At 53.0% G+C, this 57,671-nt stretch carries 42 protein-coding genes (2 of these 42 cut by a window edge); 30 read left to right on the forward strand and 12 right to left on the reverse strand.

Features of this window, described 5'->3' with window-relative positions; genetic code table 11:
* The 5 genes in view from BUB22_RS04000 to BUB22_RS04025 are tightly spaced (at most 29 nt apart) and all read left to right on the forward strand, a layout consistent with a single transcriptional unit that may run on beyond the window.
* Positions 1-258, forward strand: partial view of a TIGR02147 family protein gene (locus BUB22_RS04000; RefSeq protein ID WP_073114030.1) — the final stretch only. It extends 576 nt beyond the left edge of the window; only the last 258 of its 834 coding nucleotides appear in the window; its start codon lies off the left edge, out of view; it ends in the stop codon at positions 256-258.
* Positions 251-949 (forward strand): hypothetical protein, encoded by a 699-nt coding sequence (locus tag BUB22_RS04005; protein WP_073114031.1) that lies wholly within the window; start codon positions 251-253, stop codon positions 947-949. Before BUB22_RS04000 ends, BUB22_RS04005 begins: the two co-directional genes overlap by 8 nt.
* A 15-nt stretch (positions 950-964) precedes the next feature.
* On the forward strand, positions 965-2,401 hold the full coding sequence (locus tag BUB22_RS04010; RefSeq protein WP_139258703.1) for a hypothetical protein: 1,437 nt from the start codon (positions 965-967) through the stop codon (positions 2,399-2,401).
* Between the two features lie 29 nt (positions 2,402-2,430).
* A complete protein-coding gene (locus BUB22_RS16255) occupies positions 2,431-3,831 on the forward strand; it encodes a hypothetical protein (RefSeq protein ID WP_139258704.1) in 1,401 nt (466 codons plus the stop codon).
* Between the two features lie 17 nt (positions 3,832-3,848).
* Positions 3,849-4,583, forward strand: a complete 735-nt coding sequence (locus BUB22_RS04025; protein WP_073114035.1) for an IMP cyclohydrolase — start codon at positions 3,849-3,851, stop codon at positions 4,581-4,583.
* Positions 4,584-4,628: 45 nt separating this feature from the next.
* Here BUB22_RS04025 and BUB22_RS04030 read toward each other — a convergent pair whose 3' ends face one another.
* Complete coding sequence (locus BUB22_RS04030) at positions 4,629-5,183, reverse strand: methylated-DNA--[protein]-cysteine S-methyltransferase (protein WP_072811283.1); 555 nt, start codon at positions 5,181-5,183, stop codon at positions 4,629-4,631.
* An 84-nt stretch (positions 5,184-5,267) separates the two neighbouring features.
* Here BUB22_RS04030 and BUB22_RS16605 point away from each other — a divergent pair, with 84 nt between their 5' ends.
* Together BUB22_RS16605 and BUB22_RS04040 are read left to right on the forward strand one after the other, a co-directional pair.
* On the forward strand, positions 5,268-7,919 hold the full coding sequence (locus BUB22_RS16605; protein WP_175547231.1) for an FISUMP domain-containing protein: 2,652 nt from the start codon (positions 5,268-5,270) through the stop codon (positions 7,917-7,919).
* Positions 7,920-7,937: 18 nt separating this feature from the next.
* Entirely contained in the window at positions 7,938-8,885 is a 948-nt protein-coding gene (locus BUB22_RS04040) for an FISUMP domain-containing protein (RefSeq protein WP_073114037.1), read from the forward strand.
* A gap of 209 nt (positions 8,886-9,094) precedes the next feature.
* Here BUB22_RS04040 and gatA read toward each other — a convergent pair whose 3' ends face one another.
* Both gatA and BUB22_RS04050 read right to left on the reverse strand, forming a co-directional pair.
* Complete coding sequence (gatA, locus tag BUB22_RS04045; protein WP_073114038.1) at positions 9,095-10,513, reverse strand: Asp-tRNA(Asn)/Glu-tRNA(Gln) amidotransferase subunit GatA; 1,419 nt, start codon at positions 10,511-10,513, stop codon at positions 9,095-9,097.
* Complete coding sequence (locus tag BUB22_RS04050; RefSeq protein WP_072811277.1) at positions 10,513-10,842, reverse strand: DUF4321 domain-containing protein; 330 nt, start codon at positions 10,840-10,842, stop codon at positions 10,513-10,515. The genes gatA and BUB22_RS04050 overlap by 1 nt, the downstream gene beginning before the upstream one ends.
* Positions 10,843-10,948: 106 nt before the next feature.
* On the opposite strand from BUB22_RS04050, the gene BUB22_RS04055 reads away from it, so the two are divergent.
* Entirely contained in the window at positions 10,949-12,604 is a 1,656-nt protein-coding gene (locus BUB22_RS04055) for a fibrobacter succinogenes major paralogous domain-containing protein (RefSeq protein ID WP_175547232.1), read from the forward strand.
* A 23-nt stretch (positions 12,605-12,627) separates the two neighbouring features.
* Here the strand turns inward: BUB22_RS04055 and ung are convergent, their stop codons facing one another.
* Both ung and BUB22_RS04065 read right to left on the reverse strand, forming a co-directional pair.
* The gene (gene ung / locus BUB22_RS04060; RefSeq protein WP_073114040.1) at positions 12,628-13,305 is read right to left on the reverse strand and encodes a uracil-DNA glycosylase; all 678 of its coding nucleotides are present in this window, start codon (positions 13,303-13,305) and stop codon (positions 12,628-12,630) included.
* Positions 13,306-13,391: 86 nt separating this feature from the next.
* Complete coding sequence (locus BUB22_RS04065) at positions 13,392-14,813, reverse strand: class I SAM-dependent methyltransferase (protein ID WP_073114041.1); 1,422 nt, start codon at positions 14,811-14,813, stop codon at positions 13,392-13,394.
* A 78-nt stretch (positions 14,814-14,891) separates the two neighbouring features.
* Here BUB22_RS04065 and BUB22_RS04070 point away from each other — a divergent pair, with 78 nt between their 5' ends.
* A complete protein-coding gene (locus BUB22_RS04070) occupies positions 14,892-16,400 on the forward strand; it encodes a glycosyl hydrolase 53 family protein (protein WP_073114042.1) in 1,509 nt (502 codons plus the stop codon).
* A 7-nt stretch (positions 16,401-16,407) separates the two neighbouring features.
* Here the strand turns inward: BUB22_RS04070 and BUB22_RS04075 are convergent, their stop codons facing one another.
* Both BUB22_RS04075 and BUB22_RS04080 read right to left on the reverse strand, forming a co-directional pair.
* Positions 16,408-16,596, reverse strand: a complete 189-nt coding sequence (locus BUB22_RS04075; RefSeq protein WP_073114043.1) for a hypothetical protein — start codon at positions 16,594-16,596, stop codon at positions 16,408-16,410.
* Positions 16,583-17,140 (reverse strand): hypothetical protein, encoded by a 558-nt coding sequence (locus BUB22_RS04080; RefSeq protein ID WP_073114044.1) that lies wholly within the window; start codon positions 17,138-17,140, stop codon positions 16,583-16,585. The genes BUB22_RS04075 and BUB22_RS04080 overlap by 14 nt, the downstream gene beginning before the upstream one ends.
* A 435-nt stretch (positions 17,141-17,575) precedes the next feature.
* Between BUB22_RS04080 and BUB22_RS16055 the strand changes: the two genes are divergently transcribed.
* From BUB22_RS16055 to BUB22_RS04090, 3 genes are read left to right on the forward strand one after another with little or no spacing between them, the layout of a single operon-like run.
* A complete protein-coding gene (locus BUB22_RS16055) occupies positions 17,576-18,502 on the forward strand; it encodes a restriction endonuclease subunit M (protein ID WP_083535371.1) in 927 nt (308 codons plus the stop codon).
* A gap of 1 nt (position 18,503) precedes the next feature.
* Positions 18,504-19,550 carry an Eco57I restriction-modification methylase domain-containing protein gene (locus BUB22_RS16060; protein WP_083535372.1) on the forward strand — a complete coding sequence of 349 codons (1,047 nt, stop codon included), beginning with the start codon at positions 18,504-18,506 and terminating at the stop codon, positions 19,548-19,550.
* 5 nt (positions 19,551-19,555) lie between these two features.
* The gene (locus BUB22_RS04090) at positions 19,556-22,909 is read left to right on the forward strand and encodes a DEAD/DEAH box helicase family protein (protein ID WP_371586808.1); all 3,354 of its coding nucleotides are present in this window, start codon (positions 19,556-19,558) and stop codon (positions 22,907-22,909) included.
* Between the two features lie 15 nt (positions 22,910-22,924).
* Here BUB22_RS04090 and BUB22_RS04095 read toward each other — a convergent pair whose 3' ends face one another.
* Positions 22,925-23,959, reverse strand: coding sequence for an ORF6N domain-containing protein (locus tag BUB22_RS04095; RefSeq protein WP_217650345.1), 1,035 nt, complete (start codon positions 23,957-23,959; stop codon positions 22,925-22,927).
* 221 nt (positions 23,960-24,180) lie between these two features.
* On the opposite strand from BUB22_RS04095, the gene BUB22_RS04100 reads away from it, so the two are divergent.
* Both BUB22_RS04100 and BUB22_RS04105 read left to right on the forward strand, forming a co-directional pair.
* On the forward strand, positions 24,181-25,356 hold the full coding sequence (locus BUB22_RS04100) for an iron-containing alcohol dehydrogenase (RefSeq protein WP_073114046.1): 1,176 nt from the start codon (positions 24,181-24,183) through the stop codon (positions 25,354-25,356).
* Positions 25,357-25,723: 367 nt separating this feature from the next.
* The gene (locus tag BUB22_RS04105) at positions 25,724-28,174 is read left to right on the forward strand and encodes a SpoIIE family protein phosphatase (RefSeq protein WP_073114047.1); all 2,451 of its coding nucleotides are present in this window, start codon (positions 25,724-25,726) and stop codon (positions 28,172-28,174) included.
* Here BUB22_RS04105 and BUB22_RS04110 read toward each other — a convergent pair.
* From BUB22_RS04110 to BUB22_RS04120, 3 genes are all read right to left on the reverse strand, one after another.
* The gene (locus tag BUB22_RS04110) at positions 28,171-30,612 is read right to left on the reverse strand and encodes an excinuclease ABC subunit UvrA (protein ID WP_073114048.1); all 2,442 of its coding nucleotides are present in this window, start codon (positions 30,610-30,612) and stop codon (positions 28,171-28,173) included. The two genes, BUB22_RS04105 and BUB22_RS04110, sit on opposite strands and share 4 nt — an antisense overlap.
* A gap of 85 nt (positions 30,613-30,697) precedes the next feature.
* Complete coding sequence (locus tag BUB22_RS04115; RefSeq protein ID WP_073114049.1) at positions 30,698-31,333, reverse strand: hypothetical protein; 636 nt, start codon at positions 31,331-31,333, stop codon at positions 30,698-30,700.
* A complete protein-coding gene (locus BUB22_RS04120; protein WP_072811254.1) occupies positions 31,305-32,318 on the reverse strand; it encodes a YihY/virulence factor BrkB family protein in 1,014 nt (337 codons plus the stop codon). The genes BUB22_RS04115 and BUB22_RS04120 overlap by 29 nt, the downstream gene beginning before the upstream one ends.
* Positions 32,319-32,570: 252 nt before the next feature.
* Between BUB22_RS04120 and BUB22_RS16610 the strand changes: the two genes are divergently transcribed.
* From BUB22_RS16610 to hisB, 11 genes are all read left to right on the forward strand, one after another.
* A complete protein-coding gene (locus BUB22_RS16610; protein WP_073114050.1) occupies positions 32,571-35,456 on the forward strand; it encodes a rhamnogalacturonan lyase family protein in 2,886 nt (961 codons plus the stop codon).
* Entirely contained in the window at positions 35,456-37,333 is a 1,878-nt protein-coding gene (locus tag BUB22_RS04130; protein ID WP_073114051.1) for a GDSL-type esterase/lipase family protein, read from the forward strand. Before BUB22_RS16610 ends, BUB22_RS04130 begins: the two co-directional genes overlap by 1 nt.
* Positions 37,334-37,335: 2 nt before the next feature.
* Positions 37,336-39,084: an SGNH/GDSL hydrolase family protein gene (locus tag BUB22_RS04135; RefSeq protein ID WP_073114052.1), complete on the forward strand. Its 1,749-nt coding sequence runs from the start codon at positions 37,336-37,338 to the stop codon at positions 39,082-39,084.
* A 102-nt stretch (positions 39,085-39,186) separates the two neighbouring features.
* Positions 39,187-40,104 carry a TIGR02147 family protein gene (locus tag BUB22_RS04140; protein ID WP_072811245.1) on the forward strand — a complete coding sequence of 306 codons (918 nt, stop codon included), beginning with the start codon at positions 39,187-39,189 and terminating at the stop codon, positions 40,102-40,104.
* Between the two features lie 14 nt (positions 40,105-40,118).
* Positions 40,119-41,789 (forward strand): pectate lyase family protein, encoded by a 1,671-nt coding sequence (locus BUB22_RS04145; RefSeq protein WP_175547233.1) that lies wholly within the window; start codon positions 40,119-40,121, stop codon positions 41,787-41,789.
* A 42-nt stretch (positions 41,790-41,831) separates the two neighbouring features.
* A complete protein-coding gene (locus tag BUB22_RS04150) occupies positions 41,832-43,166 on the forward strand; it encodes an alpha/beta hydrolase (RefSeq protein ID WP_083535373.1) in 1,335 nt (444 codons plus the stop codon).
* Positions 43,167-43,267: 101 nt separating this feature from the next.
* The gene (locus BUB22_RS04155; RefSeq protein ID WP_072811239.1) at positions 43,268-44,083 is read left to right on the forward strand and encodes a PDZ domain-containing protein; all 816 of its coding nucleotides are present in this window, start codon (positions 43,268-43,270) and stop codon (positions 44,081-44,083) included.
* A 216-nt stretch (positions 44,084-44,299) separates the two neighbouring features.
* Complete coding sequence (locus BUB22_RS04160; RefSeq protein ID WP_254794626.1) at positions 44,300-46,756, forward strand: putative LPS assembly protein LptD; 2,457 nt, start codon at positions 44,300-44,302, stop codon at positions 46,754-46,756.
* 31 nt (positions 46,757-46,787) lie between these two features.
* The gene (locus BUB22_RS04165; RefSeq protein WP_073114055.1) at positions 46,788-47,369 is read left to right on the forward strand and encodes a Maf family protein; all 582 of its coding nucleotides are present in this window, start codon (positions 46,788-46,790) and stop codon (positions 47,367-47,369) included.
* Complete coding sequence (locus BUB22_RS04170; RefSeq protein ID WP_254794627.1) at positions 47,366-48,388, forward strand: helix-turn-helix domain-containing protein; 1,023 nt, start codon at positions 47,366-47,368, stop codon at positions 48,386-48,388. The genes BUB22_RS04165 and BUB22_RS04170 overlap by 4 nt, the downstream gene beginning before the upstream one ends.
* Positions 48,388-48,972 (forward strand): imidazoleglycerol-phosphate dehydratase HisB, encoded by a 585-nt coding sequence (hisB, locus tag BUB22_RS04175; protein WP_072811234.1) that lies wholly within the window; start codon positions 48,388-48,390, stop codon positions 48,970-48,972. The genes BUB22_RS04170 and hisB overlap by 1 nt, the downstream gene beginning before the upstream one ends.
* Here the strand turns inward: hisB and BUB22_RS04180 are convergent, their stop codons facing one another.
* On the reverse strand, positions 48,973-49,623 hold the full coding sequence (locus BUB22_RS04180) for a hypothetical protein (protein ID WP_073114057.1): 651 nt from the start codon (positions 49,621-49,623) through the stop codon (positions 48,973-48,975). It abuts the gene before it with no gap.
* A gap of 99 nt (positions 49,624-49,722) precedes the next feature.
* On the opposite strand from BUB22_RS04180, the gene BUB22_RS04185 reads away from it, so the two are divergent.
* From BUB22_RS04185 to BUB22_RS04205, 5 genes are all read left to right on the forward strand, one after another.
* On the forward strand, positions 49,723-50,025 hold the full coding sequence (locus BUB22_RS04185; RefSeq protein ID WP_072811229.1) for a type B 50S ribosomal protein L31: 303 nt from the start codon (positions 49,723-49,725) through the stop codon (positions 50,023-50,025).
* A gap of 86 nt (positions 50,026-50,111) precedes the next feature.
* Positions 50,112-51,014: a hypothetical protein gene (locus BUB22_RS04190; RefSeq protein ID WP_073114058.1), complete on the forward strand. Its 903-nt coding sequence runs from the start codon at positions 50,112-50,114 to the stop codon at positions 51,012-51,014.
* Positions 51,015-51,129: 115 nt separating this feature from the next.
* Positions 51,130-51,642: a hypothetical protein gene (locus BUB22_RS04195; protein WP_073114059.1), complete on the forward strand. Its 513-nt coding sequence runs from the start codon at positions 51,130-51,132 to the stop codon at positions 51,640-51,642.
* Positions 51,635-52,174 (forward strand): OmpH/Skp family outer membrane protein, encoded by a 540-nt coding sequence (locus BUB22_RS04200; RefSeq protein ID WP_175547234.1) that lies wholly within the window; start codon positions 51,635-51,637, stop codon positions 52,172-52,174. Before BUB22_RS04195 ends, BUB22_RS04200 begins: the two co-directional genes overlap by 8 nt.
* A gap of 101 nt (positions 52,175-52,275) precedes the next feature.
* Positions 52,276-57,671 carry the 5' portion of an RHS repeat domain-containing protein gene (locus BUB22_RS04205; RefSeq protein WP_073114061.1) on the forward strand. It continues 1,102 nt past the right edge of the window, so only the first 5,396 of its 6,498 coding nucleotides appear in the window; the start codon lies at positions 52,276-52,278; its stop codon lies off the right edge, out of view.

The raw sequence follows: 57,671 nt of genomic DNA on the forward strand, positions 1-57,671 counted from the left end.
ATCCGCGCGATGCACAAGGAGATGGCGAACATGGCCGCGCGCGCCGTGGACCGTTATGCGCCCGATGAACGTCATTTTACCGGCGTGACACTTGGCGTGAACGAGGAGGCTTACGGCAGGATAGCAAACGAGCTAGACGCCTGCTGCAGGAGGGTGCTTTCCATCGCGAACGAATACAAGGACCAGGATCAGGTCTGTAGAGTCAATTTCCAGTTTTTCCCGGTTACGGACAAGGTAAAGGAGGCTCGCCATGCTTAAGAATTTCTCCATTGCCATAGGGTCTCTTTTCGCGGTGTTTTTGATTGCATGTTCCAGTGACGAAGCCAGCGATATCGCGGGCGGTACCATCGATCCCAATACCATCGCGGCAAACAGCAGTTCGTCTGTCGATATTAGAATGGATTCGCCGATTGAAATTCCGAATGGAGACAATGATTCCATAAGAATCGTAAGCAGTTCGAGTGAACGTTCTGTTATAGAAAGCAGCAGCTCGTGCGAGGACGGCGGAAATTCTAACGATCCGATTCCCGTCTCCTCGTCTTCTGAATTACGCGATGGTGATATTGTGCATGCGAGCGATTTTTCCATCCAGTGTGCGGAAAACGTCATTTATGTGAAATTGGATTCCGCCGTCGCATCGGATGTCGGTGGCCCCGAGGCGTTCAAGCATATCGAGGGCGACTCCGTGAAATTTGTCTTGCAGAATGTCTATTTCGCTATCCCTTGTGAGGAGGATGCCCAGAAGCAGTTCCTGCAGGGCGTAAACGAAGGCCACCCGGTTGTCAGTAGTGAAGGCGATACGCTGTATGTGGCTTTTAGCCGGAGCAAGGGCTGGGAGTATGGTTGTGGATGTGCGGCGAAGGCCTCGTTCACGCTCGACAAGGCTTATTCCGGTATCAACTACACGGTTTTTGACCAGAAGGAAACCCTTCCGGTACAGGAAAATTAAAAGAAGGAGGATATCATGAAAAAGTTACTTGCAACAGCTGCGGCTCTGTCGCTCATGCTCATTGCCTGCGGGGACGATTCGTCTTCGACGGGTCCTGGACAAACTGGTGGCGAGAAGAAGACGAATGTGGCGGATTCCTACCATGCAGGAGAATGCCGTACTGAGAATCCTTGTGAACTGGGCGAGGGAAACAAGGCGTACCTAGTTTCTGGTGATGATGGCTATCAGATAGTGGTTCCTTCGGTGTCTTTCCCGCGTAGCACTTGGATTGAGGCGGATTTCTATTCTGAACGTTCTGGGGATACCTTGCATATCTGGGATGATCTCAAAAAATCAGATGGAACCATATCGATGGCGCAACCTTGCCATGCGGATATCCGGTTCGATATTCCTGAAGAATATTCCGATGTCAAGTATTTTAAGTTCTTCGACGAAGGCTATGAAGTTGTGCAGGGGCCTGTGCCTGAATGCAAGGTTTCCTCTTCAAGCGAAACGTCTTCGGCAAAGGATCCCTCGTCGAGCGAAACGCCTGAGTCCTCCTCTTCTTTTGCGCTTCCGGTCGAATCGTCCTCGTCGGTGATTGTTCCTGTGGACCCGCACCAGCAAATTACGGATGCAAGCGCACAGTGTCTTGCGAAGGGCATGGGGGACGATCCTGTGCTGGATGGCGGTTCGGATACTGGTGCGAGCCGATCTGTCGACGGCGATGAAAAATTACCTCCGGTTGTCTACCGCTATGTCGGTACCGAACGGACGGGTTTTACTATTGAAAATCTTTCGCTTACCTGCGGTGTCGTAGTCGATACGCTCGATGTCGATGTGTCCGGCGATACGGTTTACGTGAAGGCTAAATTCGACAACACGAATGCGCAGAGGTGCATTTGTAATTCTAAGGTGGATTTTGCCGTGGAAAACAATGAAGCCTACTCGCATGCGGCAGTTCTCGTTTTCAACAATGTTGCCGGTTCAAATCCGAACATCATGGAAATTATCGACATGGACGTGATTTCTGTTGGAGATATCACGGGGCACAAGCAGGCGAAGGACATTAAACTGGAATGCAAGAATGATAGGCAAACGGCTAGAAGGCTCGCGATGGCAAGCAATTCATTTGCCATGGACCCGATCGATACGACGTCGACCAAAGTGGCCGTTGCGGGTAGGATTGTCGGTGATGACGGTTTCGATACCATCATCATTCCCGAGGTAATGATGTCTTGCGGGATTACTTTTGAACGCTTTGAAGTCTATGCGTCCAACGGAATGCTCTATGTCGAACCGGAAGTGGATCCGGATAGCCCGATAACCAACTGCATCTGCCCGACTCGGGTTACCTTCAGGGTAGAGCAGAACGAGGCGTTCTCCAATACGAATTATCTCGTATTTGGCATGCGAGAACCGATGCCGTTGAAGAATGGTGTTGTCGTGGATGCGTCCGTTCTTGAAAACTGATATTTGAACTTGTTTTAAAAGGAGAAAAAATGAAAAAGATTCTTGCTACTGCAGCGACGTTTTCGCTCATGTCTTTATCGCTTGCATTTTTGGCCTGCGGGGACGATTCTTCATCGAGTTCCGCGGGCCCGTCCAGCGGAGAGCCTGGCGAGAAGGTTGTTGCCTCTATAGAGGAATGCAACTTGGGGTCTGACCTGGTGGGGCAGGACAAGGCCTATTTGCAGGGCAACGAAAGCGAAGGCTATCAGCTTGTCATTCCTGATATGCATGTCAACAACGAATGGCATGGAGACGAATTGTCTGTCAAACGCAATGGTGATACCTTGCTTGTTGAACAAGAAGGAACTTTGGTTTCGTTAAACTGGGTCTGCTATTCGGACCATCGGTTTGATATTCCTGCAGCCGATGCCGACATCAAGTATTTCAAGTTGTACAATCAGGTTTTTGAAGTGGTTTCCGGCCCTATCCCCGAGAGGAAGAGGATTACGATTATAGTGGATAATTCTTCGTCTAGTATTGTGCCCGAGTCGTCGTCCGCGGTGCAGCCGGGACAGTCTTCGTCGAGTGTGACTCCGCCAAGTTCTTCGTCGAGTGTGACTCCGCCAAGTTCTTCATCGAGTGTGACGCCGCCGAGTTCCTCTTCGCGCCCGAGCTACAACGGCCCCGTACCGCTCAAAACCATCTCGGCGACCTGCCGAGAACGGGTAATGACAACTAATCCTGTCGAACCTGAGCCGCCTAGGGCGTATCTCGGTATCTCTAACAGCTTTGCGGAAATTGAATTGTTTAATGTTGATTTGTCGTATGCCTGTAATTCCGCATCGCAGAAGGTTTTTTGGGATAGTCTGAACGCAGGCAATACCGTGGCTAGCGTCATAGGGGATACGCTCTTCGTGAACTTCAAACGGTTTGACGAGAAGGGCGTGGAGAATAAGTGCGGTTGCACGGCCGATGTGAAATTCACGTTTGATGAACAATATGCCGGATTTGGCTATACGGCGTTTGAGAACAACAGGCCTCCGCTTGAGTTGGTACATAAACTGATTAATCAGCCGGATCGGGGCTACCAGAAGATTGAAAAGGCCGATGCGCAGTGTAACAAGAGCGGTCCGGACGATCCGATGGTAGATGCCGCCTTGCCGCCCGTGGCGCACATGTACGTGAACGGCGATTCTGCGCAGATAGTCATTGAAGAAGTCGTGCTTACCTGCGGAACGATATTCGAGAGCGTTGCAATTGAGATGAAGGATTCCACGCTCTACGTGACTCCGCATTACGATACTTCGCTCCCGCAGGCCGATTGCCTCTGCACGTCGAAGGTCAGTTTCAATATCAAGGCGTTGGACCTGTATGAAGAAGCGACCTTGCTGGTCTATGACGACGGCACGAGCTCCAATCTTGGCAACAAGATGCGCCTGATAGTGGAATAGTTTCTATATTTCGGACCATGAAATACACAGACGAAGCAAAACAGAATTTCAAGGCCCTCTCCAATAACCCCTATCCTGGCCGTGGCATTATCCTCGGCGAAAGCGCCGACGGCAAGTCCTACGTGCAGGTCTACTGGATCATGGGCCGTAGCGTCAACAGCCGCAATCGCGTGTTCGAAATTGAACCCAAGACCGGCTTCATGAAGACCAAGGCCTTCGATGAATCCAAGCTCACGGACCCGCACCTGATTATCTACAACCCGGCGCGCCACACTGCCGACGTGCAGATTATCACGAACGGCGACCAGACCGACACGATTTACGACGCCATCAAGCTCGGCGGCACCTTCGAAAGCGCTCTCCGCACGCGCCAGTACGAAGACGACGCCCCGAACTTCACGCCGCGTATTTCCGGCATCCACTACAAGAACGCAAGCCCCGCCGTGTACAAGCTCTCGATTCTCAAGAGCCGTAACAACAGCGAAGAAGCCGGTTGCGAACGCATGACGTTCGAATACGAGAAGGCTTTGCCGGGTCTCGGCCACTTCATCAGCACTTATGAAACCGATGGAAGCCCGATTCCCAGCTTCAACGGCTTTCCGAAACTGATGCCGATTTTTGACAACGCCGAAGACACGCTCAAAAAATACTGGGCCGCCCTGAACAAGGACAACAAGGTGTCGCTCATGGTCAAGTGGATTGACAAGAAGACCTTCAAGGCGAAAACGCTTATCGTTAACAAGAATAAGTAAAAGAATGCTCGCAGATCCCCGCCTGCGCGGGGATGACGGCGGGATTTATTCCAGTTCGAGTTCGTTCTGAATGGCGCCTTCCATGCACAGGAGGCGCCTTTTCAAATCGGTGCCGAGGGCGTAACCGCCAATCTGCCCGCGGCTCGTGACCACGCGGTGGCAGGGGATTATGACCTGCAGGGGATTGCTGTGGAGCGCATTCCCGACGGCACGGACTGCATTCGGGTGCCCGATAATTTCGGCAACCTGCTTGTATGTCCACGTTTTGCCGTAGGGAATATCCATGATGGCTTCGAGGACGTTCATCTGGAACTTGGTGCCGGACAACTTAATCGGGATGGAAAATTTTTTGAGTTTGCCCGAAAGGTACTGGTTGAGTTCGCGTACAACGTTGTTGTAAACCCTTGCTGTGGCGCGCGGGAGAGCTTCGTCGCTGTCGGGTTTTGCGTATGCGCAGGCCTTGACCGTGCTTGGCACAATCGATTCATCTGCGCCGGTAAACCGGAGCCCGCACAGGAGGTTCCCTTCGAACTTGAAGGTCCACTCGCCCCACATGTTGCGGTGCTTGATGGTCAGTATGTCTACTTCCGGTTTTTTCATACTAGAAATATACACTTTTTACGGGGAGAAAGAAAAAAATCTATATTATGTACCTGTTGGGGTATGTGGGATAAAGGAGAAATCATGAAAAAGTTCCTGTTGCTGCCGGGTCATGGCTCGCTTTTTATTGCGGGCACGCTCTTTGCTCTCTTTTTGGTCGCCTGTGGCGACGATGACGACTTTTCTCCGGTGGCGAAAAACCGTGGTTACGACTATGCGTACACGACGGCGAAGGGCTTGTCGGAAACCCCGTGCAACGAGATGCGCGAGGGACGAGAAGCCGTTATCGGGCGAGACAAGGACCGTTACGAGTGCCGCTTTGACCGCGCCGATTCCGTCTACATCTGGGTGGGCTACGACGATACGCTAACTGCGGAAGGTCGCGAGTTCCACCAAGCGGAATCGTCTAGCAGTTTGCTGTACAGTTCCTCAAGTTTTGATTTTGATATCACTTGGTCTTATGATAAGGACGATTTCAAACTGGCGTCCATCCCCTTTACCCTGACTTCTAAGGACGAATTGTTTAACCCGGAAATCGAATACGGAACAATGACGGACGAACGCGATGGCCAGGTCTATAGGACCGTTGTCATTGGAAACAGAGTCTGGATGGCCGAGAACCTCAATTTTGCTGGCAACGACGATTATCCGCTAGTGCTCGAACGTTCGGCTTGCATTAATTTCGATGATGATAACTGCGCCCTGCTGGGCCGCTTGTATTCACGTGAAGCAACTATGGACAACATCGCCTGCAAACTTGGATCTTCCTGCGATATCGGGGATACCTTGGTTCGCGGTGTATGTCCCAAGGGATGGCATATTCCATCTAGCGACGAGGCTACGGCTCTAGTAGACGCATTTGGCAATAAATTTGAAGAAGTCCGGTCTGCAAAAACTTGGTCCTTTTATAACGAAGGGGGTAATACCACGGGCTTTTCGATGCCGGCAACGGGGGGGCTCAATTTCTATAATAAAGATTTTGATAATCTTGGAAGGACTGGAATCGTTTGGGCATATATAAAAGGACCGTATTTGAGTTACCTAGTTTTCCGCGGAGAGTCGGGTAATGATATTATTATACATTCTGGTTTTTCATACAATCTTTTTGCTTCTGTCCGCTGTGTATCGGATGACACGCTGAATGTAGTCTCTTTGTCATCAAGTGTCCGTAGTTCTTCGAGCGTTTCATCTTCGAGCATTTCATCTTCGAGCGGCGGAGTCAGCTCCAGCTCGTTCAGTTCTTCTTCCTTCAGCATTTTTCCCACCAGCAGTTCATCGGAAAGATACTCCAAGATGGATGTCGAGCCTTACCTGAAAGAAAAGGGCGAACAGTTTAACCCGGACATCGAATATGGTACAATGAGGGACTCGCGCGACGGCCAAGTATACAAAACAGTCGTCGTTAACGGACAGACCTGGATGGCGGAGAACTTGAACTATGCACGTCACAAGGGGGGGGAATCCTTCTGCTTCAATATGGACACGGTGTATTGTGAGTTGTATGGCCGCTTATATGCCCGAGATGTGGCAATGGATACCTCCGTGTGTTATTATAAATTCCCATGCGAACTGGGAAGCAAGCCTGTCCAGGGTGTGTGTCCGTCCGGATGGCATATCCCATCCTATAATGAAGCGCTGTCGCTGGCGTATTTTGTGGAAGGAAAATCCAGCGCACTAAGGTCCGCTAAGGGCTGGAAGCCGACCGTCCCGCCAGGAACAGATATCTACGGGCTATCCTTCGTTGGAACGGGAGCTCTTTGGCCGAATAATGGCACCAGCTTCAAGAGTATGGGTACCGCTGGATATATTTGGGTTTACGAGCCTTCGACAAACAGTTCCTACCTTTCTCTCAATGGGGAAAGTGTATCCGTCAGCGGCTTTACCACCTTCCCGGTACACCTTCCCGTCCGCTGCATAGCAGACAAGGCTCCCGCATCTTCTAGTTCCGCGAAAAGTTCGTCTTCGAGCGTGTCTTCGTCTAGCGTGAAATCATCGAGTAGTGTGAGTTCGTCGTCGTTCAGTTCGTCAAGTGTGTCTTCGAGTAGTGCGAAATCTTCTAGCAGCGAAAGTTCCTCGAGCGAAGAATCTTCGAGTTCGTTTGATAAGACCGTGCTCTTCAATTCGTCGCTAAGTTATGGTGAAATGACGGATGGCCGTGATGGCAAGACGTATAAGACCATAGATGTAGACGGAAAGACCTGGATGGCGGAAAACCTGAACTTCGCGGATTCTTCGACGCACCCTCTCCTGGAGGGGAACAACCGCTGTTATGACGATGACCCGGGCGAATGCGAAGCCTTTGGGCGCCTGTACAGCAGGGAGGCAGCGCTGAACGACAGCAGGTGCACTTGTTATAATGGATCGTGCCCCTCGATGTCTGGCAATGTTCAGGGCATCTGCCCCAGCGGGTGGCATATCCCTTCGAAAAGCGAGGCTCAACAACTGGAGAACAGTGTGAATCAGTCTAGTAATAAACTGAAGTCGTCTTATGGCTGGAATGGCGGAAAAGCCGGCACCAACGAAAAAGGCACATCCTTTACGGGAACGGGGGCGTATCGCCGTGAAAACGGAATTGGCGAGTTTAAGGGAAAAGGAGACTATACCAATGTATGGGTTTTTGACGTGTCAAATCCCAAAGACCTGGATTACTTGATGGTTCTGGGAGGAGGTCTCGTTATGTTCGCTAATGAAGGCGAAAGTGACCCGTTTTTCCCTATCCGCTGCGTGAAGAACTAATGGAGTTTAAGAGGATATATGAAGCGTTTCTTTAAGAGCAAAATAGTTGGCATCGCTGCTCTTGCCTTTGGCCTCGCATTTCTTGTGGGGTGTGGTGACGATGATGATTTTTCTCCGGTCTCTGGAAAACAGGGGGCTGATGACGTTGAATCCTCGGATAGTGTTAAATCATCCAGTAGCGTAAAATCTTCGGATAGCGAAGAGCCTTCCTCGTCATCTGTCATCCCCGCCTCGAGCGGGGATCTCCGCTCCAGCAGTTCGCGTGTCAGTTCTTCTAGCAGCAATAACCCGCCCGACGACCCTGCTTCCGCAATTGAAATTAACATCACGACGAAAGACGATATATTTAATCCGGAAATCGATTATGGCGAAATGACGGACCCGCGCGACGGTAAAAAGTACAAGACCATAGAATTCAATGGACAGGTCTGGATGGCAGAGAACCTGAATTACGCTGATTCTACAAAGAGTACTGTGATAAAAGGGAATACCCATTGCTACGATAACGATGAACGGAATTGCGAACTGCTTGGCAGATTCTACAACCGTACTGCGGCGATGAATAATGATGCATGTATTCCAGGTAAAGTCTGCAATCTGGGTGATGAACCTGTTCAGGGAATCTGTCCTGACGGCTGGCATATCCCTTCTTGGAAAGAGATGTATTATTTTGACTGGGCAGTGGACGACCGTCTTGACTATGTAAGGTCTGCGAACGGCTGGGGGGACGGGGTAAAGATAATTGCTCCCGGGCTCGATGTTTATGGACTTTCTTTCGTTGGCATGGGGGAATATGTTAATGGTAGGTCCACTTCTAAGGGCCTATACTCGGCAACGTGGGCTGTTTCTGAAAGTGTGTATTCCTATCTCTTGATTAAAGTTGCAGAACAGAGAATGTACGTTGATGATATTAGTCTTGAAAAAATGACTGATAACTTCTTCGGAGTCCGCTGCATAAAGGACTAATAGCAGGCGCAATTGCGCAAAAAGTATGATGAAAAAAGACCTGCCGCAGGGCAGGTCTTTTTGCATAAATGTCATCCTTGCGGTATTGTCATCCCCGCGAAGGCGGGGATCTCCTTGCAGAGCCAAAGACTATTTGTTCAGCTTTTGACGCCTTTGGCGTCCGCTGCTGCGTTCGGTCATACCGTCAAGTAAACTTGACGGTGCGACACTCACTTTGCAAGCTTTTCGGTCGCGGCGGCGACGCTGAGCAGGTCCGTTTCCTGGAACGGCTTGCCAATCCACTGCAGGCCGACGGGGAGCCCGCCTGCCATGCCGCAGGGCACGCTCACGCCCGGGAGACCGGCGAGGTTCAGGCTCACGGTGTAGATGTCGCTCAGGTAAACCGCCATCGGGTCGGACTCGTTCATGCCGCACTTGAGCGGGAGGCCCGGCATCGTGGGGCTTGCAATCACGTCGCAGCTTTCGAATGCCTTGCTGAAGTCGTCCGTGATGAGGCGGCGCACCTTCTGGGCCTGCACGTAGTAGGCGTCGTAGAAACCGGCGCTGAGCACGTAGCTGCCGAGGAGAATACGGCGCTGGACTTCCTTGCCAAAGCCTTCGCTGCGGGACTTGGCATACAGGTCGAACAGCTTGCGGGCTTCCTTGCTCCGGTAGCCGTAGCGCACACCGTCGTAGCGGCTGAGGTTGCTGCTTGCTTCGGCGGTTGCGATGATGTAGTAGCTCGATACCGCGAAACCGATGTGCGGGAGGCTCACTTCCTTGAGGGTGGCGCCTTCGGCTTCCATCTTCTTGAGCATGTTCTCGATAGCGGCCTTGCATTCCGGGTCGAGACCTTCGGCGAAGTATTCCTTGGGAACGCCGATGACCTTGCCCTTCACGCCTGCGTCGAGCTTCGCGCCGAAGTCCTCGGGTTCGCGGGTGCTCGTGGTGTTGTCGTGCGGGTCGATGCCGCAGATGGCGTTAAGGAGAGTGGCGCAGTCGGCGACGGTAGTGCCGAAGGGTCCAATCTGGTCCAGGGAGCTTGCATAGGCCAGCAGGCCATAGCGGGACACTCGGCCGTAGGTGGGCTTTAAGCCCACGACGCCTGTGCAGGCGGCGGGCTGACGGATAGAACCACCGGTGTCGGAGCCGAGCGCACAGGCGACCGTGCCACTGGCCACGGCTACGGCCGAACCGCCACTGGAACCGCCCGGCACGCGGGATTCGTCGAGCGGGTTCTTCACCGGCCCATAGTACGAGGTCTCGCTGCTCGAACCCATCGCGAATTCGTCCATGTTCGTCTTGCCGACGATAACCGCACCTGCCGCTTCGAGCTTTTCGATGGCGGTAGCGGTGTAGGGGGCGACGAAGTTGTCGAGAATCTTGGAGGCTGCCGTAGTGCGCGTACCTTCGAGGCACATATTGTCCTTCACGGCAACGGGGATGCCGTCCAGCGCGCCGAGACTCTTGCCTTCGGCACGGCGCTTGTCCGATTCCGCGGCCTTCGCGAGGGCGCGCTCGTTCAGCACGCTGATATAGGCGTTCAAATTCTTGGTGGCTTCAATTTTTGCGAGAGAGTCCTGCGCGAGAGCAACTGCCGAAATCTCGCCGCTAGCGAGCTTGGCGCTCAAATTCTTGATGGTTTCCATTACCTATTTCCTCCGGACCATTTCATGATGTATATCGAGATGGCCATGCCGATGATGCTGACGACGTTAAACTTGAAACTGATTCCCAGGGCGAGCTTGATCATGTAGAGGTCGAGAACCGCAGGGCTCGCGTTATCTCCGTTAAACCCGAACGAGGGCGAGAAGGACTTCACGAAGAAGTTGTGCACGATGTTGTCGTAACCGCCCGCGTTCATGAGTTCGCCGAGTTCCCCGAAGAGGAGCCCGAGGCATTCACCGAGCACTCCGCCGATGATGAGGCCGAGCACGATAAAGAGGATGAGTCGTCCGAAGGTGTTTCTGTTAGTCATATGGCTAAATATAGTAAGAAATCGTTTGTTTGAACCTGATAATACTCCTTGAATTATGCCCGGAAAGAACACTTTATTTATATTTGTAATGGAGAAAATGATGTATATGAAAAAATTAGAATACAGCGCCCCCCTCAAAAAATTCAGTCTGATTGCCTCGTTTATGCTTGTCGCGGCCATTTTTGTGGCTTGCGGTGACGACGAGTCCTTTGCTGTGAGGCCGGGAGAGGATGAAAAATCCTGTAGCAGCACCGAAGAGTTGTCTTCGTCCAGCGTGTCTAGCAGTTCGTTGGCCAAGTCGAGCAGTTCGTCTGCCGTGTCCAGCAGCAGTAACGTCAAACCGCAGTCGAGCTCTAGCGAGACAAGAGTGTCCAGCAGCAGTTCCGTGAAGTCCAGCAGCAGTTCTGCCCGTTCTTCCAGTTCTTCGCAGATAGTTCCCTGCAAAACAGAGACGGAGGACAACTGCGTGTATGGGACCCTGGTCGACGATCGCGACGGCCAGACGTACAAGACGGTAACGATCGGCTCGCAAACCTGGATGGCCGAAAATCTGAACTATGCGGCGCGGTACAGTACCTGTTACAAGAACGATGCAGCCAACTGTTCCAAGTACGGCAGGTATTACACGTGGGATATTGCCATCGATAGCGCATCTCTCCGGAATGCAATCGACAGGATCTGTGGCAATGGATATATTTGCGAATTCAAGAATCCCATACGGGGCGTGTGCCCCAGCGGTTGGCACTTGCCGAGTAAGGCGGAGTGGGTCGTTCTGTTCTACTCGGGTGTCGGAGGTGCGCGGGTAGAGGGTTCCATGACGACGGCGGGAGTGTACCTCAAGGCCACTTCGGGGTGGGACTGGAGTGCCCTTTTTGAGGATGACGGTAATGGTTATGATTCTTTCGGATTTGCGGCACTCCCTGCCGGTTACAAATCCGCAGATTTCTTTGACGAAGGCAAGGAAGCATATTTCTGGACATCGACGGATGAACGGAGCGAACAGGCCACTGCCATAAGGCTGGATCAAGGGTCCACGACATTTACGGCATCCTTGACGAAGTACATGGGGGCCTCTGTCCGTTGTGTGATGGATGACCCCGATACGCAGGCAATTTCTGGCAGTGTCGTGGAATCGTCAAGTTCAGAACCGGAGCCGCCTCCCTGCAATGTAGAAACGGATGACAGTTGCTTTGTGGATGCCCGCGATGGCCAAACTTACAGGATGGTTTACATCGCACGCCGTATTTGGATGGCGCAGAACCTCAACTACAAGACTCCGAAAAGTTATTGCTATAAGGATGACTCGACCAATTGCGCCAGGTATGGTCGCCTTTACACCTGGAGCGCTGCCGTCGATAGCGTGGGTGTTTGGAGTGACGCTTGCAAGGGGTGCGGTAATTCAGTCCGCAAGAGCCCGGATGGCCAGGCTCGAGGTGTTTGCCCTGAAGGTTGGCACTTGCCTTCGCATAATGACTGGTCGGCCTTGTTGGCGGCAGACAGCACGACTACGAAATTGAAATCGACTAGCGGTTGGTCCGGTAGTTACGAAAGCGTCGACAATGGCTTTTCTGCACTGCCTGCAGGCCAGGGGGAAAGTTCAGGACTTTATACGGGCTTGGGCTATAGAACATATTTCTGGTCGACCAGTGAAGACTTTACCGATAGGGCGGAAGGTATGGCCCTTTATTCTAGCGAACGCGAGGCCGAACATGTATCCCTCTATAAAGCGAGGGCTTATTCGGTCCGCTGCATATTGGATTAGGCAACAGTCCTGTCGGCCGATGCTTACTTGATGCTCCAGTCGATGGGTTCTAGACCCTTGCTGACGAGGTATGCATTTGCCTTGCTAAAATGCTTGCAGCCGAAGAACCCGCGGTAGGCCGAAAGCGGGCTCGGATGTGGCGCGGTGAGAATCAGGTGACCGCGGTTGGGGGCCACGAGTGCCTGCTTTTTGATGGCGAAACTGCCCCAGAGCAAGAACACGAGATTCTCGCGCACTTGGGAGAGGCGCTGGATGATGGTGTCGGTGAACTGCTGCCAGCCGATTCCGGCGTGGCTTGCTGCCATGTGGGCGCGCACCGTGAGCGATGCGTTTAGGAGAAGGATTCCCTGGTGGGCCCAGCTTTCGAGGTTCCCGTGCGGGGGCGGCGTGATGCCGAGGTCATCGTGAAGTTCCTGGAAGATGTTCACGAGTGACGGGGGAGGCTCGATACCAATGGGCACGGAGAAGCACAGCCCGTGCGCCTGGCCGGGATTGTGGTAGGGGTCCTGCCCGATGATGACAGCCTTGACCTTGTCTACGGGGCAGTAGTCGAGTGCCGCGAAAATCTTGGAGCCGGGCGGATAGACCACGTGATGCTCCGCCTTCTCTTGCAAAAGTTTGTTTTTAATTTGTTTGAAATACGGCTGCTCGAATTGGTCGGCGAGCAGGTTCAGCCAGGATTGTTCAAGTTTTACGGTCATATAGTCATTAGTTGTTGGTCAATAGTCATTAGTTATGATAAAAAAGTGTCATCCTGAGTGGAGAACGAAGCCCGAAGTCGAAGGATCTAGGTTTGATTTTTTGTCTTTACTGCAAGTATGGCAACCTTTTCGCCTTTGGCGCGGGTGTAGAACAGGATTGCGGAATTCTTGCCCTTGGGCTTGAGCCGCTTGGTTTCGGCGTCGGGGTCGAGTTTTACGCCGCGCAGCTTGAGCGTGATTTTCCCGATGTCGTGTTCCTTGAGCATGCTGCGGACAGCGCCTGTCGCGATTTCGGTATGCGCGAGCACTTCGTAGCAGGAAAATCCCGGTGCAGGGAGCGGCTTGTCGCTCGAAACATACGCGATGCCTTCCGAAATCAGGTGAGCATTCGGGTCGTGGGCGAGGGCAGCCGCATTGAAGAGGTGGCTCCGGATAAGTACTGGCGCGGGTTCTGCGATGTACTTGCCGATTTCCCCGAGGGGCAGGTCGCTCCGGCTTGTCGCCGTGCGGTAGGTACGGTCCTTGCCTTCGAGGCTGTCGTTCCGGTCGAGTTTTTCCTGCAGGTCGTCGTCGAGGGTCTCGAGCGAGCGGTCGCGCCTGCGGGTCCATTCTGCAAGCGTTTCGCCCGCCTTCCCGACAATGATTGCACGGACGGTGTCCGGGTGTTTTGCGAGTTCCCCGAAGAGCACGAGGCATTCGCGGCAGTCGCTGTGCCCGCCCAGGTAGAGGATTTCGGTTCCGTCTGGGATTTCTGCGGGCGGGTAGCCGGGCGGGAGTTTCGCCATGCCGCCCCTGTAGTGCCTGCTGATTTCGATGACTTCTTCGAGCGTGGGCGTGAGGTTCTTCAGGTCGCGCTGGTTCTCGCCTTCGAGCGCACGGCGTGCCGGGTCGATGGTGAAGTAGTCCGTTTTCGTCATGCCCGCGGAGGCGGGCATCTTTGCGTCGTTACTGCCCGCGACTTCGCGCACGTCGGCGCACTTGACGGATGCCGGCTTCCCGAACGCCTGCATGTTGTGGCTATACATCGCGAGGCGGTTTTTGTCCAGGTCAACGCCCGTCACTTTCAGGCCTGCGGGCAAGTAAAAACTGTCTCCGCCCATGCCGCAGCACAGGTCGTGAACTTCTGCGTCTGCGCCAGTTGCATTTTCGGTTGCGTCGCTGGTCGCGTCGTTCCCGCATGGCCAGAGTTTTGCCTTCCAGCGCCCGATATCTTGTGCGGTGCTCTGTTCTAGCGCGAGTTTGTCGCATAGGAGGAACATCCCGCGGGCGGTCTCGTTATTTGTGGAATTGCGGGCAGCCCCGACTTTTGCAATGTGTTCGGTGGCACAGAACTTCTCGCGGAACTTGGGCACGAGCGCCATGTAGTCCATGATAGCCGCTCGGTCCTCGTTGCTGTAGCCCGCCTTCTGGAGCGCGGTCGAAACCTGCAACGCATCCCACTTGCGCGTAAGGGCTTCTTCGATAAAGCCCTGGACGGAGTCAGATGCGAGCAAATCCCATGGTTGCATGCCGTAAATTTAAATTATTTGCACGATTTTATGGGCTCCGGCGCACCGCTTGCCAAACTTTTAGTTTAAATTTAAGGCATGGGATACAAACAGGGTTGTTTTAGAGTGCGGCACTTGTGCCGTTTTGGGTGTGTCGCGGCGATGGCTGCGGCTGGGGCTCTTTTCGTTGCATGCGGCGGTGATTCCGACAGCGGTGCCGGTTACGACTACGAAATCGTGGGGGATTCCTCTGCGGGCATGTCCTTGCCCGATTTGGGCGGCTCCTCCGATGTTGCGGCAATCTCGTCATCCTCGGATGTCTCGCAGTCTTCCGACAATCCCCCCGCAGGTTCGTCCGCAGGGCCGCTCTCTTCTTCTGTACCGCTTCCGCCATTTGCTTCATCTTCGTCTTATTTGTGGGATTCGTATTTCAGTTCCAGCTCGATCCGTATCACTCCGCGTTCTTCTTCGGGCACGGAACCCCCGCGCTCCTCGGCGCATGAGCCTCCGCCTTCGTCCTCGTCTAAAATTCCGCAGTCCTCCGCTTCCGAACCGCCGCTCAGTTTCGGTTTCTACACCGGCGCCGACATCTCGACCGTGCAGGAATACGAACGCTTCGGCGCGAAGTTCTTCGACGTTGACGGAACCGAGAAGGACATTTTCACGCTCCTCAAGGACCACGGCTTCAACGCCATCCGTTTAAAGACTTTTGTAAGCCCGAAGGCGCAGTACGGCTATGCCGCTGCGGGTTGCGACCACGATGCAGAAGCCTATGCCGACAAGGACCACATTGTCGCCTACGCGCAAAAAATCAAGGCTGCGGGCATGGCGTTCTTGCTCGATATCCACTACAGCGACAACTGGGCCGATCCCGGCAAGCAGATTATTCCCGAGCGCTGGCGCAAGGTGAACAGCTCCGACGCCCTTGCCGATTCCGTGTATGCCTACACTCTTGACCTGATGAATGCGCTCAAGCAGGTGGGGGCGGTTCCCGAGATGGTGCAGATTGGCAACGAGACCACGCCGGGCATCCTCGTTCACGTGCCGAACAGCAGTACGAACTGCTGGGGCGACAATGTGGACAAGGCCTCCGCCGCGATTGCCGGCGACATGAGCACCTCGAGCGGCAAGGCGAACGCGGCCAAGTACTTCAAGGCGGGCATCTCGGCAGTCAAGGAAGTTTCGCCGAATACCAAGACTGTGCTGCACATCGAACGCATACGCCAGGCGAATACCGTCACCTGGTGGATGACGGAAATATTCAAGAACCAGAAGGTCCCCGCCGACGTGATGGGATTCTCCGCCTACACGGCGTATGGCGACAAGGCTCCCGATGACTGGAAATCGCTCTTCCAGACGGTCACTTCAAGCTATCCGAATCTTGAATTCATCGTCGCGGAATACAACGGCGGCGATGCGGAGAACCACTACAATTTCGACGGCTCGCGCAAGCGCACGACCGAGATGGTGAAGGGTCTTGACCGCTGGATTGGCACGTTCTTCTGGGAACCGACGCTCAGCGGCGCCTGGGGCCCCGCGCTCTTTGACTGGAAGGGTAGCAACCTGCAGGCGAACAGCAAGGCCTTCGAAGAATTCCCGATGCGGTAGTTTTACGCTAAATTTTGAACAGGGCGATTTCTTCTTGAGAAAGTTTGCTGATGTCCTTGCCGTTCCTGTCGGCATACCGAGCCAGTTCCAGCAAGTTCAACTTGCAGGGAGGTGCGTTCCTGTATGGGTCGGGCACCGCCGAAAACGGAATCCGCACATCGGACAGAATGTCGTCAGCCTTTTCAGTTCCATTCATAAGTGTACGTCTCCAATAATTTTTTAGCGGCAATCGGCCCCAAAATGAAATGATACGGGTGAAGCGCGCCGATGTGCGAGCACCCTAACACTCCAATATAGTGATTTAGCAGTTCATTGTTAAGGGCAAAGCCGAAAATAACGCCGTCATAGCCCCATTGTATGGATTTATCAACGGCAATAGCAAAAAGATGACCGCCAACACCGCTGTAACGTTGCGTGCCGTACTCGCGTTTATTGTTGCGCGGAGCCGTGCAGGCCCAATGCAAATACGCGGCCTTAGGACCCTCGTCATTTTTCACCCCGACCAGCCCCTGAATTTCGTTATTTTCCTTCAAAGCGAGAGCGAACACTTCAACATCGTTAGGAACCTCGATCCAGTCAATTCCCCAGCCGTTCTTTTCGTTGAACTTTTTCAGGAACGAACGGCTCTCAATTCTGAACACTACGGTTTCCTTGATCTCCCCGGTTTCAGTATCCTTGAGGCAAGGGACGATTTCGTCCAGCCAGATTCCGACACCGCCGATTTTTGCATCGCTGTACATCGTTTACTCCTTTCCCCGCGGACATGCGTAAAACAGCGGGGTTTTTATTGATTTTGCTCTTTTGAGCAGTATAAATATAAACTTTCTAGGGGTGGATGTCAAGAGATTTTTGGAAATTTCTGCATTTTTTGCATTTCCAATAATCTATATTGCAATTGACATAGCCCTCGTCCTGGAAGGGATCCAAGGGCGCCCGTTTTATTGAGTATTTGCTCTAGTCTCTACTTCGAAATCGCCAAATTTCAATTACAACGAGAATAGGGTAAACTGCTCACGTCCCGATTGGGGCGTGGGTCGTTTGCGTTTATTGGTTGTAAAGGTTTTGGCGAACCTCGAAGTACAGTAAGCGCTTCAGCGATGCCACGCCTTTTTTTGTTGCTCAGCTGAAATTCCTGACTTTCATTTGCTCCGTATGCGGGTTTGCGACGGAGTTAAATGAAAACGCTGATAGACATCAACAACTACCCTGTTTCCGTAGTTCTCAAGACCCTTGTCAAAGACAAGACAACGGGCCAGAACATTATCCTTGCGACAACGGCTCGCACAAGGCGGGGGCGCATTTTGGGCAAGACAAAGCAAATAACAGAGGAACTGCTCCAGTCCATCGGCGCTGACCTAATCCAACCGAGAGTTGCAAAGTCACTTGAAAAACAGGCGGAACGCACCCGCGAAAAGGCGGAAGTCTTCACACCGTCATGGATTTGCAACAAGATGAACAACCACTGCGATGCAGAATGGTTCGGCCGCGAAAACGTATTCAACACCGAAGACGGACAATCGTGGAAACCGACATCAAAACCAATCAAGTTCGAAAATGAAAACGATTGGCAAAAATACGTGGATTCAAAACGCCTCGAAATTACCTGCGGCGAAGCTCCATACGTCGTTTCGCGATACGATACCACTACCGCAGAAATCATCCCGATAAAAAAACGCATCGGCATACTTGACCGCAAGTTGCGTGTGGTGAACGAGAACACCGACAACAAAAAAGATTGGCTCAAGTGGACGTACCGAGCGTTCCAGAGTGTGTATGGTTACGAATTCCAGGGCGACAACCTGCTTATCGCCCGCATCAACCTGCTCATCACCTTCGTGGATTACATGCAGGATCGCTGGGCTCGAAATCCAACAGAAAGTGAACTCCAGAAAGTGGCGAACATCATCGCCTGGAACATTTGGCAAATGGACGGCATTACGGGCAAGGTCCCCTTCGGAAAACCGAAAGAAGAGCGAACGCTCAATATGTTCGATTTTACGGTTGGCGACAACGACAGCGAGCCGGAAGAAATGGACTGCAAAATTTTTGACTGGACAAGAAGAAGGTCTTATACATACAGAAGTATAAAGGAAGGTCGGTAAAATGAAGTTTGATTTCGCAATAGGTAATCCGCCTTATCAAGATGAAACAATCGGAGATAATAAAAACTATGCTCCCCAGATATATAATGTTTTTATTGATGAAGCGTATAAAATCGCAAATGCAACAGAATTAGTTCATCCCGGACGGTTCTTGTTTAATGCAGGATCAACACCCAAAGCCTGGAATAATAAAATGCTGAATGATGAACACTTCCGTGTCTTAGAATATAGGTCTGATGCAAAAGAAATATTTCCAAACACCTCTATTACTGGTGGTATCGCCATTACGTACCACGACCATAATAAAACATTTGTACCGATAGAAGTCTTTTCATCTTTTTCAGAAGTTAATTCAATAAGAAAGAAGGTAACTGAATTTAATGGATTCAAATCTTTCTCTGACATTGTCAAATCTGCATATTCTTATCACTTTTCGTCAACTCTATACGAGCAATATCCCGAATTAAAAGGAACTCTCAGTGAAGGACACGATTACGATTTAAAGTCAAATGTTTTTGAATTAATGCCAAGCATATTCCATGAAACGCAAACTGAATCAAATATGTTGCGGATCTATGGTCGGCAAAACAACGACAGAACAATTAGATATGTAAAACGCGAATTTATTCTTGCTCCTGATAATGTTGACCGCTATAAAATTTTCATTGCGGGTGCGGACGGAGCTGCGGGAACAATTGGAAAACCCGTTCCTGCACGTATTTGTGGAGCTCCGACAATTGGTGATATTGGCGTTGGTTCAACGGAGTCTTTTTTAAGTATTGGTACATTTAGTAATCGTATTGAAGCCGAACATGCATGTTTCTTCATAAAAACAAAATTTATGCGCTTTATGTTGGGCATTTTAAAGGCAACACAAGCAATCACTCCACAAAAATTCAAATACGTCCCTCTCCAAGATTTCACCTCGCAATCCGACATCAATTGGTCCAAATCTATTCCTGAAATTGACAAACAACTTTACGATAAATACGACCTTTCGCCCGAAGAAAGAGAATTCATCGAAACTCATGTAAAGGAGATGGAATAATGGCTATGCAGACTCCAAATATCAAGACAGCGAAAGATGTTGTCCCGATGATATATGCCTATACCACTCCGGGTATTACCTACCACGAAGGCTATACCAAAATCGGTTATACGGAACAGAAAGTCGAAGACCGTGTTTACCAACAGACGCATACGGCAGGCGTCAAGGCCAAAATTGAATGGCAGGGCAACGCTGTTTTTGATGATGGCTCGGGAGAAACTTTCGACGACCATGCCTTCCACGCCTACTTGCGCAAGAACGATGTCAAGCAGCCGATGGATCTGGGGAATGAATATTTTGACAAGAACGATCGAAACGAATGGTTCTACATCACTCCAGAAGATTCAAGATCTAAGTTCTACGATTTTCGTCTCAATCGTGGAATCTTTGAACAAGAACAGGCAATTATCCCATACACCCTCCGCGCCGAACAAGAAAAAGCCGTGTCATTGACCAAGGCTTACAGGGAATCTCACGAAAAAGGGGAATTCTTATGGAATGCAAAGCCCCGCTTCGGAAAGACTTTGGCCGTCTATGACTTTATGAAGCGAATCGGCGCCAAGACAGTCCTTATTGTGACAAACAGGCCCGCCATCGCGAACAGTTGGTATTCGGATTACGCAAAGTTCATCGGGCGTGAATCAAAGTATTTCTTCGTAAGCGATGTTGACGGTGTCAAGAACAAGAAGAACGTCATCTCTTATGACGAATTTGCAAAAGACAAGATATCTCGCGAAAAGAAGAAATTGCCGGTACTCGGTCTTATCTACTTTGCCTCGCTTCAAGACTTGAAAGGCTCTGTCTATTTCGGAGGCAAGTTCGATAAGCTCCAAGAAATTAAAGATACCAACTGGGATTTGCTTGTTATCGACGAAGCCCATGAAGGTGTTGATACCTACAAGACCGACGTGGCGTTCGATCGCATCAAGCGCAATTTCACGCTGCATCTTTCGGGAACTCCATTCAAGGCTCTTGCAAACAATAAGTTTAACGATGACGCCATATTCAATTATACCTACGCCGACGAGCAAAAAAGCAAACGTGATTGGGACAATTCTAACGAAATAGAGAACCCATATGCAGTGCTCCCGACGCTCAGTCTCTATACCTATCAAATGTCGGAGATTGTTCATGATGAACTTTCGCAGAAGATGGAACTTAACGGTGAAACGGTAGAATATGCATTCGACCTTAACGAGTTTTTCAAGGTTGAAAATGGAAAATTCGTCCATGGTTCTTCTGTCGATAAATTCCTAGACGCTCTCACGACACAGAAAAGATTCCCGTTCTCGACGCAGGAATTGCGCGATGAAATTAAGCACTCCTTCTGGCTCCTTGACAGGGTCGAAAGCGCAAGGCTTTTGGCAAAGAAACTTCATGAACATCCAGTTTTCAAGGATTACGAAATAGTCCTTGCTGCAGGTGATGGCCGCGTTGACGATGATGACGAAAACGAGAAATCTTTCGATAAGGTCAGGAAAGCGATTGCCGAAAACGAAAAGACCATTACATTGTCTGTCGGTCAGCTAACCACAGGCGTTACCATTCCTGAATGGACGGCAGTGCTTATGCTCAGCAATGTGAAATCGCCCTCACTTTATATGCAAGCCGCTTTCAGAGCACAGAATCCTTGTCTCTTCCGCACCGGTACGAAAAGTAAACGCAAAGAAAATGCATATGTATTTGACTTTGACCCGGCAAGAACGCTTATAATCTTCGAAGAATTTGCAAACGATCTTTCGCCCAATACATCGTCTGGTCGTGGAGATGTCGAAACCCGAAAGAAGAATATTCGCGAATTACTCAATTTCTTCCCTGTTATCGGGGAAGACGAAAATGGCGAACTCATTGAGCTTGATGCCGAAAAGGTTCTCTCGATTCCGCGTAAGATTAAGTCCGTTGAAGTGGTTCGCAGAGGCTTCATGAGCAACTTCTTGTTCCAGAACATCAATAACGTGTTCTCAGCTCCCAAGGAAGTCCTCGATATTATTGAGCAATTTGATCCTATCGGAGAACAAAAACCTAAACAGAACGTCAATTTGTCTGAAGAAGTCAAGAAGGACTTGGGACTTGACGAAAACGGCAATGTCAATTTGGACGATGAATATGTAATTGGCGTTGCTGCCGATATCTTTGGTCCCAAACTTTATGATGTCAAGGGCGGAGTAGATGAAGTAATTGCCGAAGTTCGTGAACCGTCCAAACAAGATTATCTAAAAGACCGTTTAAAGGAATTTGTAAAGGATAAGATTGTCAAGGACGTCGTCCAGACTGTTCAAGATAATTACGGCTCCGACATGAAACCTTCGGATAAACGCCAAGTGGAATCAAAACTGAATTCCGAAGTGGACCGTATTGTTGATAAAACTGTCAAGAACTACGAAATTGAACAGAATGTGATTGAAAAAGAACGTGTCGAGGCAATGCAGAATAGACACGAAACCGGTAAGACCACGAAGGAAATTGAAAAAGAGTTCGAGAAAAAGCAGGAAGAGGCAAGAACCAAGTTTAAGGCCGAAATCAATTCTGTTGTCGATGACTTTGCAAAGGATTCAGTCAAGGAAATCGTAAAGACGGTTGAAACAAAAATCAAGGAACGCGAACGCGACACCATCGAAGATGGCATACGTGATCACCTGCGCGGCTTCTCTCGCACTATTCCTTCGTTCCTCATGGCCTATGGCGACGAAACGGTAACGCTCGCAACCTTCGACAACAAGATTCCTGGCAACGTGTTCCTTGAAGTCACAAGCATCACCTTGGAACAGTTCCGCTTTTTGCGCGATGGCGGCAAATACAAGGATTCCGAAACGGGCGAAGAAAAGGAGTTCAAGGGACAACTCTTTGATTCCGTTGTTTTTGATGATTCCGTAAAAGAATTCCTGTCGCTCAAAAAGAAATTGGCAGATTATTTTGATGAAAAGAGCATCGAGGATATCTTCGATTATATCCCGCCGCAAAAAACGAACCAAATCTTCACGCCGAAAGATGTCGTGAAACGCATGGTCGATATGCTGGAACAGGAAAATCCCGGCTGCTTCGATGACAAGGACAAGACTTTCATTGACCTGTACATGAAATCAGGTTTGTATATTACGGAGATTGTCAAGAGGCTCTATCAAAGTAAGAAAATGAAAGAGCTATTCCCCAATGATAAGGAACGCCTAAAGCATATCTTTGAACATCAGGTATATGGCCTTGCCCCAACTGAAATCATCTACAAAATTGCTACAAGTTTTATCTTGGGTTTTGCCGACAACACCGACGAACTCAAGCATAACTTCAAGCAATTCGACGCCCTGCCCTACGCAAAAGAAGGAACGCTGAAGCAGAAACTTGATGAATTGTTCGGGGAATAGAATTCAATAAACATTTCACTTTTTCATCAGCATCTCCATAATGCAGTGGTATGCCTGCGATTGTTCGATTTGCATAATGGTGGTAATCTTGTTGCCAGCATCCTTTGAAGATGCTCCGCAGTGGAATAGTTTCTCGCTTTTCAGGCCGTAATCCAAGAAGATGTAGCGGTCGTGGAATTTGTCCTTTGTCTTGTTCATGGCAAGTTTTACATCGGGGCGCACGGCAAGAAAATCCTTCTGCATCTGTTTCGTCAGGGCTTCAAAACTGCGGTTGTCGCTATAGATTGTCACGGATACTCCCTTCTCGATTTGGCGCAGCAGGTCAAGCGTCTTCACGCCGATATAGTCATCGATAATCGTGATGGATTTCTTCGCCATGCCGTAGATCTGGGTGTAGGCGATGTCTGCTTCCAGCCGCTGGCCGTTTAGAATCAAGAAATGCTTGTGGGTGCTCGGGTCCACGAAATTTTCCATGACCTTCTGGAGGTTCATGTTCATCTTGCTGAATTCGCCGCGCATTTCATGTACCTCGCCAGAAAGGACCTTGACATCTGCCGATACGTCGGCAATATCCCTTGTGTTCTGGGCGGTCTGCAACGCTAGCGGGGTGACTTCCGAGCCATGAAGCAACAGACCTTCCGAAACGGCGTAATCCTTTAACCGTTTGAAAAGGCGGATGAGCGCCTTGCTCTGGGCTACTGCCTGCTCGCCTTTAAGAACTGTCATGAGCATGTATATGCCCTGCTCGGTAAAGGCGTAGGGCGGCTTACGAGTTCCTCCCCATCTTGATATCGGAATTTCCGATATCAAGTTTGTAGATTCTTCACGGGTTAATTGAAAACGAAAATCTTCATCAAAGCGGTCAAGATTGTATTTTACCTGCTCATTGAATCTACTGGTACTATACCCGTAAATTTCCGCCAAATCGGCGTCGAGCATCACTTTTACCCCGCGGATGGTGTAAATCCTCGACTTGAGCAAGTTCTCGTCAATCAGTGAAAATTCTGGTTTCACTGTAACCATTTCTGTCTTTTTCTTGTTTTTTGTCATTTTCAATTCCTTTTTAAAACAAAAAAGACCGCCCCGCTTGCGCGGATAGCGATCATCTAATAGCACCCTTTCTGGTGTTTGGGAAGGAATATACAAAAAGGAAGAAGAGAAAACAAGTGGCTTAGCCTGTTTCCCCCTGTACACAGAAAAATGCCGAAATTGTTCGCTTTTTCGGCTTAATTCTTGTATTTTTTAGGCAAAAACAAGAAAAAGGATGGAACATGGAAAATTTCAATTTCTACAGCCCCACGGAATTTGTATTCGGCATGGACCGCGAAAATGAATGCGGTGCGCTTGTCAAGAAGTACGGCGGCACGAAGGTGCTGATCCATTACGGTGGTGGCTCTGCGGTGCGTTCGGGCCTCATCGACCGCGTGAAAGCTAGCCTCGATGCTGTTGGAGTCCCGCATGTGGAGCTTGGCGGCGTGAAGCCGAATCCGCACGATTCGCTCGTGTACAAGGGCATCGAAATTGTCCGTGAAAATGGCATTGACTTTATCCTTGCAGTGGGCGGCGGCTCTACGATCGACAGTTCCAAGGCCATCGCGATGGGTGTTCCTTGCAAGGGCGATTTCTGGGATTTTTACGAGGGCAAGGCATCTGCTGCATGCGCGCTCCCGATTGGCGTGGTGCAGACGATTGCGGCGGCCGGTTCCGAGGGCAGCGGCGATTCCGTGGTGACCAAGGAAGATGGCATGCTCAAGCGCGGCGCGAGCAGCGAGCACATTCGTCCGAAGTTTGCGGTGCAGAATCCGGCGCTCCTTTGCACGTTGCCCGCCTACCAGACGGCCTGCGGCATTACCGACATCATGGCCCACGTCTTTGAACGCTACTTCACGAACACGCTGGAAGTGGAAATTACCGACCGCCTGTGCGAAGCTGTGCTCCTCACGATGGTGAAGGAGGGCCCGCGCGCCATTGCCGACCCCGCCAACTACCAGGTGCGTGCGAACATCATGTGGGCGGGGACGGTAGCCCACAACGGCGTTGTGGGCTGCGGGCGCAGTCAGGACTGGAACAGCCACGCCATCGAGCACGAACTTTCGGCGCTTTACGACTGCGCCCATGGCGCGGGCCTTGCGGTCATCATGCCCGCTTGGATGGAATATGTGGTAGACCACAACGTGATGCGCTTTGCCCAGATGGCTACCCGCGTGTTCGGCTGCGAGATGAACTTCGAGAACCCGAAGGCCACCGCCCTCGAGGGCATCAAGGCCTTCCGCCGCTTCCTGCATTCCATCGGCATGCCGATTAACTTCGCCGAACTCGGCGCGAAGGAAGAGGATATCCCGAAGATGGTCGAAAAACTGAATCCGGGCGACGGCTGGGGCTTTGTCCCGCTCAAGGCGAAGGACGTCACCGCGATTTACAAGATCGCAGCACACGCGACGCTATAAAAATGTGTAGTGTGAAGTATGTGATGGGTTATGAGGAGCCAGTTGTGAGAAATGAAAAATAAAACCCTTTTCGTCATCCTCACGAATGTGAGGATCCGCTCACAGTTGTCTAGCAGATGTTCGCCTTCGCGAACATGACGAGTTTCAGAATCCTAACCACGGACCTTCGGCCCTAACCACTAATCACCAACCACTAACCAATTCTTTATGATTGCACTTTTTATCGGCGGTACGGGGACCATCAGCATGGCCATCACGCGCCTTGCGGTGGCCCAGGGCTGGATATAGTAACGATAATTTCTAGGGTGGCGGCGACAATCCGCCACTTTTTACATATATTTCTTAAAAACGTAAAGGGCAGGTTTCTATGGGATTCTACTTCCGCGGTCTCGCGTTCAAACAGACCATGATGATTCTTATAGTCGTCACGGTTGTCGTCGGCACGATTTTCGGCATCATGACGTCGAAGATGAACGGAAAACTCGAACAGATGACGATAGATAATGGCGAGCAGACTAGCGAAGCGAGTGTAACCTATATCAACTCGATTTTTGATGCCGCTAAGACAATCGGCGAGGAAATTGCCGCGAGGCTGGGCTCGCAAGAAATGACGCGCGAAGAACTCGACAACTACCTTCTGCGCTCCTTGGAAGTCGCGAGGAATTCCGTCCCCCAGATTATTGCGGTGGTCACGGCGTGGGAACCCGGCAAGGGCCCTGAAACCAAGAAGGGCGACTACATGAGGCTGGCCTACTTTGTTAATAACGAGAGCAAGCTTGTCGCCGGTGCCAACTACGATGTTCATGAATGGTACAAGAGCACGAGGGATACCAAGACTGCCCGCTGGCAGGAACCGTTTATCGGTGAATTTGTCCCGGAGCCTATCGCCGTCTATACGGTCCCCATATTCCGCAAGGATAAGGCGGGCGAGGATGTCCTGGTCGGTGTCCTTGCCATTGATATCTCGATTGATTTCCTCAAGGGAACGGTTTCCTCGATTCCGGTATCCAATTCGGGTTTTGCCATGATTCTCTCGTCGAAGAATGTCCCGGTTGCTTACCCGAAGGCTGTTGCTGGCGGGAGAACTGCTGACGAAATGAAGGTCAGGGAACTTGTCGGTGACGATCTTGCAGATTTCGATAGGAGCGTCAAGAAGACGAAGGGCCTTATCTTGGGTAATGTCGCAGGGATGGACGCGGCCATTTACTACACCACGATGACGTCGAACGACTGGACGTTCCTGGTTGCCTGGCCTGTACAGCAGTGGTACGAGGACCGTCAGGCCCTGTTTAAGCTTTTCGTTGGGCTTGCAGTGGCAGGCTATGTCATACTGCTTTTCTTTATGCTGTTCATCTCGTTCAGGGTGACCAAGCCGCTCAAGGATCTCGCGTTGGCGGCGAAGCGGCTCGGCAAGGGCGACTTCAATGTGGAAATTCCCAAGATTTCTGGGCACGACGAGGTGTCCGAATTCGCGGGTGCGTTCAAGAACATGCTGGATTCCCTCAAGAACTACGTGGAAGCGGAAAAGGACGTGAAGCGCATCGAGCGTGAACTCGATTTGGCGCGCGATATTCAATTGTCGATGCTCCCGGGCGAGGAACGCGAGGAAAATTCCGATGATGACCGCCACGAACTTTCGCAGTTCCTGCAACCGGCGAAGGAAGTTGGCGGCGACTTCTACGACTACTTCAAGATCGATAACGACCACCTGTGCGTTGTGGTGGGCGACGTGTCCGGCAAGGGCGTGCCTGCATCGCTTTTCATGATGGTTTCCCGAATCATGCTTCGCATTATGGCGAAGAACACGAAGAGCGTGGAAAAGACGTTTGCGTCTGCGAACTATGCACTTGCAAGGCGCAACAGGCTGAATATGTTCGTGACGGTTTGGATGGGCATTATCGACCTGCGCTCGGGCCGCATCGAGTTTGCGTCCGCTGGGCACAACCCGCCGGTCGTGCGCCACAGCGACGGTTCTGTCGAGTTTATTCCGAGCAAGTCCGGACTTGTCATGGCCGCCATGGAACATACCGTTTACGAGTCGCAGACCTTTGACCTCAAGTCGGGCGATACCTTGTTCATGTACACCGATGGCGTGACCGAGGCGACAAACAACAACGATGAACTTTTCGGCGACCAGCGCCTGTTGAGTTCCGTGAAGAAGGGTGGCGATTTGGGAACCTCCAAGATTTGCGGATTTGTCAAGAAGGAAATCGATACCTTTGTGCAGGGCGCCCCGCAGTTCGACGATATCACGATGCTTGCTGTGAAGTTTGTCGGTAACGACGAGCCCGTGTGGGAACGCTACGAGAAGACCGTTAACGTTGGTGACGGAAAGCGCGGCGAACTCAAGTCGTTCGTGGAAGGAATCCTCACGCCGATGGATGGCGAGAAGAAGATGCAGATGCGCGATGCCTGGCAGCGTTACGAGAAGATTGTGGACGTGATTCCCGAAAACCAGGAAGTGCTTACCACGTTCGTCGAGGGTATCCTTGCCCCGATGGACCCGTCCATGAAGTCGCAGATGCAGATTAACATCGCGATTGACGAAATCTACAGCAATATCGTGAAGTTCTCGGGCGCGACGGAAGTGACCCTGATTGTCGAAATCCGCAAGGCGACGCTCGAGGCAAGGCTCACGTTTATCGATAACGGTTCGCCCTTCGATCCGCTCAGGCAGGCGGATCCCGATGTGTCGCTTTCCGCGGAAGACCGCGAGATTGGCGGCCTCGGGATTTTCATTGTCAAGAAGACGATGGACAGCGTGTGCTACCGCAGGAACGGCGACCACAACGAACTTGCGATTACCAAGACGCTTTAATTTCTGCTGAGTTCCACCACGTAGTCGGCGGCGTTCACGAAATCCTGTGCGTGCTCGATGGCAATGACGGTATGGCCCGCTTCGGTGAGGCCATGGATAAGGTTGAGCAGGTGCTGGATATCCTTTTGATGGAGTCCGCGTGCGGGTTCGTCGAAAAGGAACAGCGTGTTTGGGGCTTTTGCACGTGCAAGCGCAATGGAAAGGCGCAAGCGGGCGCGTTCCCCTCCGGAAAGGTGCGTCGTGGTCTGCCCGAGTTTCAGATAGTCAAGTCCCGTATCCACGAGCGGTTTTAGTTTATCCGCAAACGGTTTAAGGTTCGTGAACAACTTGTAGGCTTCACCGACTTCCAGGTCGAGGATGTCGGCTATAGAAAGCGACTTGAAGCGAACCTCGAGAATCTCGTCCTTGAAGCGCCTGCCGAGGCATACGGGGCACTCCGATTCCTCGTAGCCTGCGGGGTCGAGAATTACGCCTTCTCCCTTGCAGTTTTCGCAGCGGCCGCCGGGGGCATGCGTCGCGAACTTGCTTGCGGTGTAGCCGCGCACCTTGCTTTCGGGGAGTTTCGCGAACAGGTCGCGCAGAATCGTGTTCAGGTTGATTGCCGAGGCGACGGTGCTGCGGCGGTTCCCGTGGAAGTCGCCCGTAGAAAGCACGGAGAGCGCCTGTATGCCGAGGTTGTCGAATTCGCCCCGGCTGGCGCGCGGGACCAGGTTCCTGAAGAACAGCGTGGACTTGCCGCTACCGCTTTGGCCCGTGACGACGCTGAACTTTTGTACCGGGAAGTGCGCGGTGACCGGCTTCATATCGAACATCGCAAAGTTCTCGATATCGATGGCCGGCATTCTCCTTTTCGATGTCTTACTCTGCTTGCTTTCTGTCATCCCCGACGCCTGTGCTGAGCGTTGCCGAAGCATGGTCGGGGATCTTTGTTCTTTGTCCAGCAATCGAATCCACGCTCCCGTAGGCGACTGCGGGTTCTCCAGCACATCTTTCGCCTTCCCTTGCAGCAGAATCTCGCCGCCTTTTTCTCCGGCGCCGGGCCCCATTTCTATTATCCAGTCGGCGCGTCTGATGAGGGCGGGGTTGTGGTCTATAAGCACGAGCGTGTTTCCGCGGGATTGCACCTTCTTGAGGACTTTCCAGAGGGCGTCGACATCGCTCTGGTGCAATCCGCTTGCGGGCTCGTCGAGGACAATCAGCAGGTTGTTCAGGTGCCCGGTGCTGAGGCTCGAAAGCCGAAGTCTTTGGACTTCGCCACCCGAGAGGGTGGCCCCTGCACGCCCTGCCGTAAGGTAACCAATCCCGAGGTCAACCACCGCCTGTATGCGGTCGGTAAGCGTGCGGAACGCGGGTATCTGTTTTGCGGTGAGTCGCGTGTCGAGCAGGGCGTGCAGTCGGCTTTCGAGTTCCGCGAAAGGCGTGCTTAAAATGTCCTGCCAGGTGGTGGATTCAATGCTGGCGTTCAATATACTCTTGTTCAGCCGGAGCCCGTGGCATTTCGGGCATTCCTCGCCGCCTTCGGTGGCCCGCGCAATCCCTGGGCCTGCATCTGCGGATTTGCTTTCGATGCTCCCGGTGCCGTTGCATTCGGGGCAGGCGCTCGTGCGGCTATAGGGCGAAAAGTCTTCGGGCAAAAGCGGTCTCATGAGCCCAGCCCCGTGGTCAGGGCATCTGGGTTGCGTGCTGTAGACCCTGCGCTCCCCGCCATTATCGAGCGTGAGTTCCCCGTGCGTGAGCTTCAGGACCCCGTCGACGGCCTCGGCTATACGGGTGCGCGTGTTCTCGCGGACAATCACGCGGTCCACCACGATGAAGAATTCTTCAGGGGCAATTCTGCGTTCGGATTCGGTCAGGTCTGCAAGCGAATAGCTTACTCCGTCGGCCAGTGCACGGGTGAACCCCTGCGCCAGGAACACCGCCGATAGCTTGTCGAGGTTGGGATTGGTCCCTGAGCTTGTCGAAGGGTCGATTCGCGCGAGGAACTGCAACTTGCTCCCCTGGGGCAAGCCCGCGATTTCGCGGATAATGCCTTCGCGGCTCATGCTTTCCATGGGCTTCCCGCAAATAGGGCAGGCGGGCTTTGCGTATGCCGCAAACAGGGCGCGCAAAGTGGAATCGCATTCCGAGATGCTCAGTGCGTAAGCCTTTGCGGGCGTCTCTCCGTGGCTTGGCCCTACGGCAAGGCTCGCGGGTAGCCCTTCGGCACTGTCTAGCGGGATTATCCGCCTCCCGCCGAGCAATTCCGCCGCAAACGGGGAGAGCGTCTCCAGGTAGCGCCGCTTGGATTCCCCGTGCAGGGTATCAAGTACGAGGGTCGACTTCCCGCACCCCGAGGGGCCGCAAACGATGGTGATGCGCCCCAGCGGGAACTGGGCATCCACGTTCTTTAGGTTGTGCAGGCGGCACCCGCGTATAGAAATGAAACTCGAACCGGCCACAAGTTACCCTATTGGTAATGTGAAATGTGTAATGAGTAATGTGGGATGTGTCATTTCACACCTCACATTTCACATCTCACATTGTTTACTCCCTAATGGTAAAGCGGAGTTCTCCGAACGGCGTGCAGAAGTCCATGTTCTCGAGGTTGTTCTCCTCGATGCCTGCGAACATGCGGTAACCGCCACCGATAGACACTTCGAGCATCCTGGTAATGCGGTAGTTGAAGTGTGCCGCCATGTCGGCCACGAAGAAGTAGTCCTCGGATTCGAAGCCCTCGTCGCCGTTCTCGAGAGCGTTCACGGCGCCGCCACCGACCCTGATGGGCACGGAAACGGACATCTGTTCATTGAAGCGGAGCGGGAAGAGTTCCACGAACGCGCCGAACGAGTTGTAGTTCACGAGCTGCTTCTGGGGCACGTTGTAGTTGCGCACGTCGCTGATGGTAGTTACGTACCACATGCCGGCCGAGAGCAACTTGCCGAAGTCAAGGCCTATGCGGAGTGCCATGAAGATAGTCCCATCGTCGGTGATCATGGAGTTTCCGCCACCGATGCCGATGAGGGCCTTGATGCCCCTTTCGGACTTTTCCTCGGTGGGGGCGTTCGAATCGCCCATGCCCGCCAGTTCGGCAAAGCTTGTTCCCGAGAGCGAAAGCACCAGCGCAAGCGCGAAGGCGAATTTCGCCGTGAATCTACTTCTTTTCTTCGTTCCGTTGAGCATTGTGGATGTCCTCCAGGGTTGCGTTCCAGTTCCATTTCTTTTCAGACGATTCCGGCCAGTAGCAGATGGTCCACACGAGGCTGTTGCCGCACAGGATAATCGACCACACGCCAAAGAGCAGGAACAGGAACAGCGGGATAAAGGCAAGCGAGCCGTAGAAGATGGACATGCGGGTGACCATCGCTGTCTGGATGAGCATGAGGATCTTCACGTAGATATTGATGCAAATCCATGCGATGATGGTCGTCATGAGCGAGTAGCCGAACAGCTTGCGCTTGCGGTAGGGGGGCGCCTTGCCGGTTTCGCGCTGCCGCAGGCTCCTTGCGGGCAGGGCATAGAGCATCAGGAATATGAGGAGCATCGCCGCGGTGTGGAACGCGATGTACCAGAACGCCGTGATGAGAATCTTGAGCAGCTGGGGCGAAAAGTGGAAACCGTCCACGATAATCATGGTGAGCACGTCCTGCACGTGGTTCACGAATCCCGCGAACATCCCGATAAAGCCTGCGAATATAAGCAGGAAGGGGGTGTAGACCTGGATTTGCCGGATGACGGTGCGCGAGGTCTTGACCTCCCACACCACGTTGAAGTTCGTCTCGAGGCTCCCGAAGGCGAGGATGAACGTCACGAAGAGGCCTAGGGCGCCGATAAACCCGAGCTTTCCGATGGGGATATGTTCCGCGTTCTCGACGATGTTCTGGACTTGCTCGGTGGGCCAGTCCAGGTTGAGCATGTCGAGCAGTATGGGCAGGTAGTCCGACACGAATCCGCCGAACCCGACGGCGAGGGTGATGGAGGTGAGCAATATGAGCAGGGGGACGACTGCGACCAGGGTGGTGTAGGTGAGGCTTGCCGCGCGGGTCATTCCGTGGTAGTACAGGAACGACTTCCCGGTCACGACCATGACCTTTACAAAGGAGGGGGAACGCTCTGCAATAGAGTCGAAAAGCCTCTCCCAAGAAAAATTCTTCCACCAATCCGGCATGCCCCCAATTATAGAAAATGAATGGGCCGGTGCGGAATATCGACTAAAAACGGCTCCTGTGTCCACGTTTTTACACAAAAATGTAGACTTTTTAAACTTCGTGTAATCTAAAAATGTGTTAAAAATTGAAAATTTTACAAAAATATGTAGACTTTTAAAAATTTTTAATATATATTTAACGATGGTGCCATGTGCCCTTTTGGGGTGTATGGGTGTATATTTATAAAAGACAACGCAAGAAATGGAGTTGTTATGGGTATTGGAACGAAAACTTCTGTGATGTTGGCCGGGGTGCTTGCTTTTGGGCTCTCCGTTCCCTCTTTCGCGGCGACCCGCCAGATGGAAAAACTTTCGCGAGGTCTTGCCGTTGCGAACACGGGCAAGGGCATGCTTGTGAGTTGGCGCCTCTTGGGCACCGAGAATCCGGACACGGAATTCAACCTTTACCGCGACGGAACGAAAATCGCCACCATTGGAAAGACTGCTGGCACGAACTACCTGGACGCTGACGGCAAGACGACTTCCAAGTACACGGTTGCCGCAGTGGTTGGCGGCAAGGAGGGCAAGGCGGAAGGCGCACTTATCGTGTTGGACCAGAACAGCAAGGGGTTCCCGTATAAGACCATCAAGGGGCTCAATGTGCCCAAGGACCAGACGATGCCGGACGGTTCCACATGCAGCTACAGCCCCAACGACATGAGCGTGGGTGACCTGGATGGCGATGGCGAACTGGATTTGGTTCTCAAATGGGATCCGAACAATTCCAAGGACAACTCCCAGTCGGGTTACACGGGATCGGTGTTTATTGACGGCTTGAAGATGGATGGAACCCTCCTGTGGCGTATTGACCTCGGCAAGAATATCCGTGCCGGCGCCCATTATACCCAGTTCATGGTCTATGACCTGGATGGTGACGGAATTGCCGAAATCGTGATGAAAACTTCGGATGGAACGGTCGACGGCAAGGGCAAGGTCATTGGCGACGGTTCCAAGGATTACCGCTCCTCTTCGGGAACGATCATGACCGGTAACGAATACCTGACGGTGTTCAAGGGAAATACCGGCGAGGCAGTCCATACGATTAACTATTGGCCCGCCCGTGGAAAGATTTCGGGGGATACCTACGGTAACCGCGATAACCGTATGCTGGCGGCGATTGCCTACCTCGACGGGGTCCATCCGAGTGTCATTATGAGCCGCGGATACTATACCGAATTCTTTGTGGCCGCCTATGACTTTGACGGCAAGGAACTCAAGACTCGCTGGCAGCACAGTTCCGACAAGAAGGGGCAGGGACTTTATGGCGAAGGTAACCACAACCTTTCCGTTGGCGACCTGGATGGCGACGGCTTTGACGAAATCGTTATGGGGGCTGCCGCACTCAATCATGACGGTACGCTCCGTTACCGTACTGGCTTTGGCCATGGCGATGCGATGCATCTTTCTGATATGGATCCTGACCACCCTGGTTTGGAAGTCTATGATGTTCACGAAGAAAAGCAGAACGCTTATAGTGAAGAATTCCGCGACAAGGATGGCAAGGTCATCTGGGGAACGACTCAGACTCAGGCTGGGAATGTGGACAATGGTCGTGGCATGGCTGCCGATGTCGATTCCACGAATCGTGGCTTCGAAATGTGGTCGGGTACTAGCGGTGGAATGCGTACCGTGAAGGGGACTCTTTTGAATGAGACTAAGCCCTCGGTCAATTTCCGCATTTACTTTGACGGTGACCTGCAGGATGAACTGCTGGATGCCACGGGCAGTGGCGGCAGCGGAGGAAAGATTGAAAAGTGGAATTCCAGCAAGAAGACCGTCGATCGCTACTTCAGCTTCTATGAAGTGAATAGCTCGACTCTGAACAACTACACCAAGGCGAATCCCTGCATTGTGGCAGACCTGTTTGGCGACTGGCGCGAAGAATTCATTGCGCGTTCCAGCACGGATCCTTCGACGATCACGATTTTCCAGACTCCCGTAACGACTCCGCACAGGCTCTACACGCTGATGCATGACCCGCAATACCGCGTGAGTGTTGCCTGGCAGAATGTTGCCTATAACCAGCCGCCCCACGTGAGCTATTACCTGCCCGACATGGTGAAGAATCTGAAGAAACCCGACATTTACATGCTCGGCACCGAAGGTGTCGCGGGCCTCGCTCCTTCTATTTCGAAGGTGGGCGATGGGCTTGAAAACCAGGGAATCCTGCTGGGTAATGCAATCGAGAGCTTCGGCTACAAGTTTATCGGCTGCGACGGCGTGAAGGTGACTGGACTCCCGAAGGGCGTGACCGCGAAGGTAGAGGGTTCGACTGTGACCATTTCGGGAACTCCGACGGAAGCGGGCGTATTTGCCTACACCGTTGTAACCGAAGGTGGTGAGGGTGATGCCGCGTCTGCGAAGGGTGTGCTCTCTGTTGCTGCTCCGGGAAATGCTGAAGAGGTTGCGACGAAGAAGGAGGCCTCCAAGGTCGATGCTTCTACGCCGGATGCGGGAATCGGCTGGTCCGAGACGACCAATACGGGCTTTGTCGAGAAGGGATACTTCAACTTCGACAATTCCACCGCAAGCTACGGGACATGGAACCTGCATTCCGAACATACTGCTTCTACCACCATCAGCATCCGCTTTGCAAACGGTGGCAGTGCCGCACGCGATATGGAACTTGTGGTGAACGGAGTCAAGGTAGGGACAGTCTCTATGGATGCGACCGGCGGCTGGACGACTTGGCTTACGACCGATGCGAAGATTGATTTGGCGAAGGGACTCAATACGATTACGCTCAAGTCGACGACTGCCGATGGTGGCGCGAATGTGGATATGTTCTACTTCGATATCGAAGGCGTGAGCGCCTATGCGGGCCAGGTCGACGAGCAGACCACGATAAAGCCTGTTGCAGCTTCTGTGCGTGGAATGGTATTCAACCCCTCGACGGGTGTGTTGTACACCCCGAAAGCAGGCCTTGCTGAAATTTACTTCTACGACATGTCCGGTGCGATGCGCCTGGGCGTTTCCAGGAACGTGACTGCTGGCGCGACCTCGGTTGCATATGATCGCGAACTGCTCCCGAAGGGCATGTACGTGGTGAAGGTGAAACTTGACGGCAAGCTTGTCGCCGCGACGAGGATGGTAAAGTAATGGGCGCTTTCTCTAAAATCTGGCAGTCTGCCGTAATCGCCTCGATGCTTGCCGCTCCCGTGGCGCTTGCGAAGGTGACCATCTACATGTGTGGCGACTCCACCATGCAGGACTGGAACGAAGGCTACTATCCCAAGCAGGGTCAGGGTCAGGATTTCCATTACTGGTTCGACCCGACCAAGGCGGCGGTGGTGAACCGTGGCCAGGGCGGTATGTCTCTCGGTGGCGGTGGTCTTGACAAGAAGGGTAATACCGCTGTCGGCTATTACGATATGTTCTTCAAGAGGGGGTGTTCTGCCGGTAATTGCATTGCCGAAAAGTTGCAGGCGGGCGATTACGTCGTAATCCAGTTCGGAATCAATGACGTGAACTACAGTACCGAGGATTTCTTCGCTTCCAACATGAAGAAGATGGTAAGCGATGTCCGCGCGAAGGGTGCATACCCGATTATCATGAGCCCGATTCGCCGCCTGTATTACGATTCCCCGACGCAGATTCATAACAGCTACCGCGGTTATCCGGCGCTCAACAAGAGCCTCGCCGAAGAACTCAACGTGCCGTTTATCGACATGAGCGAGATGGTCGCGAACTACATGATTTCGGTGGGCGAGCAGTATGCGGCTCAGTTCATCTTCAACTATGCGACCACGGCTGAATACAGCAATCTTGGCAGTGACCAGACGGACCAGGTGCACTTGCAGATGAACGGTGCGAACGCATTCGGGCGTATCATTACCGAACAGATGCGTGCGCATACGGACCCGATTGTGAAAAAGCTCGGGGACTACATGGCTCCCATGTACCAGGTGGATGTCAAGGTGAGCCCCGAAGGTGCTGCCGATGCGACGTCCCTCGGTGCGTATTACCCGCAGGGAATGACCGTGATGCTCAAGACCATGCCGAAGAGCGGCAAGAAATTCCTCGGCTGGTACGACGGCAACGGCAACAAGGTGGGGGCACCGAGCCGCTCCAATGTGAAGTCTCCCTACATCCATACGTTCGTGATGGGCTCTGCCGCAACGCAATATACTGCGGTTTATGAGGGCGGTACGGCGCAGAAGTATACCGGTGACGGCAAGGCGTTGACGGCTTTCCCGACGACGACTCCGAAGAGCCTTGCCGATGTGACTTTTGTTCCGTTTACTCCGATTGAAGGTACCGAGCAGATTGATGTCGAGGTCGACAAGAACATCAAGAAGTTCTTCGATGCCTATAGTCCCGATACGGGCGTCGGCTACAAGGAAAACAACTGGACCGGCTTTATGGGCGATGGCTTCTTCAATCTCGAAAACTCGCAGACGTCTTTCGCTTCTTACAAGGTCAAGTTCCCGGCGGCGGGTTACGTGACTCTTGCCGTGCGCTACGCCAATGGCGGAAATACGGACCGCATGTTCAATGCCTATCTGGACCACGACTACCTCGTGAGTGCGCCGCCTACGGGTGCCTGGGACAAGTGGGATACGGCCTACGTGGTGATGGATGCCCCGCAGGGTGAAACGGAACTCAAGATTATGTCGCTTACGAGTGACGGAGCTCCGAACATAGATGCCTTCGGGTTCAGCCTTGCAGGCGTTTGCCGCGTGAGTGAGGGCTGCCCCGAAGTTCAGGATTCGACTAAGGATACGACTGATACGTCGACGACGGTTCTGCGCGGCGTGGCCGCAAATGCGGGAGTACAACTCCGTGGCAGCGTGCTCTCTCTGGTGCGTGATGCCGACGTGAGCGTGTTTGACATGCGTGGCCGCCTGGTAATGCGCAAGACCGCTTCTGCGGGCGAAATGAATTTGTCCGAAACTGTGCGCACGACGGGTCTTTACCGCGTCGTTGTTCGCTCGGGTAGTGAAAAGTTTAACGCAAACTGGGTCAAGGTGAGGTAGATATGAAGGGAGTGTTTAAATTCCTCATCGCCGCTGCCGTGTTTGCGGGTGTCGCCGTGAGCGATTCTACGAGTTTTAAGGTCCACGTGATTGGCGACTCTACGGTCTGTAACTACAAGAATAGCGCCTACCCGCAAACGGGCTGGGGGCAAATCCTGGGGAGTTTCTTTGACGGTTCCCGCGTTCAGGTGGTGAACTACGCTATCGGCGGTCGCAGTTCCAAGACGTTCGTGCAGGAAGGCCGCCTGGATGAAGTCAAGAAGAATCTCCAGAAGGGCGATATCATGATGGTCCAGTTCGGGCATAACGACCGCTATTTTGGAAGTAAAGCTCGCGAGGTCCCCTTTGATTCGCTTGGCTACTGGCTACAGCAGTATGCTGATGTGGCTAAAGGTGCGGGCGTTACCTTGGTATATGTGACCCCGATGAACATGAATATGGGGGCGAATGGCCGCAACATCTTTACGGAATACAACGTTGTCGGCAAGATGGAAGAACTCGCCAAGAAAAACGGCGCCGTCTACGTGAACCTGAACGCGAAATCCTACAACGCCTACAGCAAGAGCTGGGACCCGGCGTATGTTTCCCGCTACCAGTTCAAGATGTTCCTGAAGGGAGAATACCCGAATTACCCGGATGGTGTCACTAACGATGGAACGACGCACTTCCAGGAATCGGGCTCCATTGCTCACTGCCAGTGGATTGCCGAGGAACTTGAAAGCGCCCTGAAAAATGAATCGTACATCTCTGCCGACAACAAGGCGAACCTGACGCAGCTCGTGTCTGCCCTCAAGCCGCGCTACGCATTTACGGTCAAGGCGAATATTTCGAACAGCAAGGGCCTCATTACGCATAACCAGCAACTCCCTGGTGGCGCTCCGCTTACTTTGCATGTAAGCCCAGGTAGCTTTGGCAAGAAGTTCGTTGGCTGGTACGATGACGACTGCAATAAGCTTTCTGCCGATTCGAACTACTACGGGAAAAAGACCCTCTACCGCGCTGCGACCTATACGGCTGTCTTTGACGGAGGGCCCGCCTGCCAGCCGACTTCGCACGGCGAAGAAAAATCTCTCGATAGCCCGACATCTTCCAGCTCCGCTGGGCCTGAATCGTCGAGTTCGTTTGACCCGAAAATTTGTTTTGACGGTGTTGCTGACGAAGCCTGGCCTTCTCCGATTGACATGGCTAACCCCGAAGTGGGTGATGGCTGGACCGAGGCGAATCATGAAGGCTATACGGGCCAGGGATTCTTCAACTTTGACAATTCGGCCTACAGCACGGCTACTTACAATGTGACCTCGGACCAGTCTGCATCGAACGCCCGCGTAATGATTCGCTACTCGTTCGTAGGTAATTCTGATCGAGACATGAAGGTGACTGTTGATAACGGTGAGTACGACGTGACGTTCAAGTCGACCGGAAGCTGGGACAAGTGGGATACCGCCTATGTCGAGGACGTTTGGGTGGATGCGCTTGACTTTAAGGTGAAACTTGCCTCTGCCTCGGCAGACGGTGGACCGAATATCGACATGATTGCCTTCGACATCAAGGGCGTGTACCGCACCGGATGCAGCCCTGCGAAGGTGAAGGGCGATGTAGAATCGTCTTCGAGTGGAACGGATGCGATTGTGAAACGTCCGACGGATGTTCCTGCGGTTCGCGATGGCCGTCGCTTCAACGCTCTCGGACGCATAGTTCCCGGCACGAACTCGCATTCCAAACTCCCGAAGGGGCGATACTTCGAACGCTGATATTGGGTGGGCCGGTGCAATCTTTGCGCCTGCTCACACTTTTATTGATTGTTGACTTTTTTATACTGCGAAGTGTGGACTTTTTGTTATATTTAGGGTGAAATGATTAATCTTTTTGAGTATCTGAACTATCGCGAATTTTTGCGCGACGCTTACGAGGAACGCCATGCGGGTGATTGGCGCTTTAGCCATCGCTATATTGCAGAGCGCGCCGGTTTTGACGCGTCGATGTTCAACAAGATTTTGCAGGGCAAGCGCAACCTGACTGCCCGGCTTGTTTCTGTTTTTGCCGATATCTTTTGTAACGACGAACGCGAAAAGGCTTATTTTGCCGACATGGTCGCCTTCAACCAGGCGAAGACCCACACTGAAAGTAGGCAGTATCTTGAAAAGCTTGTGGCCACCAAGGAATGCAAGGTCGAGAACGTGGCGAAAGACCAGTTCGAGTACTTTGACCACTGGTACCACGCGGTTGTCCGCGAGCTTGTGACTTTCTACCCGTACGTGGGCGACGATGCTGCCCTCGGGCTCATGGTGCGCCCGCCGATTACGGGTTCGCAGGTGCGTTCCTCCATTGCGCTTCTCGAACGCCTCTCGATGATCAAGAAGAATCCCGAGACGGGTTTCTACGAGCAGACGCAGGGCCTGATTTCGAGTGGTTCGGAATCGTACAGCACGGCGGTGAATTCGTATATCCAGCAGAACCTGAACGTGGCGCAAGATGCGATGGACCGCTTTGACCGCGGCGAACGCAACCTTTCGACGCTTGCTTTTGCGTGCAACGAGGATACCTACAAGGAACTGGTCGAGATGGTTCGCCGCTTCCGCAGGGAAATCCTTGCGAAGGTGGCGCAGTGCGAAAAGCCCAATCGCGTGTTCCAGTTGGGGATGCAGCTGTTCCCGCTTTCGGACCCGTATCCGCCGCCGCAGCGCCGAGGGCGCAAGCGCCGCATACGCGGGCTCGAGATGAACGAGGGTGTGGAGCCTTCTGCGGAAAAATCTGGGGAGGGTGAACAATGAGTAAGGTGTGTGGAATGAAATGGTGCATGCCCGTTGCGGCGGCTGCGCTGCTCGCCTTTACGGCGTGCAGCAACGACGGCAAGGTTGCCGGCGGTACCGAGGCGGAATCGACAATCGCCCTGCAGGTGCAACTTGCCGACGGTTCGCCCGCGGGCCTTTCGCGCGTGCGTATGCTCCCGAACGATTACCTGAGCGATGGCGCCTCTGGCGCGGCATGGGTGGAATCGGACGAGGCTGGCTTTGTGGAAATTGTGGCCGAACCGGGGAAGTATGCGCTGGAAGTCCGCAACGTGCGCGATTCCAGGGCTTCGGGTGCGGTCCTTAACCTCACTCTCGATACGAACGCGGCAAGGTCGGAAACCGTCAAGCTGGGTGAACTTTCGACAATCGAGGGGTACGTTTTCCTCGGGGAAGAATCTCCCGTGATTCGCGTGATGGGGCTTGATCGCTACGTGGTTCCCGATAGTACCGGGCATTTCGTGATCGACTCGCTCCCGGTGGGGGCATTCGATGTGCATGTGACCGATGCTGCCGAAAAGAATTCGGCTACGCTCAGTTTCGTGCCGGGCGATACTTTGTATGTAGATTGCACGGATCCCGAATCCGAAATAAAGGTGTTCAAGAATCGTGAACCGGTAGCGAGCAAGTATCCCGAGAAGGACTGGAGCGAACACGATGCGCTGCTATCCCAGATGGAGGGCTATGCTGTCGGTACTCTGGGTGCTGCGGGTGTTACCGATACCCTGGGCAACATCTCTAGGGCGGAAGGCGAAATCTGCATCGTCACCACGACGGAAGACTACCTGATTGTCGAGGACACGACGGAGGTGGATTCTGCGGGCAATGCGAAAACTTCGGCCGTAATCGCTCCGGGTTCTCTCCGTGACTGTGCCTATCGCGAAGGCCCCACGTGGATTCTTTTCGAGAAGAGCGGTACGTATAACTTGCAGTCTCCGCTCCGCCTTAAGAACGACAAGACCTTTGATGGCCGCGGGCGCGACGTGCGCTTTGCTGGCATGGGAATCCTTACCGAAACATCGAGCAACCTGATTTTCGAAAACATCACGTTTACGGCTCCCGCGATAACCGTGCTCGATACCAGCTCGCGCAGGGCACTCTCGATTCACAACCGCTCGCATCACGTGTGGGTGGACCACTGCACCTTCGAGGAATACCCGCTGGTGGAACTCGACGTGAAGCGCGGCTCGCACAACGTGACCATATCTTGGTCGCGCTTCGAAAACGCGCAGACGGGAGTGCTCTTTGGACTTTCGGGCGATATCATCAAGGATACCGCGCAGAGCCTGACAGTGCATCACAGCTACTTTACGGGCCTGAGCAGAGATGGCATTCTCTCGCATGGCGGTGTGCTCCATGCCTACAGCAACTTCTTCGATGGTGTCGAGTTGTCTGGTGTGGTCTGTTCTGATTCTGCACGCTGCCTTGTCGAATCCAACGTTTTCAATAACGAGATGGCCGTGACGCTTTACCGCTGGTATAACGAGGACGGCTCTCCGGTAGATTCGACGGTCGGCTTTGTCGCGATGAAGGATAACCTGTTCACGGCGGGTGGCAAGTCCGTTGATGGCGATGCTCTCGGCTACAAGCCCGATTACGAGTACAGCGTCGATTTCGCCGATGCGGATAATGCATGGATTATCCGGACCGATAGCGGAGCCCAATAATTTATTATTATTGCGTGTAGAACGCTTTAATAAGGAAATTTCATGAAGGGTCTATCCGCTATTCTGGCCTTGGGCCTTGCTGTTTCAGCTTCGTATGGTGCGGAACGCTACAAGGACCGCATGTTCGATGTCAATGTGGAAAGCGACGTCGTTTATGCGACGGACGTGAACCACCTGAGTTTGCTCAGCCCGCTTTCTACGATGATGACGCAGCTTATGGGGCAGGGGCGCACTATTTACCTGTACGAAAGTGAGACGGACATGGCGCCTATCGACCTGCACATGGATATCTATACCCCCAAGGGCGATACCGAAAAGAAGCGCGCCGCGGTGCTCGTGATGCACGGGGGCGCGTTTGCCGCCGGTTCCAAGGACGATATGGAACAGCAGTCGGTGACGTACTGCGATTCGCTTGCCGCCCGCGGGTTTGTCGCCATTGCGGTGCAGTACCGCCTGGGCATTACGGCTACGCTCGAAGAAAAGGTGCTCACCATCGATAGTCTGAACTTCTCGCGTACCGTTTATCGTGGAATCCAGGATGTACGTGCGGCAGTTCGCTACGTGCGTTCCAAGGCTTCTGATCTGGGGATTGACAAGGACCGCATTTACCTGCTGGGCAACAGCGCGGGAGCGATTCTTGCCCTCGAGAACATCTACATGGACAAGCCTTCCGAGGTTCCTGCCGTGGCACACGATGCTCCGGATCTGGGAGAACTTGACAATTACGGCGTGCAGGGTGAAAATCCGCAGGCGAATGCGGCTGTTGCCTTGTGGGGTGGCGTTCACGACCCCTCCATTATCGGAGAAACTGCATCTCCGGTCCTTCTCGTTCATGGGACTGCCGACAGCACCGTGCTGTTCAAGACGGGGCGGCCTCTCGGGAATCTCGCGAATACGCTGGGCGTGAACATGATGATGCTCAAGCTTGCGGGAATCAACTCCATAAGTATCAATACGCCCACGCTTTACGGGAGTTTTGTTGTGGATTCCGTGCTCAAGGCGAAGGACGTGGAACACGAGACGTATTTTGTCGACGACATGCCGCATGAGTTCTATGACGAGGACGGCTACGGCGTGAAGGTACGCGAGAAGGTTTTCTCTTTCCTTTACGGCCTGACCCAGAAGCCTGCCTCTACGAAGGTTCTTGCTGTTGCTACGGCCCGCCCGTCGCAGGTACGCATGGGCGAGGGCAACATGAACTTTACGGTGGCATCGGGTTCGAACCTGCCTTATGCCGTTATGGACCTGCGTGGCCGTACGGTCATGAACGGTCGCGTGTCGCAGGGTGAAGTTGTCGGCCTTGAGGCGCTTGAACGCGGCGTGTACGTGCTCCGCGTGAAGGGCGAACGCCCGCTACGCTTTGGTCTTGCGAAGTAGTTGTGTAAAAAAGCCCGCTCTGGGGCAAATATTTGACATTTTCTGTTGCCGGTACAATTATTTATTGTATATTTATGAAGGATAAATTGTAAGGAGATCTTATGAACAAGCTTGCTAAGTTTTCCCTGATGGCTGCCCTTGCCGCGGCCCCTGTCATGGCCGACGAAGATTTCGGCGGTATTGGCGTTACCATCTACCAGGTCCCGGCTGGCGTCTACGTTGCCGAAGTGATTCCCGGTGGCCCTGCTGCCGATACCAAGATTGCTACCGGCGACGTGATTGTCGCTGTCGATGGCGTTTCCCTGAAGGGCCAGAACATCGAGTTTTCCAAGGGCCAGATTCGCGGCCAGGTGAACAAACCGGTCGAACTCACTTACGTGAGCAACGGCGATACGGCTTCCGTGGTGGTGCGTCGCGCGTCCATGCTCGTGAAGGATTTTGACGAGGAATCCGTGAGCGCCTGGTACGGCGACAAGAAGGAATTCAACGGCGCCGAACTCGAGACGTTTGCAAGCGGTACCGAAGCCAACAAGAAGTTGCTTGCCGTCCTCAGCCGCGGTACCGTGGTGGCGGGCGATGCGAAGGGCGTTTCTGCAAAGCACCTGAACGGCGTGTTCGTGCAGAAGGAAGATGAATTTGGCCCGAAGGCTGCGCCCAACAAGAAGGCGAAGTCCAACGGCGCTTCGCTCAAGTCCTTTAACCGCAACACCATCGCGTTTACGCTCAAGACCGAAGGTACGACTGTCGTGAAGGTTTCTGGCCCGAACGGCGAAGAAGTCGCTTCTGTGCGCGTGGATAACGCTCCGGCTGGCTTCAACTCCGTGTCTTGGAATGGGGATAACCTCCCGAGCGGCCGCTACATGGTAAGCATCGAACAGTCCTTCGGCGTGTCTGGCAAGTTTGCCGTGCTCAAGTAAGCAATGGTTATTGGCGGCCGCTCGTCTTTATGAGAGCCGCTCGAGTTTCCCCTGGTTTTCTACCAGGGGTTCTTTTTTTTGAACAAGTTAATTGAGGGCTCGGGCCTTTCGCAATAAACGTCCTGCGGCCATATTTTTCTAACAACTAATGACCAACAACCAATAACTAATGACCAAAGACCAATAACTAATTCCTATATTTGCCGCAACGTGATTTTGTCTAGAACCCATAGTCTGCTGTGGGCCGTTTTGCTGTTTTTGCTAGCGACCTTCATTGCTCCTGCCGCATTCGGCCAGGACATGACGCGCTTTGAACTTGAGGAACGCGAGCAGCCGGTCGAGGACACCACCGAGGTGGACTGGATGAACGACACGACGGGGACGGACACGATTGAGTACCGCGCGGTAGACCTCATTTACGATGTAGAGAAGGAAACGTTCAACCTGAACAACAACGCGCAGCTCAAGTACCGCACGGCGACACTCGATGCCGATACCATCTGGTTCGACCAGAAGAATTCCGTGCTTGCGGCGGCGGGTGAGCCCGTGCTCCGCGAAACCAAGAACCCTTCGCTTTCGGGCATGCGACTCAAGTACAACATGAACAGCCGCATTGGCGAAATCTACTACGCGACCACCTACCAGGATAACCAGCAGCTGAACGGCATGGAGGTGCGCAGGCTCCCGGATTCTCGCATCCAGATTGCGCGCGGCGACTTTAGTACCTGTAACGATTCTACGCACCAGCATTTCTACTTCTACGGTCGCCGCATGGTGGTCAAGCCGAAGGAGACGATTACGGCACGGCCTGTGGTTTTGAACATCGCTGACGTGCCGGTGGCGGTGCTCCCGATGATCGTCGCTCCCTTGAAGAGCGGGCGCAAGTCGGGCCTGCTTACTCCCAAGTTCGGTGGCGACCAGGTGCAGGGCTACTACCTGAGTAACCTCGGTTTCTACTATGCGCCGAACGACTACTGGGATGCGACACTTTCGGGCGATATTGTTGAAGGCGAGGAGGCTCGCTTCGAGAAGTCGACTATCACGGGCCAGGTGCGTTACAAGAAGCGCTATGTGCTCGACGGTAACGTGTCGTACAAGGCGTATCTCCGGGAATTCAACTTCGACAACAGCGGCTACGACATCAACTTCTCGCACAACCAGAACCTGACGCCCGACGGCAAGCACACCTTGACGGGTACCGGTTCGTTCGTGAGTGACCAGAGCGTACGCCGCGAGGCGCTTGATGCCGAGACAATCCTCAACCAGCAGGCGAACGCGTACCTCACGTATTCGGGAAGGTTCGGTACCAACAAGAGCCTTACGGTGAAGGCGAGCCAGACCAACAACCTGCAGACAGGCTACGTGGAACGCCAGTTGCCCGACGTGCAGTTCCGCATGAACGGACCGCTGTTCAATTTCGATAGCGGTGACGACGGCGTTGCCATCGACGACAACTCGTTCTGGAAATACCTCGAAAAGCTCAACTACAGCTTTACGAACCGCTTCAACTACCACACGCGCGAAGGCCGCGACACCACGCTCGATGTCGATACGCTTGCGAAGTACGTGGGTTATTCGGGTACTTACTCGCTTGATTACTCGGGCTCACTGTTCAACGTGATTAACCTTACCCCGCGGGCCACCTGGAGCGGGTACTGGACCGGACAGTCGTGGATAAACCCGGAGGATTCGAGCAAGTACTGGAAGCGCCGTACAAGTCTCGACCCGGAGCACGATAGTTACGGTGAGTTTGCGTACAACCACAACTACAGCCTTACCGCCGATACCAAACTGTACGGCATCTGGGTGCCTGAAATTGGGCGCTTTACGGGCGTGAGGCATATCCTTTCGCCGAGCGTGTCGTACACGTACGCGCCCGAAATCGATACGGCGAAGTACTTTGCCCCGCACCCGTTACTTGGCCAGTCGCCTTTCCAGAAGAAACAGCAGACCGTAGGTCTTTCGCTCGGCAATGACTTCGATATCAAGTACCTGAAGGTGGTGGGCCACAAGCCCGATACCACGAAGGGCGATACGGCGAAGGCGGTCGAGGACCAGTACGGCAACCGTCGATTGCTGACCACGCGCCACAGCGTTTCGTACAACTTTGCGGCAGATTCCCTGAATTTTTCGGACATCAATTCTACGTTCGGCCTGCAGATTCTGCCTGACTACATGTTTACCGTGACTACGCGCCACAGCCTGTACCACAAGTATTCGGATGACCCGAACAAGGTAAGGTTCCCGGAACTCACGTACTGGGGCTATGAACTGAGCCGCAGCTTTAACTGGAGCGGAACGTTCAACGTGGGCCTGCCTTCGCAGATGAACAAGTACGAGATGAAGAAGTGGTCGCTCGGGCTCAACTACCGCTATTCGTTCTCGAGTACGCGAGTGGGGAAGGACCTGTTCCAGGATAACGTGAGCCACTCGACTTCGATTTCGGCAAGTTTCCAGCCGACGGTAAACTGGGAAGTCTCTTACAGTACGCAGTACGATTACAACGAGGGCAAGTTCGTGACGCACCGCTTCACGTTCAACAGGGTGTTGCACTGCTGGCAACTTGACTTTACGTGGACGCCCACGGGCCCCGCTGCAGGCTGGAGTTTCTCGATTTACGTGAGGGACTTGCCCGATATCAAGCTTAACGCAGGTAGCACGGATACGAACTGATAAATGTGTGATGTGAAATGTGGAGTGTTCAATGAGTGATGTTGTTACAAATAAAGTAATATTGGCGAGTGGGTCGCCGAGGCGCCGTGAAATCCTCACCCAGATCGGGGTGAATTTCGAGGTGGTTGTCTCGAACGAGGAGGAACGCCCCAGGAGCGCAGACCCGCTCGATTTCCCTGGCGAGAATGCCGCCGCGAAGGCGCTCGCCGTTTCGAAAATGAGGCCCGGAGAGTATGTGCTCGGGTACGATACGCTAGTTTTTTTGGACGGGAAGCCCCTCGGGAAGCCGAAAACCCCCGAAGAAGCCCTTGAAATGCTACAAAAATTGAACGGAAAATCTCACAAAGTTATTACCGGAGTCGCACTTGCAAAAGATTCGCAAGTCGTTGATACTCAACGAGAAGAAACAGAGGTGGTTTTCCGGGAGAACACATTACAAGAGCTGAAAGATTATGTAAATTCTAAGGACCCGATGGATAAAGCGGGGGCATACGGAATCCAGACCCGCGGAGCCCGCCTTATCAAATCGATTTCAGGTTGCTATTACAACGTCGTGGGCTTGCCCGTGGCCCTGACGCTCGAAATGCTTGCAAGGCAGAAGGTAGATGTATGAGTATGAACCCTATTGAAGACAAGCGCCCCGACGAACGCCTTGGGGCATACCTTACCCGCGTGCGCGAGGCCAAGGGAATGTCCATAGAGGAACTCGCCACTGTGACGAAACTCACAGTAAAAAACATAACCTTGATTGAAAGTGGCGATTGGAAGGCCTTCCCGGTGGAAGCCTACGTCCGTGGCTACCTCAATTCCCTTTGCGAAAAGCTTGGGCTTGAATCCAAGAGGATTCTCGACTTTTACTACATGGAGTCGGGCAAGAAGTTCTCGAGCCTGCTTTCTCCGGTACCCGAGAAACCCGTGAAGGTTTCCCCGATGACCGATGAGGAAAAGAAACCGCGTAGCAAGGCAGTGCCTATTGTTATCGTCTTGCTCGTACTGGCATTTGTGGTCGGCTCTCATTTCTTGAATGAAATGGGCGAGAGCGAGGCAGCTGCGCAGGCCCCGCAAACGGCTTCTGTCGAAGCGAACGAACCGCCTGCTCCGGTTGAAGATATCACCGAGATGCCCGAAGGTGCCGAAGCTGTTGCTCCTGATACGGCTGTGACAGATTCTGTCGTTAAAGATTCTGCGGCGAAGGCGAAAACTGATACCGCGAAGAAGGCCGACGAGACCGTGACGCAGGCTGTTGTTGACGAGGCCGTGAAGAAGTCCGACCTCCCGGCATCGGCTACCATCTTCATTTCTTCTGCCTCGAAGACTTCCGAAAATGCGGAAGCCGCCTCGGGTAAGACTCACATGGAACTGCTGGGCTCCGGCGCGATGCGTTCGTGGGTCGGCATCAAGCGTCACGAAGAAGACGGTGCGTTCGTGAAAGAGGCGAACATCGCCGAAAAGAACTCCCGCATGATTTACGAGTCTGCTGATACGTTGTATGTAATCATCGGCGAGCCGCGTGCAATTTCCAAGATGCTCCTGAACGGCAAGGAAGCGAAGATTCCCGAATCGAAGTACGGCCGTGTGGCCAAGTTCCGCGTGTTCGGTGGCGAAATCGTGAAGACGAAGGGAGGCCGCTAATGCGTACCGCGAACATCAAGAGAAAGACCGGCGAAACCGATATCGAACTCTCGCTGAACCTGGACGAGGCTTCCCGCGGGGTTGTCAATTCCGGCAACGCTTTCCTCGACCACATGCTCGACCTGTTCCAGGTGCATGGCGGCTTTACGCTCAACCTCACCTGCAAGGGCGATACCGCGGTCGATATGCACCACAGCATGGAAGACATCGCGATTGTGCTCGGTCAGGCGATTGTGGAATGCCTTGGAGACAAGAAGGGAATCGAACGCTACGGCTTTTACTTTGTCCCGATGGACGAGGCCCTGAGCCGCGTTTGCCTCGATTTCAGCAACCGCATAGGCTTCGTGTGGAACGTGAACCTGCCTGCCGCCATGGCAGGTGGCATCGAGGCCAGCATGTTCGAGCACTTCTTCAAGAGTCTGTGCGAGAATGCCCGCATGAACCTGCACGTGGAACTCTTCTACGGAAACGACAACCACCACTGCCTCGAAAGCATCTTCAAGGCGTTTGCCCGCGCGATGGCCATGGCCGTTGCCCCGAGCCGTAACGTGAAGGGCGTTCCCAGCAGCAAGGGCGTGCTTTAATTAAATCCTCGGGACTTTCACTTTATCCCCGGCATTCAGGTTATCCAGATTGATGCCGGGGTTTACTGTCTGCAGTGCGGACTTTGCAAAGAACAGCGGGAGGGTCTGTGAACCTGCACCGTAGGTCCGGCGCAAAAGCTTGCTCAAATCCTCGTCGTTTGCGGTCACCATCTTGTAGAGGCTCGCGTTGTTCGGGTCGGACTGCAGCGCGCTCATCGCGTTCACGAACTTGTCGCTGAAGACCTCCGCCTTCTTACCGGAAACGTCGTCGCTCCGGCCTTGCGGGGCGGCCTTGCCCGATTCGCGCGCCTGTTTTTCGGCGGCGATTTTCTTGAGCATTTCTGCGGTACTGGGCTGCTTTGGCCCGCCTTTTTGCCCGGTTACGGAACTCGGCAGCTTAAATACGGGCGCGCTCTTGGAATTGAACGTGAGGTTCACGTCCTTCTTCTCGTTTGCTGACTTCTTGATGGGTTCGAGTGCCAAAATGGAGTCGAGCGAGTTCACGTAAATGCTGTCGGGCCACTCGATGAGCGGCATTTTCTGGTCTACCACGATGACTTTTGCCACGGGGCGTTCGTCGTTACAGGCGGTAAGGTAAAGCGCAAAACCGGCCAAAACGGGCACGGCAATTAAACTCTTGAGCGTTCTCATGCCCTAAAAAATACAAAAAAAGAGCCCGTATCTTGCCAAATTCGCCAAAATCTGCTAAATTTGGAACTCCAATTAATCACTTCAATAGGAAGTTTAAAAATGAAAGAAGGTATCCACCCTAACTATCAACCGGTCGTGTTCGTCGATGCGAATACGGGTAAAGAATACATCACCCGCTCCACGAAGTCTTCCGCCGAAAAGAAGACTATCGATGGTGTTGAACATAGCGTGATTTCCCTGGAAATCACGGCTGATACCCATCCGTTCTGGACGGGCAAGCAGCATCGCGTGGATACGGCTGGCCGTATCGACCGCTTCAACAAGCGTTTCGCTGGCAACATCACGGGCGCAAAGCGCAAAACCCGCAAGGCTGCACCCGCCAAGGCCGAAGAAGAAGCTTAATTTTAGGCTCTTTTCTGTGCCCTCCACTTTGCGGGGGGCATTTTTTTTTAAATTCAATTCCGTTTTTATAACACAAGGAAAAAACGATGAAGAAACAACTTATGACTGCTTGTGCCGCCGCTCTCATCGCCATGGGCATGACCGCTTGCGACAAGACTGGTACCATTGAAGGTGTCGTGCTCGATCCGTTCACTGAACAGCCTGTCCCGATGCCGACCGTGTGGATGGACTCCACTATCTACACCACGACCAAGGAAAAGTACCCCTACAAGGAAGAACTCCAGAAGGGCGAATTCAAGTTCAATAAGGTTCCCGTTGGCAGCTACCGCATCCTCGCCGGCCGCTCCAAGTACGTGAAGAGCCGCAACCCCGTCCAGACCACCGAGGCCGAACCGAACCTCAAGGTCAAGCTCTACATCTACAGCGACCAGGTGAACCCGGGCCTGTACAAGACGGGCGAGAAGACCCCGACCAAGATCAACAACGAATGGGTGCTGTTCTCCACGCAGTGCACCGAATCCATCGCCGGCTACCGCCTCGAGATGCCTGCCGCTTCCGAAACCGCCAAGCTTCCTCCGGCACCCAAGGCCGACAAGAAGGCCAAGGGCAAGAAGGGTAAGAAGGCCAAGAAGGCTGCCGCTCCGGCCGCTGCTCCGGCTTCCAAGATGATTGCGCTTTCCGCACCGCTCGTCGTGGACGGCAAGCTCAACGTGCTCTACGTGAATGCTAGTTCCGTGACCGCTCCGCTCGTCGCGAAGACCTTCGCTGCCGTTGAAGACAAAGTTGCAAACCACAAGGACTGCAAGGGCTTCGCCGAGACCGACGTGAAGGGTATCTTCCCGGACAAGAGCAAGGCTACCGACCTCCAGGTGACCTACGTTGCCGAAAACCTCTACAAGATTTCTGGCGACCTCCCGAAGGGCAAGCAGATTATCCAGCTTTCCCAGGAAGGCAAGACTCTCCAGACCTACTACTTCGAAGTGAAGTAATTTAGGACGGTAAAGCACATTTGGGCCGGCATCCGCAAAGGTGCCGGTCTTTTTTTTGTGAGTTCGAACATTTTTTTTTGCGAATGGCTTTGAAAAATATATATTCAAAAGAGGTATGTCCTCTTTAAAACTTGCCATTGCCTCTTTAGGTGTATCTGCATTTTTTGCCGTTTTTGCCGTGCATGCTTTTTTGCAAACTCTTGATGGGCCTTATTTTGTCGATACGTCGCTTATCAAGTCGCGCTATGAGCCGTTGCATGCCGTTGACGTGTCCATAGGGCAGATGGAAGCGGATGTTCAAAAGGGAATGGCGAGGTTTGACGATTCGCTTTCAAAATTGATGGATTCCTTGGCAAACGGAAACAGGAAGGACGGTGAACTGCTGGAACTCCTGAACATGGAGTCCAATGTGGCTAGACACAAGATGCTGGATTCGGTCCGGATAATCGCAGATATGAAAATGCGTGAAGCCTATGGATATTTGGACAGGGATATTGCCGGATACTGCAAGAGGTATGGGGTTGAAGTGCTTTTCGGCACAGCGTCCAATACAATCGTTTATGGCTCTGGGGGAAAATCCGACTTGACTCCGGGATTGCTCCGGTATATGGGAGGTATGGTTGAATAGGTTTTGTGGAATAATCGCCATGATTGCCCTTGTGCTTTCTGTCGGGGGCGTTGTTTTCTGTCTTGTCGTAAAGTCCAGTACGGTCCGTTACGGATTCGTGAATACAGAGAAACTTCTTACGTCGTTTGTCGGGGCGCAAAGAGTCGAGGGGGAACTGCGCAAGGAGAAGGACAAGTGGGATTCCGCTAGGAGGACTATGGCAGATTCTCTGGCCGCATTTGAATCGCGAATGGAACTAGTCTATGATTCCGCATCCTTGGAAACGAAAAAGCGTCTGAAGTCCGAACAGGTCCATCGTATCGAGGAACTCGGGCGTTTCACGAAAGCCGAGGAGAACGGGTTGATAAAGATGCGTTCGGAACTCATGGAACCCGTGTACAAGCAGATTAACTCTACGCTTGCCGAATTTTCGCGCGAACGCGGTCTGGACGTGGTTTTTGCTTCAAGCAACGGAAGCATCGTATACGGTGAAGGATCTCGTGCAGACATAACAGATGATTTTGTTTCTTTTTTGAATAAAAGGTACCACTAACGGATTTTCTCATTAGACACCCTCGGGCTCTTTTGAAGCCGGTACTGCTAGCAGTATCGTCCTGTTTTGCGTTGCAGGGTGGCCCCGTACAGCCGGACTATATGCAGTTTGAACCGTCCGCGATGCAGGACCTTGTGAGCCTGCAGACGGGCAACTTTGCGTACTCGGTGCCGCTCGGGGAACTTCCTGGCCCGTATGGAGGCTATCCGTTGAGCATGTCTTACCACGCAGGGATATCCCCGCAGCAAGAAGCGACCTGGGTTGGACTCGGCTGGACGCTCAATCCGGGCAGTATAAGTCGCGATGTACGAGGTGTTCCCGATGACCAGTTCCACGGTGGTACACTGGGGTATGTCTACCGTTATTCTGCGATGCAGACGTGGGGACTCGACTTGAACTGGAGCATGGGGGCGGTGAGTGTCGGCTTCAGTGCGCCCAGTACAGGCGGTGTTGGTTTCTCGGTAACGGCTGGACTGAAAGTTTCCGGTGTCGCGGGCGTGGGCTTTACGCTCGGCACGGATGCTTCGGGGATGCAGATGAATTTTGGTGGGGATAATTTTGGACTCAATGCAAGCATCCTGCTCAGTTCCGGCGGTCGAATGATGACGAAGTTAGGGCTTTCTGCTGGAGGGAAAGATCTTTCTGCGTCTGCCGGTGTCCAGTATTCGACGGGAGGCAGTGCCGCCTACAGTGTCGGCTTTGGCGATTCGCAAGGGCGCGCCAAGGTCGGCCTTACGGCGGGGCCTGCCGGGTTGAAAACTTCCGTCAGTTCGGGGCCGGTTTCGGCAGACATGAGCCGTTCGGGAGCGAGTATATCCGTCAATGGCGGGGAACTGTCCGTATCGAATGTTTCGGGTAAGGGGGGGAGTCGATCGTCTTCGGTAGGCGTCAATGTAATTATTCCTGCCGTTCCGTCAGTATTCTCCTTGGGATTCAGTCAGTCGCTGCACGAATTCCGCCAACGCTCGGCAACTTCGGACTATGTTTACGGCTACATGTACCAGGCGGGCCCGGCTATCGTCGCGGATGGCGGTAATTCCGTTGCGGGAATGCCCCGTGCGAATGTCGCTAACGGAAACAGTGCCGGGTCGGTTTCCTGGAACTGGACCGTGAAGGGACGTTCCCTGGAATCCATCGGTTCGGGAGAGATGCACCCGGCGTACGACATGTATTCTGTTGCCTCGGAAGGCGTTTCGGGTACGTTCCGTCCTTTCGCACGAGAGGAACACAGGTTGCATGGGGTTGTGAGTAATGTCAGGTCGGATGCCGGAGAGACGTTTGTCGATTACAGTACGATTACGAACGATTCTATTGACGGGTGGCCTTACCAGAACGAGTTTGTCGAGGACGGTTCCGGAAGCATTGTCTTGCGGAGCGACTCGGGTTACTACGAGTCCTATCGGCAATGCATCCATAATGACAGTTGCTCGCCTTACGCACTCTATTCGACGCGGCTTAGGAACGAGGGCAACAGGCTTGTCTATAGGAAGGACAAGGAGACGCATGATACCCTGACGACCGGAATGAACTTTCTGTTTGTTGGCGAGGGCGGGTATTACGAAAGCGAATCTTTTGGGGGTGCGGCCCAACGTCCTCGGGGAACGGTTTCCGATATATTGCTCAGGAGGCGAGTAGGCAACCTTGAATACGCCCTGTATGGTTCAAGGAAAATTGAGCCGATTTTTGAGGATGACAGCCCTGTGGGAAAACTGAAGGGATTTGTGGTGACGAATTCGGACGGGGCGAAGTACTATTTCGAACAGCCGGTAAAGTCCTACCTGAAGGTAGACTACTCGATAAACCAGGAAAAGGGAACCCCCATTTTTGTGGATAAGGACGGTTCCGCTACGGACAACTTCCTCAGTAACCTGGGTAGTGCCGTATGGAAACTCATGAAGTGGGGAATGGAAGTGTCTAACCCGATAGGGGCGCTAAAGTATACGTACAACGTTGTGTTTAAGAAAGGCGAACTTGACGAGAACTGTAAGGCGAAAACCGATGAGGATGATGACGATGACGCTGATGCAACTTTCTATTCGTATCAGATAAACATGAATCCGCATGCCACACAGTGGCTGTTGACGGAAATACGGGGTGCGGACTTTATACAGCTTGGGGATTCGATTTGGAACAATGTTGGTTACAATGTGAAGTTCCATTATACGGAGCCCTCAATCTACCGGTGGCGAACGCCGTATGCTAGGCCCGGCCTTGCTACGGCGAACCTTCCGAACTACCGCTTGCCGAGGGACGGCTTTACTCCGGAGGGGTGTGATTCTAGAATGTACCAGGCCGGATTCGGTGTGAAGGAGTATGTCTACCTGAAATCTATAGAGACGTCCTCGCACAGGGTTGAGTTTGAATTAAACGACCCCGTGACGGAAGAACGCGTGGACGGAAAGGGCTGGGAGTATACCAGCGATGGCAATGCGAAAACGTTGCCGATTGCTGTGCAGGTTGCCGTGTCGTTCGATGCGACGACTGTGTCGGCGGATTCTGTGGAGATAAAACAGTCCGGAACGCATCCCGATGGACATGGTCCAAGAACAATCGCTTATGTAAAACAGAAGGTTGCGCTAGCCCCGAGGTGGCTGTATACGAATATGAAGTTGCCTGAGCGGCTGCTGGATAGGCTTCGCGGGGAATCGTCCCTAAGCGTGGCAGGATTCCTGTCAGAAACGCCGAAGGAGTCCGACGAGGTTCGTGATTCCGCACTTTGCGGCCTGGCGGAGAATATCTCGTTCAGGATAGACTCCGCCGGTCTTTTCGAGGAAACTACTGGCGAAGAATCTAAGTACGGTCTTTATAGGGTACGCATAGGTCTTGCTTCGGACAGCATATTCGCCTACCGTTATACTCGGAGTGATGACAGTTTGTACAATGGCGAAACTGTAGTGTTCGGGGAGAGCGGGGGTTATGTCTCGCATCCGGTAATCAACTGGAGTGAACTTGTTTTTGCTGGCGATTCTACGGATTTTGCCGAAAACCAGATGCGCTATTTGAAGAAGATATCGTACTTCGTCCGGGGAGACTCGCTTCCTTATAGGGAATTTCGTTTCGACTACGACTACACGCTTCATCCACGGACGCTGAATTCCTATTGCCGGGGCCACTATCCGGATAGTACGGGCGATATAGTGGAATCTCCGGATTCCGCTTCGGTTGGTGTTTGCTCCGGTCAGGTTGCGGGAAACTACCTGTATGGGAAACTTACGCTGAAGACTGTGACGGAGAGGGGCTGCCAGTATGGTCGCTGTTCCGAATTGCCTCCCTTCAGGTTTGGCTACAATTCTCCGTCCCTGACTTCGACGCGTCTGTCCTCGAAGGAGGGGTGGAAGAACCTTTCGCAGAATGTGGACTATGCCTCTCCCGATGATTCTGTAGGTCACGGACAGTTTCCTGAGTACTACTACGAGGGAATTACTGATTTGGACGCTAGTGTAATGGCTTCATCCGACGCAGTAGACGAATGGGGTTTCTGGAACGAGCGAGCCTATGCGGAGAACCACAAGGTATGGCAGGAATTCGCCGATTATGGTGCTTCCGCGTGGAGCCTGTCGCGCATCATCGAGCCTTCGGGGGGTGTGATTGAGGTGGATTATGAGAGGGATGTCTATGGGCATGGCGAGGACAATTCCGACGACATGATGTCAGTCATGTTTGTAAATGCGGATTCGTGTGGTAAATTTGCGGATGACTATGCGGTTTCTCCCGGGGATACCGGCATGACATGCCTGGAACTGGGAAGGCTATACTGGCGGGAACAGTGCCTCGGCCCGCGCGTGGCATTCTGGGATACAATTAGGCCTGCAGGCTATACGGGAACAGGATTCGAGTATCTTGATACTATGGAACTGGTCCGAAATGGCACTCTTGACACTTCGCGCATAGTAACTTTTAACATGCTCGGAAATATGAAGACCAAGGTCAAGACGGGTTTCCTTGGTCTGGGCAGGCGTTCTAGAAAACGAGACGTCGCTGTAGTGGGCGACGGAAAGCCTGTGGGCATCTTGACACGTACGGATGGAGATGGCTCGACTCGGCTTCTGGTGCTGGACCGTCCGATGCCCTATGTTGACGCGGTGCTTCAGCAGGCGGTAGACAAGATAAACTCGTCGCAGAACTGGTCCGTAAGGTCGAAGCAGGGCGCGATGTGGATAAGAAAATCTATGCCTGAAATTAAGGGTGGCGACCTGCGGGTGAAGCGTCTTGTGCGTCATGACATGCGCCGTTCCGTGACAACCGAATACGAGTATGCAACCGGAGAAATTGCCCAGCTGCCTGATTCGGCCTACAATACGGTGCAGGGTAACCGATTTTATGGGGGGAAGATCTCGCTTGCGTTGCCCGATATGGAACTCATGCCTAAATCCAGGATAGTGGGCTTTGGCGATGGGGACCTACTCTATGTGCCTGGTTCCGGCATCACGTACCCGAAGGTGACTGTCAGAAACTTTGGCGGTGGCATGGGGAACGGAAGAACAGAATTCGAGTATGTCACTCCCGAGACTGGTGTCCCTGTGGAGTTTATTGACGAGGATACCCGCTCGCAGCTGGTTCCGTTCTTGCGCGTCAACGCACAGATATTCATTTGGGGAGGCTACGAGAAGGACAAGACGTACGCTCAGCGACCTTTCCTTGTAGAGTTCTCGTTGCTGGATGGTTCGCGACATAAACTCGGTGATACGAGGAAAATGATGGTTGTTCGTGACGGAACGACCTCGTTAACCTTCTATGACACGTCAATCAGAACTGCCCGCTATCTGGTCGCCAAGTCTAGGTTCTCGATGGATTCCTCGCTTTCGGTGCAGTCGGATACGCTTGACTTGGGGGAGGAACTTACCGACTACAATGACATGGATGTCTCGATATCTTGGTTTCTTGGCGAATACAGGATTAGCTTCGCGACTTCCCCGACAATCGAGGACAATCAGCAGTTCTTTATGCATTGCCTGTGGCTCAGGTCGCAGAAGGACGGCTACGTTCCCATACTCTATAAGAATGTTGAATATTCTCGCGATTCAATCACGCTGCAGGAGATGGATGCCCCTTCGCAGTCGATGCAGGACCAGAGGGACGACGCCGATTTCGAGAGCGAAATTACCTACCATGACTTTACGGCGTTCCTCGGGCTAAACACGAAGAATTCCTTCTATCGTGGAGATAATCAGACTGCCATACTTGTGCGGATGGATAGTAGCGTGTATTCGACAAGGGTTCCCGATGTTGCGGAGGGTGTTGCGGACAATCCTGTTTCTGACGTAATGTCTAAGACAGGTCGCCAGAAGGAACGCTGGAGTTATGAAAGGGTGCTGAAATGCAGGCATGAAGACGAGGATGAAGACTGCGAGAAACAGTATATCGAACTCTATGACAAGGATTCCCGCCGCGATTCCAAGAACTTTACCTACATCCGCTACCCGGCGTTCCTTACGAGGTCTTTCAGTTTCACGGGGCATGACAATCAGCCTTCCTCGTACAGGGGACTGTGGGGGGA

The sequence above is a fragment of the Fibrobacter sp. UWCM genome, from assembly GCF_900129735.1.
Classification (GTDB): domain Bacteria; phylum Fibrobacterota; class Fibrobacteria; order Fibrobacterales; family Fibrobacteraceae; genus Fibrobacter.

What these genes read in the sequence shown, in the direction of transcription:
- BUB22_RS04150 (WP_083535373.1), top strand. Translation starts at nt 41,832, where the DNA reads ATGAAGGGTCTATCCGCTATTCTGGCCTTGGGCCTTGCTGTTTCAGCT.
- BUB22_RS04055 (WP_175547232.1), top strand. Translation starts at nt 10,949, where the DNA reads ATGAAAAAATTAGAATACAGCGCCCCCCTCAAAAAATTCAGTCTGATT.
- BUB22_RS04145 (WP_175547233.1), top strand. Translation starts at nt 40,119, where the DNA reads ATGAAATGGTGCATGCCCGTTGCGGCGGCTGCGCTGCTCGCCTTTACG.
- BUB22_RS04120 (WP_072811254.1), bottom strand. Translation starts at nt 32,318, where the DNA reads ATGCCGGATTGGTGGAAGAATTTTTCTTGGGAGAGGCTTTTCGACTCT.
- BUB22_RS16255 (WP_139258704.1), top strand. Translation starts at nt 2,431, where the DNA reads ATGAAAAAGATTCTTGCTACTGCAGCGACGTTTTCGCTCATGTCTTTA.
- BUB22_RS04190 (WP_073114058.1), top strand. Translation starts at nt 50,112, where the DNA reads ATGAAGAAACAACTTATGACTGCTTGTGCCGCCGCTCTCATCGCCATG.
- BUB22_RS04165 (WP_073114055.1), top strand. Translation starts at nt 46,788, where the DNA reads ATGAGTGATGTTGTTACAAATAAAGTAATATTGGCGAGTGGGTCGCCG.
- ung (WP_073114040.1), bottom strand. Translation starts at nt 13,305, where the DNA reads ATGACCGTAAAACTTGAACAATCCTGGCTGAACCTGCTCGCCGACCAA.
- BUB22_RS04050 (WP_072811277.1), bottom strand. Translation starts at nt 10,842, where the DNA reads ATGACTAACAGAAACACCTTCGGACGACTCATCCTCTTTATCGTGCTC.
- BUB22_RS04095 (WP_217650345.1), bottom strand. Translation starts at nt 23,959, where the DNA reads ATGACAAAAAACAAGAAAAAGACAGAAATGGTTACAGTGAAACCAGAA.
- BUB22_RS16610 (WP_073114050.1), top strand. Translation starts at nt 32,571, where the DNA reads ATGGGTATTGGAACGAAAACTTCTGTGATGTTGGCCGGGGTGCTTGCT.
- BUB22_RS04135 (WP_073114052.1), top strand. Translation starts at nt 37,336, where the DNA reads ATGAAGGGAGTGTTTAAATTCCTCATCGCCGCTGCCGTGTTTGCGGGT.
- BUB22_RS04140 (WP_072811245.1), top strand. Translation starts at nt 39,187, where the DNA reads ATGATTAATCTTTTTGAGTATCTGAACTATCGCGAATTTTTGCGCGAC.
- BUB22_RS04010 (WP_139258703.1), top strand. Translation starts at nt 965, where the DNA reads ATGAAAAAGTTACTTGCAACAGCTGCGGCTCTGTCGCTCATGCTCATT.
- BUB22_RS04155 (WP_072811239.1), top strand. Translation starts at nt 43,268, where the DNA reads ATGAACAAGCTTGCTAAGTTTTCCCTGATGGCTGCCCTTGCCGCGGCC.
- BUB22_RS04025 (WP_073114035.1), top strand. Translation starts at nt 3,849, where the DNA reads ATGAAATACACAGACGAAGCAAAACAGAATTTCAAGGCCCTCTCCAAT.
- BUB22_RS04195 (WP_073114059.1), top strand. Translation starts at nt 51,130, where the DNA reads ATGTCCTCTTTAAAACTTGCCATTGCCTCTTTAGGTGTATCTGCATTT.
- BUB22_RS04170 (WP_254794627.1), top strand. Translation starts at nt 47,366, where the DNA reads ATGAGTATGAACCCTATTGAAGACAAGCGCCCCGACGAACGCCTTGGG.
- gatA (WP_073114038.1), bottom strand. Translation starts at nt 10,513, where the DNA reads ATGGAAACCATCAAGAATTTGAGCGCCAAGCTCGCTAGCGGCGAGATT.
- BUB22_RS04090 (WP_371586808.1), top strand. Translation starts at nt 19,556, where the DNA reads ATGCAGACTCCAAATATCAAGACAGCGAAAGATGTTGTCCCGATGATA.
- BUB22_RS04030 (WP_072811283.1), bottom strand. Translation starts at nt 5,183, where the DNA reads ATGAAAAAACCGGAAGTAGACATACTGACCATCAAGCACCGCAACATG.
- BUB22_RS04065 (WP_073114041.1), bottom strand. Translation starts at nt 14,813, where the DNA reads ATGCAACCATGGGATTTGCTCGCATCTGACTCCGTCCAGGGCTTTATC.
- BUB22_RS04105 (WP_073114047.1), top strand. Translation starts at nt 25,724, where the DNA reads ATGGGATTCTACTTCCGCGGTCTCGCGTTCAAACAGACCATGATGATT.
- BUB22_RS04130 (WP_073114051.1), top strand. Translation starts at nt 35,456, where the DNA reads ATGGGCGCTTTCTCTAAAATCTGGCAGTCTGCCGTAATCGCCTCGATG.
- hisB (WP_072811234.1), top strand. Translation starts at nt 48,388, where the DNA reads ATGCGTACCGCGAACATCAAGAGAAAGACCGGCGAAACCGATATCGAA.
- BUB22_RS04040 (WP_073114037.1), top strand. Translation starts at nt 7,938, where the DNA reads ATGAAGCGTTTCTTTAAGAGCAAAATAGTTGGCATCGCTGCTCTTGCC.
- BUB22_RS04070 (WP_073114042.1), top strand. Translation starts at nt 14,892, where the DNA reads ATGGGATACAAACAGGGTTGTTTTAGAGTGCGGCACTTGTGCCGTTTT.
- BUB22_RS04115 (WP_073114049.1), bottom strand. Translation starts at nt 31,333, where the DNA reads ATGCTCAACGGAACGAAGAAAAGAAGTAGATTCACGGCGAAATTCGCC.
- BUB22_RS04080 (WP_073114044.1), bottom strand. Translation starts at nt 17,140, where the DNA reads ATGTACAGCGATGCAAAAATCGGCGGTGTCGGAATCTGGCTGGACGAA.
- BUB22_RS04100 (WP_073114046.1), top strand. Translation starts at nt 24,181, where the DNA reads ATGGAAAATTTCAATTTCTACAGCCCCACGGAATTTGTATTCGGCATG.
- BUB22_RS04185 (WP_072811229.1), top strand. Translation starts at nt 49,723, where the DNA reads ATGAAAGAAGGTATCCACCCTAACTATCAACCGGTCGTGTTCGTCGAT.
- BUB22_RS16060 (WP_083535372.1), top strand. Translation starts at nt 18,504, where the DNA reads ATGAAGTTTGATTTCGCAATAGGTAATCCGCCTTATCAAGATGAAACA.
- BUB22_RS04005 (WP_073114031.1), top strand. Translation starts at nt 251, where the DNA reads ATGCTTAAGAATTTCTCCATTGCCATAGGGTCTCTTTTCGCGGTGTTT.
- BUB22_RS04180 (WP_073114057.1), bottom strand. Translation starts at nt 49,623, where the DNA reads ATGAGAACGCTCAAGAGTTTAATTGCCGTGCCCGTTTTGGCCGGTTTT.
- BUB22_RS16605 (WP_175547231.1), top strand. Translation starts at nt 5,268, where the DNA reads ATGAAAAAGTTCCTGTTGCTGCCGGGTCATGGCTCGCTTTTTATTGCG.
- BUB22_RS16055 (WP_083535371.1), top strand. Translation starts at nt 17,576, where the DNA reads ATGAAAACGCTGATAGACATCAACAACTACCCTGTTTCCGTAGTTCTC.
- BUB22_RS04075 (WP_073114043.1), bottom strand. Translation starts at nt 16,596, where the DNA reads ATGAATGGAACTGAAAAGGCTGACGACATTCTGTCCGATGTGCGGATT.